The following is a 42,437-nucleotide window of genomic DNA, read 5'->3' as shown; positions in this document are numbered from 1 at the left end:
TGGAAACCATGACTACCTTACTGACTTTTCTTGGCACGGGTAGTAACAGAACTGTTACCTACTGCTGGTGGGACGGGACACAGGAAAAACAGTGTCAAACCCATTTGTTTCCTATTGCTGCTTGTGAGTTTTTCCAGCCGCAACGTATCCTACTAGCAGCAACCCAAGAAGTGTTAGAAGGCAGGGGCAAACCAAATTACGAAGCATTTCAAAAGACCTTGAGTCAGCAAGGCAAAACCCTTGAATTAATCCACATTCCTGACGGTAAATTCCCAGATGATTTGTGGACTATTTTTGACCAGATTACTGAGAGTATTCAATTGCAAGAAAAACTGCTGCTAGATGTAACCCACGCGTTTCGGTCGTTACCGATGCTGGCGCTAGCGGTGGCGGCCTACCTACGACGGACAAAGGATGTTTGTGTCGAACGCATTCTTTACGGAGCTTATGAGGCGCGGCAACCGTTTCGAGACCCCCCTGAACCGCAAGACCAAGCGCCAGTGTTTGACTTGACATCTATTCTTGATCTGTTGGATTGGCTAGGAGGGGCAGAGGCACTGCTTAAGCGGGGCGATGCGCGAGTATTGGCTGAGCGTATGGAACAAACTCATCGGCAACTCTGGAAACAACCCCAAGGAGATGAACGCCCTTACCACTTGCAACGGGTTGCCAATAGATTGAGCCAATGGACGCAAGCGCTCTATCTGGTGCGACCATTAGATGTTATGGAAATTGCTCAGCAATTGTTGCCCGAATTGCAAAATGCCCAACAAGAGTTTCAACGATGGGCTAAACCATTTGCTGTGATCGTTGAACAAGTGCAACAGGAGATTCAACCCCTAGCCTATGAAAGACCGAAGGACTTAAGTAAACAGCAATTGCGCTGCCAACTGGCGCTCATCAATTACTGCTTGCAAAAAGGCTTGGTGGTACAGGCAATTACCCTAGCGCGAGAGTGGGTTGTAAGTTGGATGTTTCTAGTTCAGGAGGAGGGCAATTGGCTGAACTCTGACGAACGTGAGAACATGGAAAAAGCATTAGGAGCTTCCGTAGAGCTATGGTGTAAGAAAGACAAAAGTAAAGAAGCCGATGTACCACTTTGGCTGCGAACAAAGCCCTATGCATGCCAAATAGCCAAAGTGTGGAACGCACTTAGGGAATTGCGCAATGATGTCGCCCATGGCGGAATGAGAAAAGACCGCAGCGATGCGAAGACTATTAGCAAAAGAGCGCAACAGATTCCTGAGTGGTTGCAAGCACTCTTGGAAGGCACGTCCTTAGAAAAACTTGGGACTGACCAGGTTGTCATTGACCTGGGGACTCTCTACGAAGGCACCGCAAAGCTAGAAGCGTTACCGGACTACATTGCTCGAGCGAAGGAGTTAGCCGGCCAAGGCAAGGACGTTATCCTGACGGGTCAAGCGCCGATTTGGATGTATTTGGCAATTGCTCATGGGTTACATGGGGTCGCGCGGCGATTGTGCTACGATTCACCGGTAACAGGGCGGGTGTTGATCTTTGACCATTGTCCGGCTTAGCCATATCTCTGAACGGTGAGTGGGGCGGAGTTGACGCTTAGGGACGTCTTCTTCGGGTTTGTGGGGATTGCCCTGCTGCTGCTGGCGGGTCGCTACCTCAAGCATCGCCTGCAGTGGTTGCAGAAGCTCTACTTGCCCGAATCCATCGTGGCGGGGGTGCTTGCCCTTGTTCTGGTTCAGTTGGGAGTGGTAGCGCCGGCGATTCGCGAAGTCTGGCGGCAAATTCCTGGCCTGTTTATCAATATCGTGTTTGCCGCTCTGTTTCTCGGGGAGACGATTCCCACACCGGCAGTCATCTGGCGAAAAGCGGCGCCGCAGGTGGTGTTCGGTCAAGCCCTCGCCTGGGGCCAGTATGTGGTGGGCATTCTGCTAACAGGATTGCTACTGATACCCGTGTTCAACGCGCACCCGCTGTGTGCAACGCTGATTGAAATGACTTTTGAAGGGGGACATGGCACGGCGGCGGGGATGGCGGAAACGTTGCGAAAATTGGGATTTACCGATGGGCCAGATTTGGCGTTGGCTTTAGCAACCGTGGGGATTGTGTCGGGAATTATCGCGGGTACGGCTCTCGCCGCTTGGGGACGACGCCAAGGCTACATCCAACACTTCACCACCCAGGTGCAGGACCCAGAGATACTGGTGGAACTGTTCCCTGACCACGAGACACCAGCGGTCAAGCAAAAGCGAGCCAGATTGATGAGCAATCTGCTGATTGACCCCCTATCGCTGAACCTAGGGTTTGTTGGCCTAGCGATTGTTATTGGCTGGCTATTGCTCCAGGGACTCATTGGGCTGGAAAATCGCACGTGGGGCGCCAGCGGTTTCAAAGTGATGGCCTATGTCCCCCTCTTCCCGATGGCCCTCATTGGTGGGATGCTGGTGCAGATAGGAATGGAATGGCTGGGCTTGGACTGCTTGATTATCCGGCCTTTGGTGCAACGGATTGCCGGGTCGGCGTTGGATGCCTTGATTGTGGCAGCCCTGGCGTCCATTTCCCTGGTTGCTATCGGAACCAATATCGGCCCATTTCTGTTGCTGAGTGCCGCTGGAATTCTCTGGAATGTCCTGCTTTTCTTGTACTACGCCCCCCGCATTTTCCCAGACCACTGGTTTGAAAGGGGCCTTGTTGACATGGGGCAATCCATGGGGGTGACAGCGACAGGGATTTTGTTGTTGCGCATGGTGGACCCCGACCTGCGTTCAGGCGCGCTGGAAAGTTTTGCCTACAAGCAACTGCTGTTTGAACCGGTTGTGGGGGGTGGCTTGTTCACAGCGGCGGCTCCTGTCTTGCTTCACGTGTGGGGCCTGTGGCCGGTGCTGGGTCTGACGGGGGGCGTTCTGGCGTTTTGGCTGCTGGTGGGGGAGTGGCTGCGGCAATCCGCACGGCGCAGGCTTTGAGTTCCGGTTGCTGGGACGTGGGACAGGCAACAGGATGGGTCAAGGCGTTGGCTGCAGCGGATGGATGCCAGAGCGCGCCCCAGTGCATGGGTGTAAACAGGGTGCCCGGTGCAATGTCGGGGGTGACTTTGGCGGGTAACTGCACGGTACCCCGGCGAGACGTCACGGTGATGAGAGCGCCATCGGTAATGCCCCATCGCTCGGCGTCGCTGGGGTGAATTTCCACGAAAGGCTGGGGATGCATTTGCTGAATCTTGGGAATGCGTCCCGTGCGGGTTTGGGTGTGCCAATGCCCGTAGAGCCGCCCAGTGGTCAGCACCAGGGGGTATTCGTCATCGGGAACTTCAGCAACCCCCAGCGCATCGGCCAGGCCAAAATGGGCGCGGCCATCAGGGGTTAAAAAGCGATGGTCGGTGTAAAGGCGTTTGTCCTGACGCACTGCTGCATCGGTGCAACCCGCTGGACAGGGCCATTGCAGGGGACCCAAACGCGCCAACCGCTCGTGACTCATCCCCGAAAGGTCACAGGGACGGCCCTGGGTGAGCGCGGCAAATTCAGCAAACACCTCGGCGCTCGTGTGAAAGGCAAATTGCTGGGCAAAACCCAAGCGACGACCCACTTCGGCAAAGATTTCCCAGTCGGCTTTGGCCTCTCCTGGCGGTGCGCGAAAGGCCTGACACAGGGTCACTCGCCGTTCGGAGTTGGTCATGGTCCCTGTCTTTTCCCCCCACTGGGCGCAGGGCAACAGCAAATGGGCATAGGCGCTAGTTTCGGTGGGGAAATAACAGTCCTGGTAAACCGTAAACGGCGAGCGGGCCAGCGCTGCTTTCACGCGCTCAAGATGCGGTAAGCTCACAGCAGGATTGGTGGCGGCAATCCAGAGCATCTGGACGGCACCGGTTTCGAGTCCTTCGATGATTTGCCAAGCAGTGCGACCAGGCTGGGGGGATATCGACCCCGGCGGCAATTGCCAGTGAGTTTCTACCTCCCGGCGATGGTCAGGGTTGGTCACCCACCGATACCCCGGCAACAGATGGGCCAGTCCCCCCGTCTCCCGCCCGCCCATGGCATTGGGTTGCCCGGTCAGGGAAAACGGCCCCGCTCCTGGTTTGCCAATTTGTCCCGTTAAAAGATGCAGGTTGATTAAACTCTGGGCCTTGGCGGTTCCCTCCCGCGACTGGTTGATGCCCATGGACCACAGGGACAACACCGCTTGGGATTCCGCCCACCACTGGGCTGCTTGCACGAGCGCGGCTGGGTCAATCCCGCAGGCGTCCGCCACCAGCTGGGGGTGATACTTCTTGACGATTTGCTGGTACGACGCAAACCCCGTCGTGTGCTGGGCAATGAAGCGGTGGTCTATCACATCCCACGCAATGAGCAGGTGGGCGATGCCGTGCAGCAGGTAGATATCACTTCCTGGACGAATCGCCAAGTGCAAATCGGCAACGGCAGCGGTTGCGGTGCGGCGGGGATCCACCACGACCAATTTCACGTGGGAATGTTTTTTGTGATGCTGGCGCAGGCGATTAAACACGATAGGATGGCATTCTGCGGTGTTGGTGCCAATTAAGAACGCGCAATCTGTGTGTTCCAAATCGGCATAGCAACAGGGCGGCCCATCGCTCCCAAAACTAGCCGTGTAAGCCGCAACAGCGCTGGACATGCATAGCCGCGAGTTGGTGTCGAAGTTGTTGGTACCCAGGCAGCCCTTGACCAGTTTTTGGGCCACGTAGTAGTCCTCGGTTTGCCATTGCCCTGAACCGTAAAGACAAATACCGTCGGGTCCTGTGGTGTGCAGCACCTGGCGGATGCGCTCGACGATCAAGTCCAGGGCTGCGTCCCAGGAGATGCGGGCAAACGGCTGGTCTAGAGACGCCCGGTACAGGGGATAGAGCAGCCGGTCTTTGTCCAACGCCTCCAACACCGTTGCCCCCTTGACGCAGACCATCCCGAGCGACGATGGATGCGCCCGGTCGCCTCGGACTTTAGCGCCTGCGACGACCTCTAACCCGCACCCCACGCCGCAGTAGGGACACAGGGTTTTGGTGACGGCGTCACTCATGGTGCGCAAAGCGCTCGTAGAGAAATTCCAGGATGTGGTTGCGCAGGCGGTAATAGTGGGGGTCGTTTTGCAGGCGCTGGCGATGGCGGGGACGGGTAAAAGGAATCTCCAGGATTTCGCCGATGGTGGCCGCCGGCCCATTGGTCATCAGCACCAGCCGGTCGCTCAGGTATAAAGCTTCATCAATGTCGTGGGTAATCATCAGCACGGTGGCCTGATGGCGACGCCAGATGTGCAACAGTTGGTCTTGCAATTCCTCTTTGGTGATGGCATCCAGCGCCCCAAAGGGTTCATCCAGCAGCAACACTTCGGGACGGACGGCTAGCGCCCGCGCAATCGCCACCCGCTGTTTCATGCCCCCGGACAGTTGCGCCGGATACTTGTGCGCTGCGTCCTGCAGTCCCACCAGCTCCAGGTGCTCATAGACCATGCGCCGCCGCTGGCCAGGGGAGAGCTGGGGAAAAACAGCTTTCACCGCCAGGTCAACGTTTTGGTAGGCCGTCAGCCAGGGCAACAGGGAATAGTTCTGAAACACCACCATGCGGTCAGGGCCAGGTTGCGTAATGGGGCGGTCGTTCAAACGCACACACCCGCTACTGGGCTGGGTAAATCCGGCCACTAGGTTGAGCAGGGTGGTCTTGCCGCAGCCGGAATGGCCCACTACACAGACAAACTCCCCGGTTTTAATCTCCAGGTCAACGTTGGTCAAGACCGTGTGCTTGCCGTAGGCTTTGGTGACGTTTTCCAGACGGAGATGGGTTGCCGTGGTGGGCGCAACTAGGGTACGCATGGAGATTCCTCCCGTTCAACTAGACAAACCGTGCGATAGTCAATGGCGCGGCGGATGGGGAACTGCTCCAGGTAGGCCAAGGGGTTATCGGCATCGAACAGCACCCCATCGGCCAGGGCAAATTGCCGCCGCTCCGGAATCGTATCGGGACGGCCCAACGCTTGCGCCGCTTGGATAAACACGTCGAGTGCATAGACGGTATGCACCACCTCCCACCAGTTTTGGGGCAGCGGCGTCAATCCCCAGCGGGCCAACTGGGTCAACATCCAAACCCCTTCGGCGGGCAAGGGGCTACTGGCCTGGCCAACCGCAAACTGGTGCAGCCGGGGATAGTGGGATTCGGTCGCCAGGGGTTCGGCAAAGCCCGGACGAATCAGGTCAGGTTCCAGATGCAAGTACTCCGGGCGACTGAGCAGCTCGGCAATGGCCGGGCGTTGTTTGGGAATGTCGCAACGTTCACCCGCCCGCATCAGGGCTTTCACCAGGGCCACTTCCAAATCGGGGTGGGCATTGGCCCAGCCGCGATGGACAGCCAGGACTTTTTCCGGGTGACCGGCCCACCAATCCAGACTGGTGCTGATGCACTTGCCTAGGCCCCGGCGTTCGGCGTAGGTGTTCCAGGGTTGCCCCACGCAAAACCCATGCAGATGCCCCGCCTCCAGGTAATAGACCATCTGCGCTGGCGGCGCTACCACCAGTTCCACATCCTGGTCCGGGTCCATCCCTGCACTGGCCAGGGCATACCGCAACCATAGGTTATGCATGGACGCCGGATGCACCACCCCCAACACCAGGCGCTCACCTGTGCGGGCGATGTAGTCCTTGCAGGCGGCCACATCCGTCACCCCTTGTTCATACAGCGCGCGACTGACCGTGATGCCATTGCCATTGCGGCTGAGCACCAGGGGAACCTTGAGCGCCGGTTGCGGGGGTTGGTCTTGACAGCCAACGGCCAGCGCCAAGGGCAACGGGGCCAACATCTGCGCCGCCTGCAACCGTCCCGACAGCACCCCCTCGGCCAAATCCGCCCAACTGTTTTCCTGGCACAGGTCTACCTCCAGACCGTACTCGGCGAAGATGCCCTCCGCTTGGGCCACCACCAGGGGCGCGCAGTCCGTCAAGGGCAAAAATCCCACCGCTACCTTCCGCGTTCCCGTCCCAGCCGCAGAACGCACCGCTACCGCCCGACGCCGGCGTTGTTGCTGCAAAAAGTCCACCACCTGTTGCCGCAACGTGTAGTAACTGGGGTGATGCACCACCTCATGCCGGCTGCGGGGGCGGGGAAACGGCACCTTCAGTATCTGGCCAATGCGGGCGTTGGGGCCATTGGTCAACAGCACCACCCGGTCCGCCAGCAGCAGCGCTTCGTCCACATCGTGGGTCACCATCAAACAGGTCATGCCCACGGTTTGACACACCGCCATCAGTTCCTCCTGCAAGCTCCCCCGCGTCAGAGCGTCCAATGCGCCAAACGGCTCATCCAGCAACAGCACCTGGGGCGTGATGGCAAGCGCCCGCGCAATCGCTACCCGTTGTTGCATCCCCCCCGAAAGTTGGGCCGGGTACTTGTGCTGAGCGCCCCACAGATGTACCTGCTCCAGGGCCGTTTGGATGCGCTGGTGTTGCGCTGCTTTGCTCAACCGGGGAAACACTGCACGGACCGCCAGCGCCACGTTGTCGTAAACCGTTTTCCAGGGCAGCAGCGAGTAGTTTTGAAACACCACCATCCGGTCGGGTCCTGGTTCCGTCACCTGGCGACCTCTCAGCACCACCCCGCCGGCAGTGGGCCGCAGAAAACCCGCCACCATATTGAGCAGCGTGGATTTGCCGCAACCGGAGTGTCCCAGCAGTGCCACGAATTCCCCCTCGTGAATTTCCAAGTGAATGTCCTTGAGCGCGGGGTAACGCTGGCCATCCGGCAACGTAAACACCATGTCCACGTGGTCAATTTCAATCAGCGGCTTGGCCATATCCCTAGACCTCGCTTCCCTTGGTGATGAACTTGCCCAGATAGGCCACACAGCGGTCTAGCACCAGCCCCACCAGACCGACGTAGAACAGGGCAATCACGATTTCACTAATCAGCGAGCTATTCCAGGCATCCCAGATGAAAAAGCCGATGCCCACCCCACCAATCAACATTTCCGCCGCCACAATCGCCAGCCACGACAGCCCGATGCCAATCCGCAACCCCGTAAACACATAGGGCACGGTTGCCGGCACCATCACATGCCAGAAGTAATCCCACTTCGATAAGCGCAAGACGCGGGCGACATTGCGGTAGTCCCTGGGAATTTGTTGCACCCCCACCACCGTGTTGATGATGATGGGCCAGACCGCCGTGATGAAAATCACGAACACCGCCGCCGGTTCATTGTCCTTGAACGCCGCCAGGGAAATCGGCAACCAGGCCAAGGGGGGCACCGGGCGCAACACCTGCAAAATTGGGTCAAAAGCGTCGTAGAGCAGGGGACTGGCCCCAATCACCATGCCAATGGCGACCCCCACGATGGCCGCGAACGAAAACCCCAGCGCCACCCGCCGCAAGCTAAACAGGATTTGCCAGCCAATGCCAGCATCGTTGCCCGTACCGCGATAGAAAGGGTGCAAAATCAGTTCGCGCGTATCGGCAAACACCTGCGTGGGCGCCGGTAACTTCAGCAGTCCCAGGAGCACCAGCAGTTGCCAGACCAGGAGAAAAAGCAGCACGCCCACGAATCCCAAGCCCACCTTGCGCACCAAGGGATGTTGCATCCACACCGGGGCACGCCGTTGCTGCACTAGCATCCGACTCGCCATCGTCCTACGCCTCCTTAATGGCTTTGATTTTCAACGCCTGGAGATAACCCTTGGGATTGTCGGGGTCAAACGCCACCCCATCGAAAAAGGTTTCCACCCCGCGTGATGTGGATGGGGGGATTTGGTCGTTCGGCACCCCAAGTGCTTTCGCTGCTTCTCGCCACAGGTCTTCCCGGTTGACCGCCTTGATAAGCGCCTTGGTATCTGTATCCGCAGGGAAATAGCCCCACCGGATGTTTTCCGTCAAAAACCACAACTCGTGGCTCGGGAACGGATAGGACGCAAAATCGCGCCAGTATTTCATCATCAGGTCTTTACTTGCAAACGTGCGGCCGTTGCCCAGGTCAAACTTGCCCAAGGAACGGTCAATGATGTCCTCGTAGGGGGCTTTGAGCCAGTCGCGCTTCGCCAAGATACGGCACATTTCTTCCTTGTTTTCGTCCTGGTCGCACCACTGTTGGGCCTCCATCACCGCCATCAACAGGGCTTTGGCCGCTTTGGGATGCTTATCCACCCAATCGGCGCGCATCGCCAGGCTTTTTTCGGGGTGGTTTTTCCACAATTCCCCCGTGGTGGCAGCGTTGTAAGCGACTTTTTGATTCACCGCCTGCAACGGCCAGGGTTCGCCCACGCAAAACGCCTCCATCGTGCCCGTCTTGACATTGGCCACCATCTGGGGCGGGGGCACCACAATCACCGAAACTTCTTTGGTGGGGTCAATACCAGCAGCCGCTAACCAGTAGCGCATCCACATATCATGGGTGCCGCCTGGAAAGGTCACCGCCACTTTCACCTCCTGGCCCTGGGCGCGTTTCTTGGCAAAGGCCGCCTTCAGGGGTTTGGCGTCAATCCCCACCCGCAAATCCCGGTAGGCATTGGCGATGCCAATCCCCTGACCGTTCAGGTTCAACCGCGCCAGGATGTAAATAGGGACTTTTTTACCGCCGGTGACCACCCCAGCGCTGATGAGATAGGGCATGGGTGTCAGAATGTGCGCCCCGTCAATGCCGCCGCCTTCGGAACCCAGCACCAAATTATCGCGGGTGACGCCCCAGGACGCTTGTTTCACCACCTGCACATCCGGCATCCCGTACTTGGCGAAAAAGCCTTTTTCCTTGGCGATGATGACGGGGGCCGCATCCGTCAGGGCAATAAACCCCAGCTTGGCTGTTGTCACTTCTGGCGTTTCCGTGGAAGCAACCGGCCCGGGTTGCGGGTTATTACCCCCAGAAGTCGTGGGGTTGCCACACCCATGCACCAGTACCGTTGTGGCGGCTGTCAGGCCCGAAGTGATGAGAAATTGTCGGCGAGAAAGTTTGTGCATCATGGGAGTCTCCTTCTAGGAATGGGTCATCAAAATTTGGGGTGATGGCGGCATCGCTGTCGGTGAACGGGGGCGCGCGCCAAACTGGGTAACCAGCAACTCCGTGAGCACCTCTGGCAACTCATCGCAGGGGATGCCCTTGCGCACACAGGTGCCCAAGCGCGCGTCCTTGCCCACCTTGCCCCCTAGGTACAAGTCCACGGCATCCACCATCTGGCCGTCCTTTCTGGCCTTGGTGCCCAGCAAACCAATGTCCGCCACCTGCGGTTGACCACAGGAGTTAGGGCAACCGGTCCAGTGAATGCGCACTGGGCGGGGCAACTCCAGTTGAGCATCCAGCAGTTTTGCCAGCGCTATCGCCCGTTGCTTGGTCTCGATAACGGCGAAGCTGCAAAATTGCGCGCCTGTACAGGACACCACCGCCCGCTGCAGGGGAGCTGGATTGATAGAAAACTTCTGCAACAACGGCTCCTCTAAAAAAGCCGCCAGCTTGCTCTCGGGAATGTGGGGAATCAGTGCATTTTGCTCCACCGTAAACCGCACCTCCCCTTGACCATAAACTTCGGCTAAACGGGCGAGCTCAAACAAGTCACTCGCTTGCAAGCGACCCACCGGCACGTGCAGTCCCACGTAATAGAACCCCGCTTGTTTTTGGGGATAAACGCCAATGTGGTCCCGCTTGTCCCAGTCAATCAAGTCGGTAGGCGCTGCGGTTAATAAAGGAAATGACAGTTTGGCCTGCACCGCTTCCCGAAACCGCTCAATGCCCCAGGCGTCAATCAACCAGCGCAAGCGAGCTTTTTGGCGGTTGTCGCGTAACCCGTGGTCCCGGAAAATTTCCACCACCGCGCGCGAGAGTTCAATCACTGCTGCGTCCGGCGGCACCCAGGCGTTCAGGGGAATGGCAGCGTCACAGCGCTTGGCCGAGAAAAATCCCCCCACCAGCACGTTGAATCCCAAAACCCCTTCCCGTTCCGCTGGCACAAAAGCCAGGTCGTTAATTTCTGCATGCACCGAATTATCCCTGGTGCCTTCGATGGCGATATTGAATTTACGGGGGAGATTCGTAAATTCCGGATTGCCTTGACCATGATTGGTAAATAGGGCTTGTAAGGCATACAGCAGGGGACGGGTATCAATTAATTCACTGGCATCGATACCAGCCGTGGGCGAACCAGTCAAATTGCGAATGTTATCCATCCCTGATTGCACGGATGTCAAGCCACAGTTTTCTAACGCCTCGAGAATGGCTGGTAAATCTTCAATCACAATCCCCCGCAATTGCAGGTTTTGTCGCGTTGTAATATCGGCGCTTCCTTCATCGCCATAACGGTTAATGATGTGGGCCAAGGTACGCAGTTGTGCACTGGTAGCAATGCCGTTGGGCAGGCGCAACCGCAGCATAAATCGCCCTGGCGTCACCGGTCGAAAAAACACCCCCAACCACTTCAGCCGCACCTCCAGGTCATCTTTCGGAATTTGCTCCCAACCCATCCGGGCAAATGCTGCAATTTCCTCCTTGACCTTGAGACCGTCTTTTTCGCGCTTGATGGCTTCAAATTTGTTGCTCATGGTCCGCCGTCGCTCAGAAGTTGGCAATCCATTGTCAAAAGAATCAATAGGGCGATTTGTAAACACTGCTACTTTTTGTCATACGCTATGCAAAAAATGCATCATGCAAATAACAAAACTGCATAACCTGACCGGTGCATTAGGATGAAGTCATGGAACAACGCTGCTGGTTTAGTCTGACGGAGCAGCCCATTGACCCGGAGCAGTTGACATCGTTACTGGTCAATCCGGCGGCTGGAGCTTGTGTGACGTTTGCTGGGTGGGTGCGCAATCACCACAGCGGGAAGGTGGTCACGGCGCTGACGTACCAGGTTTACCCCGAATTGGCCATCAAAGAAGGGGAACGGATTTTGCAAGAAGCGCTTGCGAATTTTGCCCTGTGTGGCGCGGTCGCCTGTCATCGTTACGGTTCCCTGCAGGTGGGCGATGTAGCGGTGTGGGTAGGAGCAACGGCGGCGCACCGGCGCGCAGCATTTCAAGGGGCCATGTACATCATTGACGAAATCAAGCGCCGTTTGCCGATTTGGAAAAAGGAACACTACGCCGATGGTTCAGCTATTTGGGTGAATTGTTGCAGTCTCACTACCCACCAGCAACCGGCGGAATAAACACAACGTGGTCATGGGCTTGCAGGGGTTGTTCGAGCGCTACCAGTTCGTCATTGATAGCTACTTTGACATGCGAAAGGGGCAGGGTAAAACCGTAGGTTGCTTGGAGTTCCTGGTAGAGTTGGCTGGCATTGGTTGCGGTTGTCCAGCGCACTTCCTCAGCAAGACCCGCCTGCTCGGCTAGGACAGCAAAATAGGTCAATTTAACGGGTTTGAGCGCAGACATGGGCGTATTCTTCGGGTGTATTGATGTTGGTGGTGGTTTGAGCATCGGGTGGGTCAAGCAGGTGGCAGGGGGATCGGGACAGAATACGCACCGGACAACGTTCTCCCTGGTGATACGCCTGCTCAAAAACCGCTAGGGCCTGGGGTGTGTAAATCGCGCACAACGCTTCGGGAAAATGGGCCTGGGGATGGCGATAGCAAGTAGCTACCACATCTTCGCGGTAATGGGCAATCAGGGGCGCCAAATTGTCCCGGTTTAGATAGGGCAAATCACAGGCGACCACCAGCCAATTCACCCGGGGATACGTTCGAAACGCGGTCAGTAAACCACTCATGGGACCGTCGCTTGGCAGGGCATCCGTCAGGGTGGGAAGTTCCGCCAAGGGGGTGCCGTGCCATTGCCCTGGTCGCGCGGATAAAAAGACCCGCTCACAACAGGTTTGCAGCAATTCGTAGAGATATTGAGCGTGGGGCTTGCCGTGATAACTCAGCAGTGCTTTGTCCTGGCCCATGCGTTGACTCTTGCCGCCGGTGAGCACCAATCCATACAGGGGATATTGTCCCAGGGTTTGCTTGCCACCACTTTTAGCCAGTAATTTAAGTTCTTGAATCACAATTTCCTGGCTCACCGATTTGCACATGTCATAGACGGTTAAGGCCGCTATGCTTACCCCGTGTAAACTTTCCATTTCTACACCGGTTTGACTGGTGGTTTTCACTTCACAGCGCAAACGAATTTCAACGCCCTGCGCCTGGGTGCAAATGTCGGTCTCAAAACGGCAACTGGCAATGGGCAAGGGATGACAAAAGGGAATCATGTCGGCTGTTTTTTTCACCGCCATTGTCCCGGCAATGATGGCTGTTTGTAAAACGGGGCCTTTCGCTAATAGAAGGTCACTGTTTTGGACATAGGCCAGAAAGGGGGCTGGCAGTTTCACAATCGCTTGAGCCACAGCGCGGCGCTCCGTGATTGGTTTGCCACTCACATCCACCATCTGCGGCTGCTGACGCGCGTGTAAATGCGAAAACATTTTTACCCCCCTATTTGATACATGGCATGGCTAACCGTTTGGCCCCGCACCGCTGGTTTCATCCCCAGAAGCTGCTGGTAAGCCTGCTGGCGCTGCTGTGCGTTCATCCCCCGCAACGCAATCCCTTCTTCCCGAAATAAACAGGCCCGCAATATCCCATCGGCAGACAAGCGCCAGCGCGAACAATGCCCACAAAAAGGTTGCGATTCGGATGCGATAAACCCAATCGTAGCGCCACAAGACGTTCTAAACCGAAAAGCGGTGCTATCCCGGGGACTGGGGATGGGCGTTAATTGATAGTGCTCTTGTAAACGGGCCAGCATTTCCTGGGCGCTGATGAAGGCATTTTGGGGTAACTGACACGCATAGCCTACTCGCATAAGTTCTAGAAACCGCACTTCCACACCCAATTGTTTGCCATAGGCCACCATGTCAACCAGCTCATGGTCATTCCAGCCCCGCATCACCACCATATTGAGCTTGACCTGAAAACCCTGTTGCACTGCTTGCGCAATGGCCTGTAGGACGCGCTCTAGGGCATGGCCGTAGGTGATGCGATGAAATGTTGCAGCTTGCAAGCTGTCAAGACTGATATTGAGCTTGTGAATGCCGGCATTTTTCAGCAGCGATAAATGGGGTTCTAAAAGCAATCCATTGGTCGTTAGGCTGAGTTCAATTGTGGGAATCGTTGCCAGCGCTGTCACGATCTCTGGAAATTCCCGGCGCAGTAGGGGTTCGCCACCCGTTAGTCGCACTTGCTGGATACCGAGTTCAGCCAACTCAGCAACGATGTCTCGATACTCATTGGGCTGTAAATAGCGGTCGGAACTGAGAAATTCGGCGTCAGGGGGCATGCAGTAACGACAGCGCAAGTTGCACCGGTCGGTCAGGGATAGCCGCAGTTTGCGAATGACCCGCCCTTGGGGGTCAATGAGTGGTTGGTTGATTGGCCCCATCATTTACCAACCATACAACGGAAAACACTCACCCACGCCAAATTCACTCCGCTCAGCGGGCAACTCGATGAAGCCATCTGTACCAGCCAGGCCCAAAAAATCCCCGGAGTTTTTCACCGGCTGGGGCGTCACCCAAATGTCGGCCTGGGGACTGTAATGAACCCGCACCGGCAGAAAGTACGTCAGTGGCGGTGTAAACACTACAGGTTCGGTGAGCTTGCCGTAGCGGGGCGTCAACTGCAGGACGTACCGATAGAGACATACCAGGCTGGCGACGGGATTTCCTGGCAACCCAAAAACCACGGTTTGTCGCTGGTGGTCCACCCCAAACCACAGGGGTTTGCCTGGCCGCTGGCGCACCCCCTGGACGTAACAGGTCACACCCATCTCCCGCCACAACTTCGGCAACAGGTCGCGCTTCCCCTGGGAGATGCCGCCGGTGTAGATGAGTTGGTCATAGTCCTGGCTGGCTTGCTCATAGACCGCCCGCAGCTTATTTTCATCGTCGGGAAGCACCAGCACGTCCACATCTGGATAACCGTGTTGCCGCAGGGCCGCTCGCAAGGCGTAGGGATTGGACTGGCGCAGTTGATAGGGCTGGGGAGAAACGTCAGGGGCGACCAGCTCATCGCCGGTGCTGATGATCAGGGTGCGGGGGAAACGCTGGACATTGACGCGCGTGTAGCCCAGGGACGCCAGAATGCCCCAGTCGGGCGGCTTTAACCGGTGTCCCGGCGCGAGCACTTCCTGCTGGGCGGGCGCGCTACTCCCTTGCCGGTCCACATGGGCATAGGGCGGCCAGTCCTGGGGACGAACAATGGTAGCCACTGACCCGTTGATGTCCAGGTACTCGTAGGGAATCACCAGGTCGCATCCCTGGGGCAACGGCGCACCGGTCATGACTTCGATGCACGCTTGGGGGTCTGCAAGTACGACAGGGGGATGTCCTGCGATTGCCGTACCAGTAATGGGAAAAACCCGCTGCCCCCCTTGATAGCGCGACCACACCAGGGCAATGCCGTCCATCATTACCCGGTCCAGGGGTGGGTAGGGGCGGTCGGTTACCACGGGACTCGCCAGTGTGCCCGTTACCCCCGTATCGAGCGCCAGGGTGGTGCTCCCCCAATCGGGCAGATGCTCCCAGATACGAGCTGTGGCCTGCTCCACCGTCAACATAGGGATGCTGCCAACTGCTGGAGCTTTTGGAGATGGTGGTACACCCGGCCACTGCGGAGCAGTTCCTGCGCGTGGGTCAGGCCACTTTCCAGGTCGGGGGCGTATCCCGTCTGCCACAGGTAAAAACCGCTGTTCCACACCACGCTGGCGTGCAGTTCGTTGGCTTCTCCCTGGAGTACCTGCTGCATGGCCTTGATGGCGCTTTCCAGGTCCACCCAGCGGGGGTTGCCGCCGTACAGGCCGTAGTGGGCGGGATTAAGGCGCAGGCGCTCCGGCGTTTGCTGGTGATAGACCGTCACAATCGGCGTCCGGTCGCGGGGCAGGTCGCAACTCCCTTCCAACCCCTTGACAGTGACAAAGTGCGCCAGTCCCCGCATCTGCAATGCCGCCGCCATGATGGTTTCGGTGGGGGGATGGACGTAACCGGCCACCAGCTGCACCACTCCGGCGTAGGGACACCAAACCAGCTCCAGCGTGGCGATGGGCGGACGCTTGCCAATCTGTTCCCGGTAGGGCACCAGCCCATAGGCCAACGGGAAATGCCTAGGCACATACACAAACCCCAGCCTCCCTTGCTGCAACAGCTGCTGCACTCCCGCAAGCGATAGCACGCGCCAGTTGATCCCCAAGCCGTCCCATACATCCACCAGGGGTGTGCCCTCTTTGGTGGGCATGCGCTCGCCCCCGTGCTGCAATACCGGTATTCCCACGCTACTCAGCACCAGCGCCGTCACGGGACTCAGGGGAACGGTGCGGTCGCGGCCATCGTAGGGTTGACTCAGCACCACCACGGGATAAAGACTGTCAATTGGCGCCAGCTTAGGACCCAATTCATCGTAAGCATCCAGCATCCCGGCCAATTCTGCGGGCGTAGGGCGCTTGATGCGATGGGCAATCAAAAACGCTCCAATCTGGGCTGGGGTGGCCTCTTGGGTGAGCATGAGTTTGAGCGCCAAGCAGGCCTCATCCCGGCTCAAGTCCTGGTGGGTGTGCTCACCGCTGCCAATTTTTTTGAGCAATTCACGAAACACACGGCTCATGCGTCGCCTGGGCCAACAAGGCCATGAGATGGGCAATAGGGGGTATCGTTTGCCGGTCTTGGGTGGTGATGGCAATCACTTCCCGCAGGGGAGGCTGTTCCCCAGGCGCAAATGGGCGCACCGCTAAGGCTGGGTCATCCTTTGCCGACTGTAGCGCCGATTGGGGCAAGACGGCCAGCATCCGGCTGTGGCGAATCACCGACAAAAAGGCTTCTGGTGTATTCAATTCAATTGCCGCCTGCCAGGTCAATCCCCGCCGGGCAAATTCCTGGGTCACCAAGCGCCGCATCCCATAGCCGTCCTTGAACACCACGTGGGGGTATGGTGCCAATTCCGCCCAGGTCAAGTGCGAGCGCGCCGCCAGGGGATGGTCACTGGCCATGAGAATCTGCACAGGTTCCCGGTACAGCGACTGCACCCACCACTCGGGTTCCTTGAGCAGATGACGCTCCGCCATGACGATGGCCACATCCACCAGCCCATCTTTGAGCACCTTCAATGCCCGGTCGCTCCCCAGCGCCGTCACCCGCAGTTGCGTGCAAGGAAATTGCTGATGGAAACGGGGCAGTAACTGGGGCAACAGATGGCTACAAACCGAATGGATGGCCGCCACACACACCTCCGCCTGTTCACCCCGCTGGAGCGCCTGCAATTCGGTCATGACGGTCTGCCATTCCCGCCAGATTTTTTGGGCATGGGGGAGCAACACCTGACCGGCGACGGTGGGTTTGACGGGGCCTGTCCGGTGCAGCAGCGGCAACCCCAAATCCGCTTCCAGTGCTTGAATCTGGCGACTAATCGTCGGTTGACTCAGGCCACACCGGCTGGCGGCGGCTTGAAAACTCCCAGTTTCGACCACCGCTAAAAACGACTGCAACTGCTCCAGACGCATGCTCTGGCAAAAATGACTGTCCCCTGAACCGGAATCTCACCATAACCGAAGGTCACGGGGGCGCATCGTGTTCGTGAATACAGTTTTCCTGGCTCAGACCGAATTCGCGCAGGGCGGGGAGAAAGTTGCGATTTTCGTGCCCTGGCTGGCTCAGTTTCAGCAAGGCAAAACGTTGCAGGGGCGACAGACGACGCCATTGCTCCTCATCGAAAGGGGCTTGCCCGACTGTTTGCAATTGCCGCAGGATAGCAGTCGGAATCCCGTCGCTTTCCCAAGGCAAGGGGTCGGGAACAGGCAGGTCAGCCGGTGGCGCTCCTGTTAACTCCGTCACCCAAGCCCGCAATTGCTCCCGGTAACGAGCCTTCTCTGGGGCTGTATCACAAGGTGCCTGGACAAGCCAGAGCCGCTGGGCGTATGTGAACCGGTGCCAGTGTTGGAGTTTCAGTTTCACGCCGCAGACATCCAGCTTGTAGCGCACGACCATCGGGATGCAGCGCAAGGTGTCCACAAAGTCCTGCTCGAATTGAAATAGCATCAGGCTTTCTCCACGGGCGAACGTCCGTAGAAAGGCAAGGCTTGGGACCAATGGGGCCGTTGTCCCTGCCGCCACAACTCCGTTGCCCAGGTCAGCAAGGCCCGCACTGGCGCTTGCGTATGCACGTCCTCCATCACCTGCAGGGGTGGCGGCCACTGTTGGAGCAGGCGTTGCCAATCAGAGCGGTTGTACACCTGGTCCGGTTGCAGCGCGATGCCCCGGTGATAAATGCCCCCATAAACTAAATCCATACCTGCCGGCCAAGAGACAGCCACCGGTTCTAGCGTCAGAAAGCTGGCCACCCCCAGCGTCGAAAGAGCAAACAGGGGAACGTTGAGCTCCTGGGCAAGCGTCCGCGCTGTCACCAGTCCCAGGCGCACAGTTGTGAAAGAACCTGGTCCCCGCGTCACGGCAATCCAGTCCACTGCTGACCAATCGTAGGGCTGCATCAGCACTGCCAGCTCCATGTGGAACTGCTGCAGGGCATCGCCGCCGGTGATATAGCGCTCCTGCCAGGTCTGGGTTTCCCACGAGCCAACGGCTATCCCGATAACACTCCCGGCGGTGTGCAGCCCCAGGGCCAACCTCATGTGGGGACAGGTTCACCGGGTCGTAGGCGACTCCAGCGGCCTTTATCCAGCGCAAATGACTCGCAGCCCACCACGTCCCACTCCATTTCAATCACCTCGCCCCGGGAGCGAATGTTGACATTAATCGTAGGGGAGACCGGCGCAAAGGTAGGTGTGTCCGTCAAATGGGGTTGTTGATGCTGGCGTTCCACCTCGTGGTAGGTGATGCACTGGTCCACGTAGGCGCAATTGACACAAATACACATGGCGTTGACCCCAACTTTATGTCTAATGTAACGAAGAACATTCCCCTAAGACGAGGAACCAAAAATTTCTTCAACCAAACCGCTGCCAGTTTGGGGGGGCATGGTCCGCTGGGCGCGCTGGCGATGGGCGGCTTTGTCCTGCACCGGCAAGATAGCATCCGTGAGGTCGGCATCCTGGAGGTTCACGCCGGTGAGATTGGCCCCGCTCAAATTCGCTTCCCTTAGGTTGGCCCCAGTCAGAATCGCGCCCCGCAAATTCGCCACGATTAAAAACGCACCCCGCAAATTCGCCCCGCTTAAATTGGCGCCATACAAATTAGCCTCGATGAGATTGGCATAGCTCAAATCGGCGCCGCTCAATCCCGCCCGCGTCAAATCCGCTCCCCGCAAATAGGCTTTGCTCAGGTTAGCGCCGTCGAGCTTTGCCCCGTTCAAATTGGCCATGTACAAATCGGCGGCCCGCAGCACCGCCTTGGTCAAGTTGGCGCCGCTGAGGTTGACCCGGCAAGCAACGGCATAGCTCAAATTGGCGCCGGTCAACTGAGCAAGTAACAAATCCGTGCGAAACAAATTGGCCCGGCTGAGACTGACGCCCTCGAGCACCATCCGGCTCAAGTCCCACCGGCTCCAGTCAGTTCCGTCGAAATTGCGCTCGCCCCGCTGGTAGCGCTCCTGTAGCTCCCGCAGGGTCATACGGCCACCCCGACTTCCCGCTCCAGTTGCGCAAGCTGCTGGCCCAAGGTCTGGATGAGTTCCTGCGCCCGCGCCGGTTCTTGCTGGGTTGTTGCTACTTCCTCTAACGTGCGGGCCAGGTTTTGGATGGTCGTTGCTCCCACATTGGCGCTGGCCCCCTTGAGTTGATGGGCCTCGTGGCGAATGCGTTCCCACTGCAGCGGCTCAACCGCTTGTTGCAGCGCCGCCAAGCGCGCCCGGACATCCTGCACGTACAGCCGCAACAATTCCTGGATGAATTCCGGGTCATCGCCGAAGGTGGCTTGTAGATGGTCTGTGTTGAGCAAGGGCTGGGCGTCAGCTGTCATGGCGGGAGATTCGTTGAGTGTTCTTCTTGTCATGATACGCTCTCCCCAGCGGCGCAAGGTCTCCCCGAGCTGTTCCCGGTCAATGGGTTTACTGAGATAGTCGTCCATCCCCACCGCCAGGCACTTGTCCCGGTCGTCCTTCATGGCGTGGGCAGTCAGGGCTATGATCACGGGCTGAGGAATCGGCAACTGGCGAATCCGGCGCGAGGTTTCGTACCCATCCATGTCCGGCATTTGGCAGTCCATCAAGATCAAGTCGTAAGTCTGGTGCTCCAGCAGGCGCAGCACCTCAATCCCATTGACGGCCACATCGGCTTGGTACCCCAACTGGCGCAACTGCCCCAGGGCCACCTTCTGGTTAACGGCATTATCTTCGGCTAGCAAGATGCGCAAAGGCGGCAATGCAGATGGAACAGGGGGACGATGGACATTGGGAGATGGCGTTTGCCACAGGTCCTGCAGGAGGTTGACCAAGCGCTCTTGGCTCACCGGTTTGGGTAAAAAGCCGTGTAGCCGCTGATCCAGGGGGGGAGACAACCTAGGACTGCTTTGGCTGGAGGTGGTCAATAGCACCAGGGCCACCTCGGGCGGCAAGACACGGGCCAGTTCAGCGGCCCAATCGACCTGCGCCACCAGCACCCCCTGATAGGATTGGGTTTGGAGCGCCGCCAACGCCTGGGTCACGTCCTCGCACAGGGTTACCTGAAGCCCTAGCCCCACCCCCAGGTAGAACAGGCTGCGGCGACTGGGACTGTGGGCGTCCACCACCAGCAGGCGATGCCCTTGCCAGGGGTAGGTCGGAGATGGCGGCGGTTGGGATTGGCGGGGAAAGGTCAGGTCAAACCAGAAGCAGGAACCCTTTCCTAAAAGGCTATCCACGCCAATTCGCCCGCCCATTAATTCCACTAGTTGCTTGCAGATGGTCAACCCCAAACCACTCCCGCCCTGGCGTCGCGCAGGAGACGCATCCACCTGGACAAATCGTTCAAACAACGTGTCTAGCTTGTCTGCCGGAATGCCGATGCCAGTGTCCGTAACGCTAAAGTGTAACGTGGCAGTAGCCTCCTCAATCCGAACCGGGTCCACCTGAATCGTCACGCTCCCCCTTTCTGTGAACTTAATGGCATTACCCACCAAATTCACCAGAATTTGCCGCAACCGGGTACTATCGCCCCGCAGGTGTACCGGCACATCCGGTGGCAACAGCAGCGTTAAATGCAATCCCTTTTCCAGGGCTAAGGGCGCCTGTAAGTCCAAAACCGACTCCAGGCACTGGCGCAGGTTGAAATCTTCGCACACCAGCTCCATCTTGCCGGCTTCCAACTTGCCCAAGTCCAGCAGCTCGTTGATCTGATTGAGGAGAATCTTGGCGCTGGTTTGGATGGTGGTCAGGTAGTCCCGTTGCTCGCGGGTTAGGGGCGTTTCCAGCAACAGTTCCGTCATCCCCAGAATGCCGTTCATGGGGGTGCGGATTTCGTGGCTGATGTTGGCTAAAAATTCCGACTTGGCCCGGCTGGCGGCTTCCGCGGCGCGACGAGTCTCCTCCAGGATGCGATTTTGTTCTGCCAACTGCGCTCGCTGTTCTCGCTCCTGGGCCAGCAACCGCGCTTGCGCAAGAGCAATCCCCACCTGGTTGGCCACGTCCTCTAACAAACTGATTTCCTCGGGCGTCCACACCCGCGTCCGGTCGCACTGGTGCAGGCCAATCACGCCGTTGGCTTCCCCCTGGTAGGAGGTGCGCACCACCAGCATGGAGCGGATCCCAAGCTGTCGACACAGGGCTTGCTGCGGCTGTAGCAGGGGGTCTTGGGTAACATCGGGGGAAGCGACGGCCCGGTCCGTGGCTAAAACCGCTTGGGCATGGGGATTGTCGAGTACAGGAATGGCCACAATCCCACAGGGAGAGACACCGGGTGCTACGTACTCTGCCACCAGGGGCAACCGAGGTTGGGGTTCCCGCTCGTAGGTCAATAGCAGGCAGCGGCTGGCCTGAAACACCGGCCCCACTTGCTGCACCGTCGCTTGGAAAATCTGCTGGGCATCCAAACTGCGGCGAATCTCTTCCGTAATTTTGCGCAGCAGCAGCGAGCGCTGGAGTTGCTGTTGCAAGGCCATTTCCGCCCGCTTGCGCTCGGTAATGTCGCTTTGGGAACCGGCCATACGGTAGGCCTGCCCGTCGCTGTCCCGGATCGCCAACCCTCGACTGAGCATCCAACGGTATTGCCCGGATTCGTGGCGCATCCGGTACTCGCTCTCAAAGTGGTCCCGTCGTCCCTGGAGATGCTCGGTGAGAGCTTGCCGCACCCGGTCGTAGTCCTCAGGGTGAATGCGTTCAAACCACTGCTCTGGGTCCCAAACCGCCGCCTCGGCTGGGAGTCCCAAAATCTCATGCCAGCGGGGGGAGACGTAAATGGTATTGTTCTCCAAATCCCAGTCCCACAGCCCGTCGTTGGCGCCGTTCATGGCCAGCACGTAGCGCTCCTGGTTCAAGCGGCTGGCTTCGGCCATTTGCTTGTTAGCGGTGATGTCGCTCAAGGTGCAGACCAATTCCTGTACCTGCCCCTGGGCGTCCAGTTCCACCGCCACGCTGAGCATCAACCACACCCGCTCCTGGGAATCGGCCCGGTACAGCCCCATCACGGCGTTATCTACTGATTTTTTGTGCAACAGCGCCTGGGCAATGGGGTGGGTATCCAGGGTGTAAAACTCCCCGTCTTCGCCGATGGCGTTCCAATCGAGGTTGAGGCGATTCGACGCCAGCAACTCGCGGCCACTCAATCCCAGCAGGCGCATGGCCATTGGGTTGATGAGGCGCACGTCCAACTGGGGGCCAAGCACCAACACGCCTACCTGTAGGTTTTGCACCAGGCGACGATTGCGGGCTTCACTGGCAGCTAGGGCCTGAGTGGTTTGTTGCTGGCGGTGCTCTAGGGCTAGTTGCGTCAACCCCCGCTCCAGGGATTGGGCGACCAACTGTGCCAAGTTCTGTTGCTCAATGGACAAAGGTGGCGCTGGCTCCAGGGACCCAAAGCGAAGATAACCCACCCCCCGCTGCGGCACTTGGACAGGGAGAGAAATCGCCAGATGGATGCCCTGTCGTTGCCAATACTCGCTTCCGGCGACAATCGCACCCACGGGAATCGGGCAATCTCCCGCCACCGCCTGAACCATTTCCCCTTCCGTCCACAGGCCCACCGGTAATGCCAGCATCCAACAACCGGTTTGCAGGTGGGCTTGAATCATGGTGGCGGCGTCCTGATAACGGGTTTGCCCTAGGCGTTGCAACTGCCGCAGGCGTTCTTGGGTAACTTCGTCGTAGGGTTGTTCCACCCGCTGGAGCGCCGCCTGCACCTGAGCCAGCGTGAGACGGTCGCGGGGCACATACGCGCAGGCGCCCTGGTGTAACATCACTGCTGCCAAGGCCGTATCGCGCGGGCCGAGGATCAAGCGGGATAATTGCGGCCATATCTGGGCGACTTGCTGCACCAGGTTCACTTTGCGCCCGTCTTCTATGTCCACCCAAGCGGCGATAGCACCGGGATACCTATCCGCAGAGACCTGGTCCGGCGTCAGCCACTCCCAGGCCTGTTGCAACTGGGTGAGACACTCCCCCAACGTCTGCGCCAACTGGGAGTCAGCGCTGATAACCAAAACCGATGCCATGCCGCCAGGTCAGGGACGTTTCGTAAGCCCATTCTAGCCCCTGCATCAAACCCAGCGGCGATTCATCCACGCGCTGTACAGGTGCACGGGCTGGCCTGGCTCAGGCAATGACATTGCGACCCCCGCCGGAGGGCTGCCTGTACCTGCGCTAGGTTGAAACCAGTGCGAGGCAGGTAAGCACACGCGCCCTGGTACAGCATGGCAAGCGCCAACCACGTATCCCGCGGCCCCAGGATCACTCGGGACACCTGCGGCCAGAGATGCGCCACTTTGCGAACCAACGCCAGGGCGTCTGCGTCCTTAACGTCAACACAGACGGCTGTCGCTGGGGGATGCCTGTAGGGAGAAACTTGATCCGGCGTCAACCAGGCCCATGTCTGTTGAAGCTCGGTGAGATACTCCCCTAGGGTCTGCACCAACTGCGGGTCGCCGCTAATGACCAAAACCGATTCCATGCGGCTGGACCGGGGATGCTCTATACATCCATTCTAACGTCCCCGCACGGAACCATCGGGCATCAGCGTCCCCCGCCAAGTCACGCTCGTTAACAAAGCTCCTTGCAGTTGCGCGCCGTATAGATTTGCCCCACTGAGATTGGCCCCGGTGAGATTGGCACCAGCCAGGTTGGCGCGACTCAGATTGGCCCCCGTCAAATTCGCATCTCGTAAATTCGCCCCCTGTAAATCCGCGCCGCTGAGATTCGCTTCGTTCAAATTCGCCAGGGATAGGGCGGCAAATTTGGCGTCGCTGTCGGATAAATTGGCCTGGTACAACTGGGCTTTGACCAGCAGCGCCCCTTGCAAATCGGCTTTGTGCAAATTGGCCCCGCTCAAATCCGCATCCCGCAAATCGGTCTTGCGCAGGCGCGCCCCTGTCAAATCGGCCTGTACCAGCTTGGCCGTTACCAGGAAGGCTTCATCGAGCAGTGCCCCGCTGAGGTTGGCTTGACTGAAATTGCTCAGGATCAAATTGCACTGGCGCAGGTCCGCCCCGCTTAAGTTCGCCCCCGTGAAATTGGCCTGTTGGAACACGCTGCCAGTGGCTTTGACCCCCGCCAGATGCGCCCCCTGCCAGTCGGTGCTGGCCAATTCACAGCGCAGGCATTCTCCTTGGCGCAATTTAGGGATGTGGTCGGGGTTGGGTTTGCGGGTTTGGGCTAGGACCGCTCCCGTTCCCCCTGCTAAAAGCAAGGCTAAAACTGTGATGGTGCGTTGCATTTCACCACGTTCCCAACTCACTTCCCATTTAAGCCCAAAGACGTGGCGTTAGCCGGGAAGGTTCTTACGATACACTAAGCAGTACGCAGCCGATTGCCATTGCCCCACCATGACCGAGCGTTTACCCCCCCAGTACCAACCCCATACGACGGAACCCCACTGGCAAGCCTATTGGGAAACGCACCAGGTGTTTGTGGCTGACCCGGATGCGCCGGGGGAACCCTACTGCATTGTCATCCCACCCCCGAATGTCACCGGTAGCCTGCACATGGGTCATGCCTTTGAACATGCCCTGATTGACGTGCTGGTGCGTTATCACCGGATGCGGGGGTACAACACCCTGTGGTTACCAGGGACAGACCACGCCAGCATCGCCGTCAGTACCTTGCTGGATAAAGAATTACAGGCTGAAGGAACCACACGGCACCAGTTGGGACGGGACGCCTACCTGAAACGGGCCTGGCAATGGAAAGAAACGTCGGGGCGGATGATTGTCGAGCAAATCCGTCGCCTGGGGTTGTCGGTGGACTGGACGCGGGAGCGGTTTACAATGGATGCGGGCCTATCGCGGGCGGTCTTGCATGCGTTTGTGCAACTGTACCGGGCGGGTTTGATTTATCGCGGGAAATACCTGGTGAACTGGTGTCCGGCTACCCAATCGGCGGTCTCGGATTTGGAAGTGGAAATGCAAGAGGTGGACGGGCATCTGTGGCATATCCGTTACCCGCTGGCGGAAGGCACTGGCGATGTCGAAGTGGCCACTACCCGTCCCGAGACCATGCTGGGGGATACGGCGGTGGCGGTACATCCAGACGACCCCCGTTACCGGGCGTTGATTGGCCAACAGGTGCGCTTGCCCCTGGTGAACCGGTTGATTCCCATCATCGCCGACGCCAGCGTGGACCCGGAATTTGGCACAGGCTGCGTCAAAGTCACCCCCGCCCACGACCCCAACGACTTTGCCATGGGCCGCCGCCACCAGTTGCCGATGATCAACATCCTGAATCCCGACGGCACGCTGAATGAAAACGCGGGGGCGTTTGCCGGTCAAGACCGGTTTGTGGCGCGCAAAAACGTCGTGGCGGCGTTAGAGGCGCAGGGCTATTTAGTGAAAGTCGAACCCTACCGCCACGCGGTACCCTACAGCGACCGGGGTAAAGTGCCAATTGAACCCCTGCTTTCGACCCAATGGTTTGTGAAGATGGGGCCGCTGGCCGAGCTGGCGCTCCAGGAGTTTGACCAACATCATTCTCCCCGCTTTGTGCCCGAGCGCTGGGGCAAGGTGTACCGGGACTGGCTGGTGAAACTCAACGACTGGTGCATCTCGCGGCAGTTGTGGTGGGGCCACCGGATTCCCGCTTGGTACGTAGTGGCACAGACGGGTGGAGTGATAACCGATGAGACGCCGTTTGTTGTCGCGGAAACCGAAGCAGAAGCCTATCGCCTGGCGCGGGAGCAATTTGGCCCTGATGTGGTCCTAGAGCAAGACCCGGATGTGCTGGACACCTGGTTTTCGTCGGGGTTGTGGCCGTTTTCCACCTTGGGCTGGCCGGACGAGACCCCCGACTACCGCCGCTATTACCCCACAACGGTGCTGGTCACGGGCTTTGACATTATCTTTTTCTGGGTGGCCCGCATGACCATGCTGGGGCGCTATTTCACCGGCAAGATTCCCTTCCAGACGGTCTATATCCACGGGCTGGTGCGGGATGAAAACAACAAAAAAATGTCCAAATCGGCAGGCAACGGCATTGACCCCCTGCTGCTGATTGACAAGTATGGAGTAGACGCCCTGCGCTTTGCCCTGGTGAAAGAGGTGGTGGGGGCGGGTCAAGACATTCGCCTGGACTACAACCGCAAGACGGACGAATCCCCCACGGTGGAAGCGGCGCGCAACTTTGCCAACAAAATCTGGAACGCGGCGCGGTTTGTGTTGATGTACCTGGAGGGACAGACGCCGGCGCAACTCCCGCTCAACGCCGCCGATGCCGAACTGGGAGACCGGTGGATTCTCTCGCGCCATCACCACACGATGGCCCAGGTTAACCGCCAGTTGCAGGAATTTCAGCTAGGGGAGGCGGCCAAGACCCTGTATGAGTACATCTGGGGGGACTTTTGCGACTGGTACATCGAGCTGGTGAAACCCCGCCTGCAAGCGGAGCACCATCCCACCCGCCCAGTGGCCCAGGGGATTTTGGCACACCTGCTGGCGGACATCACCAAACTGTTACATCCCTTTATGCCCCATATCACCGAGGCCATCTGGCACAGCCTGGTGCAACCAGAAGCAGGCGCGAGTTTAGCCCGGCAACCCTATCCCCAAGCGGACGCCGCGTACATGGACCCCCAGCTAGAGGCCGATTTCGCCCTGGTGATGCAAATTATTCGCACCATTCGCCACCTGCGGGCGATTGCTGAGATCAAACCGGGTGTGAAGGTGCCGGTGCTGCTGCAAACCCAGTCGGCCCACGAAGAGGCGATTATCGAAGCCAGTCAACCCTACATCTGCGACTTGGCCAAGGTGCAACCGCTCACCTGGGGTCGCGAGTTCACGTCGCAACGGCAAACCCTGGTGGGCATCAGCGGCACGGTGCAGGTGCTGTTGCCGTTGGCGGGACTGGTGGATGTGGGGCTGCTGCGGGCCAAGATTGAGCGAGATTTGCAGAAAATCCAGGCCCAGGCAACGGGGTTGGCGGCTCGCTTGGCAAACCCAAATTTTATCGCTAAGGCCGCTCCCGAGGTGGTGCAAACCCATCAGGCCCAGTTGGCGGAACTCCAGCAGCAGATGGAGTTGCTCCAGGCGCGACTGCAACAGATTGCCTAGCTAGGGTATAGTAGAGTACGGCATCCATCGGGAACTTGGCCTTGCCTGCGACGTTTGACCCACCCAAGATAGACGAATTTCTCGCTGAACTTGCCGCTATCCAGCAAACGGGTCCTAAACGGATTGCGCTGCTCGGTTCCCGCCATGTGCCCATTACTCACCAGTACTTGATTGAGTTATTGGCCTACGCGCTGGTGCTGGCGGGCAATCGTATCCTGACATCGGGCGCCACCGGGGTGAATGCGGCGGTGATTCGCGGGGCCATGCGCGCCGACCCCAATTTGCTCACTGTCATCCTGCCCCAGAGCTTGAGCAAACAGCCGCCCGAATCGCAGGAGCAACTCAAGCAGGTGATTCACCTGGTGGAAAAGCCCGAAAATGACCATCTCTCGCTGGCCGAAGCCAGTACCTTGTGCAATAGTGAAATTGTTTCCCGTTGCCAGCAGTTGGTGTGTTTTGCATTTCACGACAGCCACACCCTGATGATGACCTGCCGGGAGGCGGAAGAACAGCGCAAGATTGTCACCCTGTTTTATTTCGATTGACGCACGCATGGAGAACCCCCTGCGCCAAGACCTGGCCTGGCTGGCAAAGGTGCTGGTTCTGGCGGGGGCGCTCAGTGTCGGGATTAAACTTCTAGGCCGCTCTGTTACCTTGACGACGCCGCCGGTGTGGGTGCCTGTGACCGTGGTGCTGGGGACAATGCTCGGGGCGGTGGTGATTTTGACATGGCTGGTTTGGCGTGATACCCACCGGCCAGCGTCAACACACAGGTCATCCGGGGACGCGGCGCACAGGCAACACCCGCCACCCGAAACAACGGATTGAGCAGATTGCTGCGGTTGGGGCGCTGGGGCTGGCCGTCGTCTATCAGCCAATGGGCGACAATCACGCGGGCGTCCGTGAATCCTTGGCTGCGACAGGCGCTGGCCAGACCTTCCCATTGCCCATAGCGCTGCAACTGTGCGGCAAGGGAGAGCGCCGTTATGTCCTGGGGGACTAACGCCACTGCCGCCTTTGCCAATGCCGTCACCGGGCGCAGGACGGGCAACGGTTGCACTTGTTGGAGCCAAGCTTGGGCGGCTAGTAATCCCGGGAGACCTTCACGGGTGCGTTGGGCGGGTTGACCCGGCGGTTGCCAGCGCTTGCCCCGGTAATAGGCACGCCAAACACCCAAACGGTCGGCATAACCAGGGGGGTCCCGGCGCAGTTGGTTTACTTCGGTCAAAATGGCGCGGGCTAATTTCGCTTCTGGACGCACTGGTTGCGCTGCCGCGACCCCACCGCTGAGCACGGCCAGGACGCTAATTTTGATACAGTAGAGCCGCAGTCCCATTTCCACCGGCCATGCGTCTATTGGTCAGCAACGATGATGGCATTTTTGCCCCAGGCCTACGGGCCTTAGCCAATACCCTAGCGCAGGCGGGTCATCAGGTCACGGTGGTCGCCCCGGACCGCGAACGTTCCGCCACCGGGCACGGCCTGACCATGCACAAACCGATTCGCGTGGAACCCGTCACCGGTTTTTTCCATGACACTGTGACCGCCTGGGCCTGCACGGGCACGCCGGCAGACTGCGTGAAATTGGCCCTGGGTTGCCTGCTTGACCACCCCCCCGACCTGGTGGTGGCTGGCATTAATCAAGGGCAAAATCTGGGCACCGACATTCTCTACTCCGGCACCGTGTCGGCGGCCATGGAAGGCGTGATCGAAAATATCCCTGGCGTTGCGTTCAGTCTCGCCAGCTACACGCAACCCGAATTTGGGGTGGCCAGCCGTTTCGCCCGCGCCTTGGTCCATCACCTGGAACAACACCCCTTGCCGGTGGCGCTCCTGCTCAACGTGAATATCCCCGCTGTCAGCGCCCAGGAGATTGCTGGGATTTGCATTACTCGTCAAGGTGTGCGCCGTTACTGCGACCAGTTTGACCAGCGCACCGACCCCCGGGGACGCACCTACTACTGGTTGGCCGGCACCGCCATTGAAGAGGAACCGGAACCCCCAGCCGACACCCCGATGCACCACTGGCCCACGGATGTCGCCACTGTCAAAAGTAATAAAATTAGCATTACGCCATTGCAGTACAATCTCACGCATCCGGCGGGCTTGACCACGTTAGCCGACTGGCCGGGCTGGACCGACGGTTTATACTGGCTAAAGGATTGAGGAACGGGCGGGTGTTTTGGAAAGGTTTGTTTGCGGGTACGGTTGGCACCGAAGCGCCGGCGGGGGTTGCCGAACACGAGGTGTTGATCACGGAGTGGACGACCCCCAAGGGTGAGCGACTGCCGATTTATTTCAGCACCACCCGCGAGATTGATGTGTATGCCTTGGAGGCTTTGTGCGATGCGGTGGGCTGGGCCAAACGCCCCCTGCGCAAAGTCCGCAAAGCCCTGGCGTGCAGTTTTCTGGTGGGGTCCCTGTGGCTGGAGAAACAACCGCAACGCCGCCTGATTGGCTTTGCCCGCGCTACATCTGACCATGCCTTTAACGCCACGATTTGGGATGTGGTGATTCACCCGGAATTTCAGGGCAAGGGATTGGGCAAGGCTCTGATGCGGCAAATGATCCGGGAGCTGCGCCAGCAAGAAATCAGCAATATCACTTTGTTTGCCGACCCCCACGTGGTGTCTTTTTACGAAGAGCTGGGGTTCCACGCCGACCCTGAAGGCATCAAGGGGATGTTCTGGTATCCCAGTTAAGCGCCTAGGGCCGCCAGTTCCGCATCCTGAAGCGTGCGACCGGTCGCCGCCAGGTACACATCGTCCAGGCTGGGTTGAGACTGCATGATACTGAAAACCGGCAACCCCAGCGCCATCACCTTGTCCTGGAGGATGGTCAAGCTGTCGGGGATGGGGCGAATCACCAGATTCAACGAATTCCCCTGGGCGGTATTGATGATCACCCGCTGGACAAAATCCAGTTGTTGTAAGGCGTCGCGCACCTGTTCGGCTTCGTCCCTGGGGGTGAATTCCCGCACTCTAAGCGTCACCCGTTCCCCGCCAAGCGCGGCTTTGAGCGCAGCTGGGGTATCGCAGGCAATCAACGTCCCCTGGTCGAGAATCGCCACCCGGTCCGCTAAGGCGTCCACTTCTTCCAGGTAATGGCTAGTGAGAAACACGGTCGTTCCCTGGCGGCGAACTGTGCGCAAGAAGTCCCAGACCACCGTACGGCTTTCGATGTCTAGGCCTACTGTCGGTTCATCCAGCACCAGGACCTCCGGTTGATGCAGCAGGGCCATCGCCAAGTCCAGGCGTTTTTTCATCCCGCCGGAATAGCCCCCCGTGCGCCGGTCCAGCCAGTCCTGGAGTCCCAGCAGCTCCGTGACTTCAGCAATGCGTTGGCGGGCCACCGATGGGGGTAGATGGTAGATATCGGCGTGCAGTTGCAGTAGCTCCCGCCCGGTCAACACTTTGTCCAGCGCCAGTTCCTGGGCCACGTAACCGAGTTTTTGCCGTACTTGTCGGGGATATTCGGCAACCGACAGGCCGGCGACATAAATTTCCCCCTGGTCGGGGCGGCTGAGGGTACACAAGCAGCGAATCAAGGTGGTTTTGCCAGCTCCGTTGGGCCCCAGCAGTCCAAAAATTTCTCCCGCCGGCACCGTGAAGGAGACCCCCCGCAGCGCCTGCACGGCACCATAACTTTTGTGGACGTTGTGAATATCAATCAGCGCCATGGTTCACCCAGCAACGCTGTCCGTTCCCACTATAGCTAAAACTGCTTGCTGTACTCGATAAGCAAGCGGTGATCCCGGTCGGACGACAAGGACCCCCGGATGCGCAACTGGTCGTTGATGCGGTAGGCCAAGGTTGCCTGGAACAGGTTCGGGTCGCTCACCGCATTGCCCACACTGGTGAACATCTGCAAAAAGGACGCAGAAAACCGGTGAATGTCTAACCGCACTTCGCCCCCCAGTGCTAGGGCCGATTCTTGCAGGTTGTGACTGCGGTCGGGGGGGACAGGCAGCACCGTCGGGAAAAAGCGCCAAGAGATACCGCCGAAATCCGTTTCATGGGCGCGGGAAATTTGGTTGAGCAAGGTTTGCCCAGCCACCGCTGTTAAGAACAACGGGGCGGCGTCGTTGCCAGACCGTCCCGAAAACCCCCCCAGCAGGGCAATGATTTGCTCCTGAGTGCGCCGGGGACTGCTAGTCAGTTCCAACCCCTGGGGCAACCGGCTCACCCGGCCATTAATGCTGGCCTGTACCCGCACTGTCTCCAAGCCCTGCACCCGTTCCCCCACCGCAATCGGCACTTCGTTGGGGAAACGTCCCCGTCGCTGGAGCGCGAGGTTGTCTAACTGGTTCGCCCCTTGGGTCACAGTCGAGGTCAAGCGCAGGTCGAGTTCGGGGTCAAAGCCGTAGCGGGGGTCAAACACCACGCGATTGTGGTGGGTGCGGTCGAGCCGGAAGCGCGTGAGAAACAAATTCACTTCCCCCCGCGGCAGCGCCAACGTGCCCTGGGGCTGGGGCTGGGTCACGGGACCATTCAGGGTGAGGGTGCCTTGCGCCACGACATCCAGATTCGGCTGGCGAACAACTTGCAGATTTTGCCCGAGCCGGATTTGCAAGTTCCGAAACTCAGCAGGGATGTGACTGGGCATCCGGGATTGGCCTTTGGTTGCTCCCCCTAAGACTGCGTCTGAGATAAACAACCGTCCCTGGCTCAGGTCAATCACCCCGCCCACTACCGGTTTTTGCGCCGTGCCGGTGAGGGTCAACGTGGCGCTGGCCTGCCCTTCATACACATCTTTTTGCTGGATACGGGCCGGCAGTAACGCGAGGGTTAAGGGGCGACGGTGGTCAGGGTCATCGGCGCTCAAGGGTTGACTAATCGGTAAAACACCGTTGAGGGTCAGCGTGCCGCCATTTACTTGCGCTTGCAGGTCCTGGACCGCTAGCCGGTCTCCCAAAAAGCGAATTTCCCCGGTCAGAGCCTGCACGGGTTCAGCCAGGCCGTTCACTGCCACCCGCGCCCCCTGGAATTGCGCCCGCCCGCGGACACGGGGTTCCCGCCACGTCCCGGTCACGTCCATCTGCACTTCTCCAGCACCGCCGAGCCACTGCACCCAGGGCGTCAAACTGTTGACCAGCCGTAACCCGCTGTCCCGTACTTGTACGTTTAAGGCCATCTGGTCGCTGCTGGGTTTGACGGTACTCCCTGGCCACACCCACGGCAACGTGCCACTGGCGCGCACGGGTTCCACGGCTACCGTATCTCGGAGTTGCAGTTCCGACCCAAAGCGCAATTGCCCCTGACCATAGCTGAAACTGGTGCGGGCGGTTTCAATCGGCGTGTCGTACCAGGTGCCGTCTTGGATCGTGATTTCTCCTTTGGCTTGGGGGTTGGCTAGACTACCCGCCAGCGTGGCACTGCCACTGATCCACCCCGTTGGGTCACCCGGAATTGGCAATAGACGGGTGAAATAGGTCACCGGCAAGCGCGTCACGATAAGCTGCCCCCGTTGCTGCGCTCCACCCACCGAGCCGCTAAACAAAAGCTGGCCGTCCCCCTGCACCAGTTGCAACGGCTCCAGCGTCCATTTGCCGTTTTGTAAGGTGCCTTCGTAACGCCCTTGCACCGTCAAGCGTTCGGCCCGGTACGGTCCCCAGACCCAATCCCGACCCTGAATGGCAAACGTCGCCGTTAGTTCCCCCCGGTGATTGCCGGTGAGTGTGGCCTGACCCCGCCAGCGCCCTTGCAATTCGCGGACATCCGGCAGCCCCAACGCCTGCTGCTGCTCAGCGATGTACTGCTGTACCTGCTGTTGCACCTGCTCGAACAGCGCCAGTTGAGCATCGAGCGGTCCACCGGGTTGACCCACCGGCGTCACCGTCAAATCGGCAGCCCCCGTTGGTTTGCCCGTCAACAGCGCAGGCGCCAAGTCTTGCACCACCGCATCCACCGCTTCGACCTGGGCTTGCCATCGCCAGTGGGGTCGCAATTGCGCCTGGCCGCTGAAGCGATACCGGCTGCGGTACTGGTGCAATTCGCCGTCAGTCAGTTGCAATTCCCCTTGGTGCCACCGGAACTGCCCCCCTAATTTCGTTGCCACCAGATTGCCCAAACGGGCCTGCTCCACCTGGAGTTGGCCAACGGCCCGCTGTTGCCGGTGGTCCCAGAGCGCCGCACCCTGTAAAGACCCCTGGAGCAACCCATTGCTGAACAGGGTCAACGGCACCCCCCGGAAATTGAGCGCCAAGCGCCCGTCGCGACCCTGCCCCTGGATGAGCGCCGACCCCCGCTGCACGGTCAACGACTGGGGAATCATGCCCGGCGGCCAAGTCACAGCAATCCGGTCGGCAACGCCCTGGACAGCAAACCGCAGTTCGCCTGTGGGCGTCCGAATCAACTGCCCCCGCAAGTACGGCTCGAACTGCCAGTGGTTCAGCCGCAACCCCGCCAGCACCACATCTCCCTGCACCTGGGGTTGCGTCAGCGTTCCCGTCAACCGCCCCTGAAAATCCACTTCCCCCCGCAACGCTAATTCCGGCGGCAAAGCCAACGGTAACTGCTTCAGGTCGTACTGTTGGACCTGCACGTGCAAGTCAGCGCGACCGGTGCGGGTGTCGAGCGTCCCCTGGGCGTGTAACCCTTCTCCGGCTGCCTGCAACTGCAGTTGTTCCTTTTGCCACTGGATGCGGCCCCGCAGTGGTACTGTTGCTTGCGCAGCGCGAAAATCCAGGTTCACTTGGGGTTGTTGCACCGTTCCCTGAAGGCGGCCCTGGAGCGTCACCGTACCGATACGCACGGGCAAGGGTTTCCCGGTCCAGAGTTGCTCCGCCTGTGCTTGTCCTTGGAACTGGAACGCTAGGCGTTGTTGCCGGTCCATGCGCCCGCTGCCTTGGAATTGCGCGCCGGGAAGTTGCACCCGAAACCGGGGAATATCTAGCCCGGCTGGAGTGACGACCATATCCGCTGTCGCCTGCTCCACCTGAGTTTGGGCTAATCGGAGTCCCCCAACCGTCGTCAACTGTCCCCGGATGTAGGGTTGGGCAAGGGCGCCCCGCACGACCCAACGAGAGATCACCTGTCCCCGCACCGGCGTTGACCAGCCCACCAGCGCACCCATTCGTTCTAAAGCCACAGGCGGTACCTGGGCCGTTAGGTCATAGCCCTGTTGAAAATGCACCGTCCCGGTCACAGCCGCCGCCACACCCGCCCACTGGAGTTGTCCTTGGGTCACGCGCACTGCTTCAGGGGTGAGGTGCAAGCGGGCATTTAACTGCGGCGCGACAGTCGGCCATTGGGACGAATGCACCACCCATCCCTGCAACTGCACTGGCCCGGTGACGTGGGGACGTTGACCAGGTTGCCACTGAACTGCCAGGTCGCTGCTGATGCGTCCCTGGGACACCCGCGCTGGTAGCGATACATACCCGGCGACTAGCTCCTGCACCGGTGTTGCCGGTATATCGCGGGTCTGGATTTGGGCGGTTAACGTCTGGTTGTGGGTCTGCCAGTGCCCAGCGAATCGCACCTGCCCGGCTCCTGGCGTTATGGCCTGGCCTTGAAATGCCCATTGATTGGCATCAGAGCGGATACGGGCCTGGAACTGTTCATAGGTTTGCGCCCGTCGGCTGGCCCACGGCACCAAGGTAACCCGTCCGCCTTCCCAACTTACCTGCGTAATTTGCACATCAGCGGCCTGGGGTTGCGTCGCTACATTGACACTCAGGCGCAGCCAGCGACGGTCTGCGGACTGATGTAACACCACTTCTGGTTGGCGCAGATGAACCTGTATATCCAAGCGGCGTCGTTGCACCCACTGCCAGGGTTGAAACCGCACATCAATCGCTTGCAATCTGAGATAGTTGGGGTCCGTGGGCGTCGCCGGAATTTCCGAAGCCCCGAAGCGCACGCCTGTCCAACCGAAGCGTTCCAGCTGCCCCAATCGCACCGGCCGGTTCAAAGTCCGGGTCAATTTCTGGGCAATCAAAGGAGCAAGCTGTTCACGAACCAAGTAATTGGCCCCCCACCCCAAGCCACCGGCCGTTCCCAGAACAACCACGCCCCCGAGCCACCAACGCTGGTGTTTCCGCTTCACACGCTGGGCCACTGTTTTGGCAAAGGGAAGTAATCCGATCAGCATGGGCCGAGCCTTCGGGGGCTGTGGGTACTAGAGTTAACCATAGCGGATTTATCTGGACATTGCCCAAGACGCCTAGGACTAGAGGGAGGTTCCTGGCTTCTCTCGCGGTCGAATTTGTGTAAAATGTCAGCAAGGGGGGCGGCTTTAGGGGTTTTTGCGGTTGCATTTTTGTGAAACATTCCTGTGGGCTACACCGACTAGCCGGCGTTTCACCGGAGCATTGACTCCATGAGTGTCCCGAATCTCTTACAACTGGCGCGCCAGGGAGACCCAGAGGCCATTGCCGTTCTCATGACCCAAGCCCTGGCATCGCGGGGGATTACTGCCCAAGCGAAACTTCGGCAGGGCTGCCTCGAGGTCGTTCTCACGAGCCGAGACACACCTGACCAGCGGCATTGCTTGCAGGTGATTCGCCAAGGATTGTTGCGGCTGGAGGTGCCCACCATTCGCACGGTGAAGGTCTATGCGCTGCGGGTGGGGGAGGCGTTCCCCGACTGGATGGAGGTGTTTGGTTTGGACACCACCCCCCTTCCGGCGGAACGGTCAACCCCTGTTCTCCCTGGCCCCCACGCCGAAATCAAGGAAGGCGTGTATATCCCCGCTAGCCCGTTGCACCTGACCAGCGATGAGGTGGATATTCCCCTGGAGACCTACGCTGAAGAACTGTTGCGGCGCTACCAAAAGGGAGTGCGGGACTTTACGGGTGTCAAGTTGATCCAGGTGTCGCTGATTGATGCCGTCCTTGATGAAATTGTTCTCCGAGATGCGGATTTGAGCCGGGCGGTGCTGCGGCGCATCAAGATGCGGGGGGCTATTCTCCAAAACGCCAACTTCTCCGGCGCCAATCTCATCGAGGCCGACCTGACGGAAGCGGATTTGACCGGTGCCCACTTTGGCTGTATGCGGTTAGGGGGTCAGGCAGTGAACAACTTGGTGGGTGCGTCAGTTCCGATCAGCACCAACTTAAAACGGGCTATTCTGGTGCGAGCCAACCTCACGAATGCCGACTTGAGCCGGGCGGTTTTGGAACAGGCCCGGTTTGACGAGGCCAACTTAACTGGAGCGATCCTCACGCGGGCTAATGCCAAGGTGGGCTCGTTTGTAGGTTGCACCTTCAACCGGGCGGATTTGAGCTGGGCCACCTTTGACGGGGCTAACTTTACCGATGCCAATCTCAGCCGCGTAAACCTGAAACGGGCGAGTTTAGTGGGGGCGGATTTGAGCCGCGCTAACCTGTGGCATGCAGATTTGACTGAAGCCAACCTTCGCCACGCCAACCTCAACCGGGCGAATCTTACAGGGGCTAAGCTCGTGGGTACCCAGATGCCGGATGGACGGGTGATGATGGACAGGCGGTACTTAGGCGGTTGAATCTCTAGAGGTCGTCGTCATCAAAGTTCCCCGTATTATCCCACTCGCGGTCAGAGGCGTCCGGACGGGCACGACGAGGCGGATACTGGGGCCGGGGACGCCGTGACCGTGTCACCATCGCTGTCTCTTCGGCGCTCGATTCACTGGGGCGGTAGCGAGACGCAGTCTCTTCCTGAATCGAAGCTCGGGGAGACTGGGGCAATTCCGCTTCCCATTCATCCACCGAGTCAATCACCACGTCGCGGCGTCGTTGCCGGGAGCGGACAGGTTCGGTATAAGCCTCCCGTCGGTAGGTTGCCGGTTCCCGGTGGGGTTCGCGGGGTTGGCGTGGCGGTATCTCCCGCGAGCGGGCTAGGGGACTCTTCGCGCGCAGAACCAAATTTTCCCAGGTCAACGCAATCAAGGCGCCAATCAGCAACACCTGCTGGAAAATCAACCCAAAGTTCAAAAGGTTGAAATCAATGATGAGGATCAGGCCGCTGATGAGAGCAATCAAGGCATAGACAATGTCCGAATCCCGACGCAGCGCTGGCCGTAGCCGCCCTAGGAAAAACAAAAATACGCCACCCACGATTAAAACGATGCCCAAAAAGACAGGGGCGGGAAAACCAGTACCCACAGGCGACTCCTTGTTACCAACCTTGACCCTATTCTAGCGGCGACGACTCAGGACGACCGCCGGATTTTATCCTTCTGACTGACAAACAGCAGCGCCGCCGTCACGGGAATCACCACCACCACCAGACCGGCCAGCAGACTGTAGAAGAAATTAAGCAAACTTGGCGTCATAGACCTGAACGCATCAACGGTTGCTCTAGTTATCTTAACGTAATTGGGAAAACCTACGGCGCCGACCGCAAATTGGGCAAACGCGCCCCTTTGAAGTTGGCCCCATCCAGCGTTGCGGTCAAGCGGGCCTCCCGCAGGTCAGCTTCACTAAAATCGGCCCCCTCGAGCAGGGCTTCCATCAAGTCCGCCTGGTGGAGAACCGCACGGCTGAGGTTAGCGCCCCGCAGGTCGGCTCGGTGCAGGTTCACCCGCGTCAGTTCCCGCCGGCTAAGGTCCACCCCCTGGAGATTGCACGCGGACAAGTCGGCGCGGTGGAGCTTGGCATCCGTGAGCAGGGTCATACGCAGGTCCGTGCCGGCTAGGTTGGCGCCCGTCAAGTCGGCGTTGGTTAGATTGGCTCCCCACAGTTGGGCACCCCGCAGGTCGGCTCCCGTCAGAATGGCGCCGCTTAGATTCGCCCGAGTCAAATTCACCCGCCGCAGGTCGGCATCCGATAGATTGCAATCGGTCAACACCGCCGAACTCAAGTCGGTCCAGCCGTCACCCCCCTGTAAATCGGCTCCCTGGAGCGTAGCCCGGTTCAACACCGCTGCACTCAAACAGGCTTGCCGCAGGCACACACGTCCCAATTCCGCTCCGGTCAGGTCAGCTCGGATTAGGTTGGCGCCCGTCAAGTCGGCCCGGTACAGGTCAGCTCGGGTGAGGTTGCTGCCGGTCAAGTCAGCGCTCCGCAAATTCGCTTGGGTCAAGATCACCCCGTTTAGTTCGCCGCGAGACAGGACAGCACCCGCCAGGTTGGCTTCTCCCAGATCAGCACCGGCCAACTGCACCCGCGCTAGGTATGCTCCTTGCAGGTCCGCTTTGCGCAGGTTACTGCCAGGCAGCGTTGCACCGTTTAAGCTCGCCTGACGCAGGTTACTGTCAGTTAAATTCGCCTCAGTTAGGTTAGCGCCGTCCAACTGGGCTTGAAACAAGCTTGCTCGCGTCAGGTTCGCCTCTACCAGGTTCGCCCCCCGCAAATCCGCTTCACTCAGATTGGCCTGCTTGAGATTGACCCGCACCAGTTCCGCATGGCGGAGATTGGCCTGCACCAGATTCACCCCAAGCAATTGGCTGTAACATAGGTAGGCTCCCTGAAGATTCGCCCGCGCCAGAAAGGCTTCGTTAAGGATCATCCCCTCCAACAGTTGCCCCGCCAGTTGCACCTGGGGGAACGAGCGTTTACCGGCGTTGTAGGCCTCCTGCAACTCTAAGGGGGTCAGCATTGCCGCAGCTGCTCAGCGCTCATGTCCATTATCATGCCTGGAACAGTGCTTGACAGGAGGCCCAGGTTGCCCTAAGCATCCGGCCAAAACAAAACCCCCTGAACCTAGGGTCCAGAGGGTCTTGGGGAAGCTTTTCCTGGCATCGTGCTATTTTCGCAGGCAGTTGCCCACCTACTATCGTCGCCGCTGCGGCGTTTCACCTCCGAGTTCGGGATGGATCGGCGTGGTTCCACCGCGCCATAGACACCAGGAAAGAGTCTGTCTGAACACCCAAACCCTGAAAACTGCATAGGGATAGATAGTCACCCACCAACGGACAAGTGATGCGGTCTGTTAGGACATCTCGGCTGAACGCATTACTGCGCTTACACCTGATGCCTATTGACAGGTCATCTACCTGTGACCTAGGAGCACTCATCTTGGGGTGGGCTTCCCACTTAGATGCTTTCAGCGGTTATCCACTCCGCACATGGCTACCCTGCGTTTACCGTTGGCACGATAACAGGTACACCAGCGGTGCGTTCCTCCCGGTCCTCTCGTACTAAGGAGGACTCCCCTCAATGCTCCAACGCCTGTACCGGATATGGACCGAACTGTCTCACGCATGAACCCCCGTATCACTACGGGCATGGACTATATCTTCATCCTGGCTCTCACCCAACTAACGAGCACAGGAGCCGACGTTTGAACACCCTGACCAGCAGGGCTTCTCGACTTACGCTTGGGGGTTGACCAAGCCTAGGTCTCAGTCTCTACGGGATTAGGATGTGCCGTACTCTCATAAACTCCTCCACCTGGCTGGACTTAATCGAGCGCCGCTTCGAGTCATTCAGCTCCTCAAAGCGGTCTACCTTGCGCGCCAAGTGCAGAAAGTCTTGAGGCGACAATCGGGCCGAGTGCTTCAACTCCGCCACGATTTCCAGCACCAAGTCACACTGCGGTTGCTTAAGGCGAATATAGGGGCGCAGTTTCTGCAACACCTGCTCCACTGCGCGAATTTCCACCACGCTATACTCGCTCATCCCATCCTTGCGTTCCCGAATCTGGCCCACCCCTAACACCGATTGCAGCCATTCCAGGAACGCCCGATGCTTCCGTTTTTGGAAGAAGGTGATACTGGGTCGTATCTGGTAGCCCAACCGGTAATCCTTACGGCGCACCAGTTGGACATTGATACACCCATCCCCATCCAAAAACCCCGCAATGTAACTCCACACCTCTGGACTAGCCATGGTACGGGCATCCTACTTACCCTCGGTATAGCCTTGTCCAGGCGTTCGGTGACCTCGACAAGGTTCTACCGATTTTAGTCGGTTTGCTGCTCCACATCACTGTGGAGTGACGCAGTGAGTCTACGTTCTGAACCCAGCTCACGTACCGCTTTAATGGGCGAACAGCCCAACCCTTGGGACCGACTACAGCCCCAGGTTGCGATGAGCCGACATCGAGGTGCCAAACCTCCCCGTCGATGTGGACTCTTGGGGGAGATCAGCCTGTTATCCCTAGAGTAACTTTTATCCGTTGAGCGACGGCCTTTCCACGCAGCACCGTCGGATCACTAAGGCCGACTTTCGTCCCTGCTCGACTTGTAGGTCTCGCAGTCAAGCTCCCTTCTGCCTTTGCACTCTCCGGCTGATTTCCGACCAGCCTGAGGGAACCTTTGCGCGCCTCCGTTACCTTTTAGGAGGCGACCGCCCCAGTCAAACTGCCCACCTGAAACTGTCCCCTGCCCGGCTCACGGGTCAAGGTTAGAATCTCAGCCTGCTCAGAGTGGTATTTCACCGTCGGCTCCATGCCCCCCGCAAGGGACACTTCTTCGCCTCCCACCTATCCTACGCAGAGCAAGCCAAAACCCAATTCCAGGCTACAGTAAAGCTTCATAGGGTCTTTCTGTCCAGGTACAGGTAGTCCGCATCTTCACAGACACGTCTATTTCGCCGAGCCTCTCTCCGAGACAGCGCCCAGATCGTTACGCCTTTCGTGCGGGTCGGAACTTACCCGACAAGGAATTTCGCTACCTTAGGACCGTTATAGTTACGGCCGCCGTTCACCGGGGCTTCGGTCGCCAGCGTCGCTTGCGCTAACCGGCTTCCTTAACCTTCCGGCACTGGGCAGGCGTCAGCCCCCATACGTCGTCTTACGACTTAGCGGAGACCTGTGTTTTTGGTAAACAGTCGCCTGGGCCTCTTCACTGCGACCTGCTTGCGCAGGCACCCCTTCTTGCGAACTTACGGGGCCATTTTGCCGAGTTCCTTAGAGAGAGTTAGCTCGCGCCCCTTGGTATCCTCTACCAACCCACCTGTGTCGGTTTCGGGTACAGGCGTGTGCTTAACGGGGTTGGGCTTTTCTCGGAAGTCTGACGTCAGCCACTTCGCCGCCGTAGCGGCTCGGACTCGCGCCTCGGCTCAGGGCGTTTTCGCCGCCCCTCTTCGCGTCGGACACTTGCACGGGTAACCAGCATCCCGCTGGCCTAGCCTCCTTCGTCCCCCATCCCAATCCGCACACGGTACGGGAATATTAACCCGTTGTCCATCGACTACGCCTTTCGGCCTCGCCTTAGGCCCTGACTCACCCGCCGCGGACGAACCTGCCGGCGGAACCCTTGGGTTTCCGGGGCATTGGATTCTCACCAATGTTTTCGCTACTCAAGCCGGCATTCTCACTTCTGAGCAGTCCACACCTGCTTACGCTGATGCTTCACCCCGCTCAGAACGCTCCCCTACCACAGTCGCCTGTCCACAGCTTCGGTACATGGCTTAGTCCCGTTCATTTTCGGCGCAGGAGCGCTTGACCAGTGAGCTATTACGCACTCTTTTAAGGATGGCTGCTTCTAGGCCAACCTCCTGGTTGTCTGAGCACCCCCACCTCCTTTGCCACTTAGCCATGATTTGGGGACCTTAGCTGGTGGTCTGGGCTGTTTCCCTCTCGACGATGAAGCTTATCCCCCACCGTCTCACTAGCTACCTCAACGGCTGGTATTCGGAGTTTGCCTCGATTTGGTACAGCTCTCGCCGCCCGCACCGAAACAGTGCTCTACCCCCAACCGGTACGGTAGCCGCTGCGCCTCAACGCATTTCGGGGAGAACCAGCTAGCTCCGGGTTCGATTGGCATTTCACCCCTAACCACAAGTCATCCGCCGATTTTTCAACATCGGTCGGTTCGGACCTCCACTTGGTGTCACCCAAGCTTCATCCTGCTCATGGTTAGATCACCCGGGTTCGGGTCTGTAAGCCCTGACCAACGCCCTGTTCAGACTCGGTTTCCCTATGGCTTCGCCATTTCCGGCTTAACCCGCCAGGGACTTACAACTCGCCGGCTCATTCTTCAACAGGCACAGGGTCAGCGTCCAAGGCCGCCTCCCCTTGCTTGTGGGCTGACGGTTTCAT

Annotated in this window: 32 protein-coding genes, 2 rRNA genes and 1 pseudogene; 8 read left to right on the top strand and 27 right to left on the bottom strand. The window is 58.9% G+C overall.

The window, feature by feature from the left end:
- Positions 1-1,538 (top strand): TIGR02221 family CRISPR-associated protein (csx2, locus tag NZ705_08545; GenBank protein MCS7292999.1); only part of this gene is annotated, 1,538 nt, incomplete at its 5' end.
- Between the two features lie 15 nt (positions 1,539-1,553).
- Positions 1,554-2,939: a hypothetical protein gene (locus NZ705_08540; protein ID MCS7292998.1), complete on the top strand. Its 1,386-nt coding sequence runs from the start codon at positions 1,554-1,556 to the stop codon at positions 2,937-2,939.
- A 46-nt stretch (positions 2,940-2,985) separates the two neighbouring features.
- Here the strand turns inward: NZ705_08540 and NZ705_08535 are convergent.
- The 6 genes and pseudogenes from NZ705_08535 to NZ705_08510 form a co-directional block, all read right to left on the bottom strand.
- A pseudogene (locus NZ705_08535) lies at positions 2,986-5,004 on the bottom strand (nitrate reductase).
- Complete coding sequence (locus tag NZ705_08530) at positions 4,997-5,794, bottom strand: nitrate ABC transporter ATP-binding protein (GenBank protein MCS7292997.1); 798 nt, start codon at positions 5,792-5,794, stop codon at positions 4,997-4,999. The pseudogene NZ705_08535 and the gene NZ705_08530 overlap by 8 nt, the downstream one beginning before the upstream one ends.
- Positions 5,782-7,764, bottom strand: a complete 1,983-nt coding sequence (locus NZ705_08525; protein MCS7292996.1) for a nitrate ABC transporter ATP-binding protein — start codon at positions 7,762-7,764, stop codon at positions 5,782-5,784. The genes NZ705_08530 and NZ705_08525 overlap by 13 nt, the downstream gene beginning before the upstream one ends.
- Positions 7,765-7,768: 4 nt before the next feature.
- Entirely contained in the window at positions 7,769-8,593 is an 825-nt protein-coding gene (gene ntrB, locus NZ705_08520; GenBank protein MCS7292995.1) for a nitrate ABC transporter permease, read from the bottom strand.
- A 4-nt stretch (positions 8,594-8,597) separates the two neighbouring features.
- Entirely contained in the window at positions 8,598-9,920 is a 1,323-nt protein-coding gene (locus NZ705_08515) for an ABC transporter substrate-binding protein (protein MCS7292994.1), read from the bottom strand.
- Positions 9,921-9,932: 12 nt separating this feature from the next.
- Positions 9,933-11,489: a ferredoxin--nitrite reductase gene (locus tag NZ705_08510; protein MCS7292993.1), complete on the bottom strand. Its 1,557-nt coding sequence runs from the start codon at positions 11,487-11,489 to the stop codon at positions 9,933-9,935.
- Between the two features lie 152 nt (positions 11,490-11,641).
- Between NZ705_08510 and NZ705_08505 the strand changes: the two genes are divergently transcribed.
- Positions 11,642-12,097, top strand: coding sequence for a molybdenum cofactor biosynthesis protein MoaE (locus tag NZ705_08505; GenBank protein ID MCS7292992.1), 456 nt, complete (start codon positions 11,642-11,644; stop codon positions 12,095-12,097).
- Here NZ705_08505 and NZ705_08500 read toward each other — a convergent pair.
- From NZ705_08500 to NZ705_08440, 13 genes are all read right to left on the bottom strand, one after another.
- Entirely contained in the window at positions 12,072-12,323 is a 252-nt protein-coding gene (locus NZ705_08500; GenBank protein ID MCS7292991.1) for a MoaD/ThiS family protein, read from the bottom strand. The two genes, NZ705_08505 and NZ705_08500, sit on opposite strands and share 26 nt — an antisense overlap.
- Positions 12,301-13,353, bottom strand: coding sequence for a cyclic pyranopterin monophosphate synthase MoaC (moaC, locus tag NZ705_08495; protein MCS7292990.1), 1,053 nt, complete (start codon positions 13,351-13,353; stop codon positions 12,301-12,303). Before moaC ends, NZ705_08500 begins: the two co-directional genes overlap by 23 nt.
- 2 nt (positions 13,354-13,355) lie before the next feature.
- On the bottom strand, positions 13,356-14,312 hold the full coding sequence (moaA, locus tag NZ705_08490) for a GTP 3',8-cyclase MoaA (protein ID MCS7292989.1): 957 nt from the start codon (positions 14,310-14,312) through the stop codon (positions 13,356-13,358).
- The gene (locus tag NZ705_08485) at positions 14,313-15,485 is read right to left on the bottom strand and encodes a molybdopterin molybdotransferase MoeA (protein MCS7292988.1); all 1,173 of its coding nucleotides are present in this window, start codon (positions 15,483-15,485) and stop codon (positions 14,313-14,315) included.
- Positions 15,479-16,525: an anthranilate phosphoribosyltransferase family protein gene (locus tag NZ705_08480; GenBank protein ID MCS7292987.1), complete on the bottom strand. Its 1,047-nt coding sequence runs from the start codon at positions 16,523-16,525 to the stop codon at positions 15,479-15,481. The genes NZ705_08485 and NZ705_08480 overlap by 7 nt, the downstream gene beginning before the upstream one ends.
- Entirely contained in the window at positions 16,506-17,417 is a 912-nt protein-coding gene (locus tag NZ705_08475) for a LysR family transcriptional regulator (GenBank protein MCS7292986.1), read from the bottom strand. The genes NZ705_08480 and NZ705_08475 overlap by 20 nt, the downstream gene beginning before the upstream one ends.
- 52 nt (positions 17,418-17,469) lie before the next feature.
- The gene (locus NZ705_08470) at positions 17,470-17,952 is read right to left on the bottom strand and encodes a nitrate reductase associated protein (protein ID MCS7292985.1); all 483 of its coding nucleotides are present in this window, start codon (positions 17,950-17,952) and stop codon (positions 17,470-17,472) included.
- Complete coding sequence (gene tsaB, locus NZ705_08465) at positions 17,952-18,542, bottom strand: tRNA (adenosine(37)-N6)-threonylcarbamoyltransferase complex dimerization subunit type 1 TsaB (protein ID MCS7292984.1); 591 nt, start codon at positions 18,540-18,542, stop codon at positions 17,952-17,954. Before tsaB ends, NZ705_08470 begins: the two co-directional genes overlap by 1 nt.
- Positions 18,539-18,787, bottom strand: coding sequence for a Ycf34 family protein (locus tag NZ705_08460; GenBank protein ID MCS7292983.1), 249 nt, complete (start codon positions 18,785-18,787; stop codon positions 18,539-18,541). The genes tsaB and NZ705_08460 overlap by 4 nt, the downstream gene beginning before the upstream one ends.
- A 45-nt stretch (positions 18,788-18,832) precedes the next feature.
- Positions 18,833-19,480: a pentapeptide repeat-containing protein gene (locus tag NZ705_08455; protein MCS7292982.1), complete on the bottom strand. Its 648-nt coding sequence runs from the start codon at positions 19,478-19,480 to the stop codon at positions 18,833-18,835.
- Positions 19,477-23,490, bottom strand: coding sequence for an ATP-binding protein (locus NZ705_08450; protein MCS7292981.1), 4,014 nt, complete (start codon positions 23,488-23,490; stop codon positions 19,477-19,479). The genes NZ705_08455 and NZ705_08450 overlap by 4 nt, the downstream gene beginning before the upstream one ends.
- A gap of 62 nt (positions 23,491-23,552) precedes the next feature.
- Positions 23,553-23,945 (bottom strand): hypothetical protein, encoded by a 393-nt coding sequence (locus NZ705_08445; protein ID MCS7292980.1) that lies wholly within the window; start codon positions 23,943-23,945, stop codon positions 23,553-23,555.
- Between the two features lie 33 nt (positions 23,946-23,978).
- Positions 23,979-24,707: a pentapeptide repeat-containing protein gene (locus NZ705_08440; protein MCS7292979.1), complete on the bottom strand. Its 729-nt coding sequence runs from the start codon at positions 24,705-24,707 to the stop codon at positions 23,979-23,981.
- Between the two features lie 109 nt (positions 24,708-24,816).
- Between NZ705_08440 and NZ705_08435 the strand changes: the two genes are divergently transcribed.
- Together NZ705_08435 and NZ705_08430 are read left to right on the top strand one after the other, a co-directional pair.
- A complete protein-coding gene (locus NZ705_08435; protein ID MCS7292978.1) occupies positions 24,817-27,531 on the top strand; it encodes a valine--tRNA ligase in 2,715 nt (904 codons plus the stop codon).
- Positions 27,532-27,572: 41 nt separating this feature from the next.
- Positions 27,573-28,076, top strand: a complete 504-nt coding sequence (locus tag NZ705_08430; GenBank protein ID MCS7292977.1) for a hypothetical protein — start codon at positions 27,573-27,575, stop codon at positions 28,074-28,076.
- 104 nt (positions 28,077-28,180) lie between these two features.
- Here NZ705_08430 and NZ705_08425 read toward each other — a convergent pair whose 3' ends face one another.
- Positions 28,181-28,867, bottom strand: coding sequence for a hypothetical protein (locus NZ705_08425; protein MCS7292976.1), 687 nt, complete (start codon positions 28,865-28,867; stop codon positions 28,181-28,183).
- An 11-nt stretch (positions 28,868-28,878) separates the two neighbouring features.
- Between NZ705_08425 and surE the strand changes: the two genes are divergently transcribed.
- On the top strand, positions 28,879-29,697 hold the full coding sequence (surE, locus tag NZ705_08420) for a 5'/3'-nucleotidase SurE (protein ID MCS7292975.1): 819 nt from the start codon (positions 28,879-28,881) through the stop codon (positions 29,695-29,697).
- A gap of 11 nt (positions 29,698-29,708) precedes the next feature.
- Positions 29,709-30,233 (top strand): GNAT family N-acetyltransferase, encoded by a 525-nt coding sequence (locus NZ705_08415; GenBank protein ID MCS7292974.1) that lies wholly within the window; start codon positions 29,709-29,711, stop codon positions 30,231-30,233.
- On the opposite strand, the gene NZ705_08410 is transcribed toward NZ705_08415, so the two are convergent.
- Together NZ705_08410 and NZ705_08405 are read right to left on the bottom strand one after the other, a co-directional pair.
- Positions 30,230-31,210, bottom strand: a complete 981-nt coding sequence (locus tag NZ705_08410) for an ABC transporter ATP-binding protein (protein MCS7292973.1) — start codon at positions 31,208-31,210, stop codon at positions 30,230-30,232. The two genes, NZ705_08415 and NZ705_08410, sit on opposite strands and share 4 nt — an antisense overlap.
- 35 nt (positions 31,211-31,245) lie before the next feature.
- Complete coding sequence (locus NZ705_08405; GenBank protein ID MCS7292972.1) at positions 31,246-35,625, bottom strand: translocation/assembly module TamB domain-containing protein; 4,380 nt, start codon at positions 35,623-35,625, stop codon at positions 31,246-31,248.
- A 228-nt stretch (positions 35,626-35,853) separates the two neighbouring features.
- Between NZ705_08405 and NZ705_08400 the strand changes: the two genes are divergently transcribed.
- A complete protein-coding gene (locus tag NZ705_08400) occupies positions 35,854-36,996 on the top strand; it encodes a pentapeptide repeat-containing protein (GenBank protein ID MCS7292971.1) in 1,143 nt (380 codons plus the stop codon).
- Between the two features lie 4 nt (positions 36,997-37,000).
- Here NZ705_08400 and NZ705_08395 read toward each other — a convergent pair whose 3' ends face one another.
- The 5 genes from NZ705_08395 to NZ705_08375 all read right to left on the bottom strand — a co-directional run.
- On the bottom strand, positions 37,001-37,615 hold the full coding sequence (locus NZ705_08395; GenBank protein ID MCS7292970.1) for a Ycf66 family protein: 615 nt from the start codon (positions 37,613-37,615) through the stop codon (positions 37,001-37,003).
- Between the two features lie 47 nt (positions 37,616-37,662).
- On the bottom strand, positions 37,663-37,785 hold the full coding sequence (locus tag NZ705_08390) for a photosystem II reaction center X protein (protein ID MCS7292969.1): 123 nt from the start codon (positions 37,783-37,785) through the stop codon (positions 37,663-37,665).
- A gap of 53 nt (positions 37,786-37,838) precedes the next feature.
- On the bottom strand, positions 37,839-39,050 hold the full coding sequence (locus NZ705_08385; protein MCS7292968.1) for a pentapeptide repeat-containing protein: 1,212 nt from the start codon (positions 39,048-39,050) through the stop codon (positions 37,839-37,841).
- A gap of 134 nt (positions 39,051-39,184) precedes the next feature.
- Positions 39,185-39,301: ribosomal RNA gene (rrf, locus tag NZ705_08380) — 5S ribosomal RNA — on the bottom strand.
- Positions 39,302-39,362: 61 nt separating this feature from the next.
- Positions 39,363-42,437 (bottom strand): 23S ribosomal RNA (locus NZ705_08375); the annotation flags it as partial.

It is taken from the genome of Gloeomargarita sp. SKYB120 (genome assembly GCA_025062155.1).
Taxonomy (GTDB): Bacteria; Cyanobacteriota; Cyanobacteriia; order Gloeomargaritales; family Gloeomargaritaceae; genus Gloeomargarita.
Note: the sequence above shows the minus strand (reverse complement) of the source record. Positions and strands in the feature narration are given on the sequence as shown.

What these genes read in the sequence shown, in the direction of transcription:
- NZ705_08455 (MCS7292982.1), bottom strand. Translation starts at nt 19,480, where the DNA reads ATGACCCTGCGGGAGCTACAGGAGCGCTACCAGCGGGGCGAGCGCAAT.
- moaA (MCS7292989.1), bottom strand. Translation starts at nt 14,312, where the DNA reads ATGATGGGGCCAATCAACCAACCACTCATTGACCCCCAAGGGCGGGTC.
- NZ705_08475 (MCS7292986.1), bottom strand. Translation starts at nt 17,417, where the DNA reads ATGCGTCTGGAGCAGTTGCAGTCGTTTTTAGCGGTGGTCGAAACTGGG.
- ntrB (MCS7292995.1), bottom strand. Translation starts at nt 8,593, where the DNA reads ATGGCGAGTCGGATGCTAGTGCAGCAACGGCGTGCCCCGGTGTGGATG.
- NZ705_08440 (MCS7292979.1), bottom strand. Translation starts at nt 24,707, where the DNA reads ATGCAACGCACCATCACAGTTTTAGCCTTGCTTTTAGCAGGGGGAACG.
- NZ705_08500 (MCS7292991.1), bottom strand. Translation starts at nt 12,323, where the DNA reads ATGTCTGCGCTCAAACCCGTTAAATTGACCTATTTTGCTGTCCTAGCC.
- NZ705_08390 (MCS7292969.1), bottom strand. Translation starts at nt 37,785, where the DNA reads ATGACGCCAAGTTTGCTTAATTTCTTCTACAGTCTGCTGGCCGGTCTG.
- NZ705_08505 (MCS7292992.1), top strand. Translation starts at nt 11,642, where the DNA reads ATGGAACAACGCTGCTGGTTTAGTCTGACGGAGCAGCCCATTGACCCG.
- surE (MCS7292975.1), top strand. Translation starts at nt 28,879, where the DNA reads ATGCGTCTATTGGTCAGCAACGATGATGGCATTTTTGCCCCAGGCCTA.
- NZ705_08470 (MCS7292985.1), bottom strand. Translation starts at nt 17,952, where the DNA reads ATGCTATTTCAATTCGAGCAGGACTTTGTGGACACCTTGCGCTGCATC.
- NZ705_08400 (MCS7292971.1), top strand. Translation starts at nt 35,854, where the DNA reads ATGAGTGTCCCGAATCTCTTACAACTGGCGCGCCAGGGAGACCCAGAG.
- NZ705_08530 (MCS7292997.1), bottom strand. Translation starts at nt 5,794, where the DNA reads ATGCGTACCCTAGTTGCGCCCACCACGGCAACCCATCTCCGTCTGGAA.
- moaC (MCS7292990.1), bottom strand. Translation starts at nt 13,353, where the DNA reads ATGTTTTCGCATTTACACGCGCGTCAGCAGCCGCAGATGGTGGATGTG.
- NZ705_08485 (MCS7292988.1), bottom strand. Translation starts at nt 15,485, where the DNA reads ATGTTGACGGTGGAGCAGGCCACAGCTCGTATCTGGGAGCATCTGCCC.
- NZ705_08450 (MCS7292981.1), bottom strand. Translation starts at nt 23,490, where the DNA reads ATGGCATCGGTTTTGGTTATCAGCGCTGACTCCCAGTTGGCGCAGACG.
- NZ705_08515 (MCS7292994.1), bottom strand. Translation starts at nt 9,920, where the DNA reads ATGATGCACAAACTTTCTCGCCGACAATTTCTCATCACTTCGGGCCTG.
- tsaB (MCS7292984.1), bottom strand. Translation starts at nt 18,542, where the DNA reads ATGAGGTTGGCCCTGGGGCTGCACACCGCCGGGAGTGTTATCGGGATA.
- NZ705_08525 (MCS7292996.1), bottom strand. Translation starts at nt 7,764, where the DNA reads ATGGCCAAGCCGCTGATTGAAATTGACCACGTGGACATGGTGTTTACG.
- NZ705_08405 (MCS7292972.1), bottom strand. Translation starts at nt 35,625, where the DNA reads ATGCTGATCGGATTACTTCCCTTTGCCAAAACAGTGGCCCAGCGTGTG.
- NZ705_08425 (MCS7292976.1), bottom strand. Translation starts at nt 28,867, where the DNA reads ATGGGACTGCGGCTCTACTGTATCAAAATTAGCGTCCTGGCCGTGCTC.
- NZ705_08385 (MCS7292968.1), bottom strand. Translation starts at nt 39,050, where the DNA reads ATGCTGACCCCCTTAGAGTTGCAGGAGGCCTACAACGCCGGTAAACGC.
- NZ705_08510 (MCS7292993.1), bottom strand. Translation starts at nt 11,489, where the DNA reads ATGAGCAACAAATTTGAAGCCATCAAGCGCGAAAAAGACGGTCTCAAG.
- NZ705_08435 (MCS7292978.1), top strand. Translation starts at nt 24,817, where the DNA reads ATGACCGAGCGTTTACCCCCCCAGTACCAACCCCATACGACGGAACCC.
- NZ705_08410 (MCS7292973.1), bottom strand. Translation starts at nt 31,210, where the DNA reads ATGGCGCTGATTGATATTCACAACGTCCACAAAAGTTATGGTGCCGTG.
- NZ705_08480 (MCS7292987.1), bottom strand. Translation starts at nt 16,525, where the DNA reads ATGAGCCGTGTGTTTCGTGAATTGCTCAAAAAAATTGGCAGCGGTGAG.
- NZ705_08460 (MCS7292983.1), bottom strand. Translation starts at nt 18,787, where the DNA reads ATGTGTATTTGTGTCAATTGCGCCTACGTGGACCAGTGCATCACCTAC.
- NZ705_08445 (MCS7292980.1), bottom strand. Translation starts at nt 23,945, where the DNA reads ATGGAATCGGTTTTGGTCATTAGCGGCGACCCGCAGTTGGTGCAGACC.